Below are 57266 nucleotides of genomic sequence, written 5' to 3'. Positions count from 1 at the left end.
GCACAGATAGCATTTATGGAATGGGTCTGGTTTTAAGCCTTTCCGTTAAAAATAAATCATTATTCCATTACGCTCTTCCCATCCCGATCCGCCGCGGCGGATAAGCCCCGCAGCGCCGATGGTACTGGTGCGCCACGGCGCATGGGAGAGTAGTGCCTGTTCCGCCTCATCGGGATCGCCGCCTTCTTTTAGTCTTAGAGCAATCTAAGGGTCTTTTTTTATGCCCTTTTTTGTAAATAATCCTGCTTAAACCCCTAACTTTTTTAGAACGCTGCCCTAACCTAGGCTTCAAGGTGTTGAAATATACCTTATATAATCACTCAGCAAACCACTAATCCGTATAGGGTGCTCTATTCTGGCCAAATACAGACGTATTCGAATCAAGAATTATAATTGAAGTGGATGTAATCCAAAAAATATTCTTAGTAAATAGAAAGGTGTAGATACAATCTACACCTAGTGTTTATTTTGTTTAAGTATCAGTAGATGCTTGTAATTCTTTTGGGATAGGCTAAATCATTTTCAGTTTTGCATTTCATTTAAAAGGCTTATTGAAACAGTTTTTAATATGCTTCATCCAACATTAAAACTCCCCATTCATTTTGACGGTTCCATTGCGATGACCAATTTTTTATTGTCCGGGCTCATTGAAATTCTGCTAATGTTATGGTAGTCCGGAATAGTTAATGTAGCCATTTCTTCCCAATCAGTCCCTTTGCTAATGTTTTTTAAATAGATGGTATTTTCCCGAGCCATTAAAAGGTTGTTTTTGTCAATCCATACAAAGTCTTCGGCGCCGGCTAATGCTATACCTATGGATTTTGATTGTCTGCTTTTTACATCAAAAGCTTTTAATTCATAAGTTTCTTTGCCATTAGATACGATATTTGAGCTTTTGTCTATATACACCATCTCATTTGTACCTGGTCTTTGGCTTATGCAGCGTCCCGGATTTTTTGCTACCTCAAATATATCTTCTCTGCTGTAAGGATAGACCAATCGGTTAGGTGATCCTACCAGAAACAAGGCAGCTGTTTCCCCATGCCAACCATAATATCCTACGGGTTGGATGTCATCGTACAAAAGCTCCGGTTCCCCGAAATTTATCGGATATAACCATATGCGCTGACTGCTGTCTTTTTCCACCCTTACAGTGGAAATAAATTGACCGCAACTTGTTAGCTTAGGTGAGAACTCATCTAGCTCGGGAGTTCTTGTCATATTGGTGTATTTATCCGTAGCTAGATTATATAAGATTACATCAAAATTACCTGCCTGGTCTTGAGAGGTAAATACCAGTTGACTTTTATTGATAAAAGAAGGTTGGTTATCATATCCATCTCCTTTTGATATTTTTTTTACTGTCTCGGGGTAAATAGTAAAACCAAACAAATTCTTCTTGCATTCAAGAAGAAAAAGATCGGTGTCTTCTTGAGCTATAAGCAAGCTACTGTTTAATAAAAAAGCAGTGAATAAAAGTGTTTTTAAATATTTTGGAAACCTGAAAAGGTGGGGATTGCTCATTTTACTCTTATTTATCATTTATCTCGATCTTTAAATTTTTAATCTTTAGTATCTCAATTATGATTTTCTAATGTACAAAAAGCTATTCGTTTTCATCATTAATTTTATTTTAATTCAAAACTTCTCTGATACTAAAGCTTTCCTTGCGTTTGGGATATTCTTCCAATATTTTCTGTCCGTTATTGAACGTTATTTGTACTTTTAACGAACACATCTTTTGCTTAAATAGGCTCCTATTCGCTCCATTGCTTTATTTTATAACTGGCATTCTATTCGTATATTGATAGACATGAAAGTAATCAACTCAGGGATTCTGGAATTGATTTTATGGACAATTGCTCTTTTAGGTTTGTACACTGCCGGTGCAGACACTTCGCATTCCTTTAGTCTTTGTCCGCTTGATTTATTAGGGTTCACCTGGTGCCCTGGCTGTGGTATTGGTCGATCCATTCATTATTTAATGCATGGAGATTTCACCACATCTTGGGCCTACCATCCATTGGGAGGCTTTGCTTTCTTAGTAATAATATTAAGAATAATTGAATTAATAAAATTAAATTTAAATAAGAAATTATGGCAAATGTATTGAGACACCTTCCGGAACTGGAAGGAATGGAATTGGGCTATATCCAAGGAATATTGAAAGACATGAATGAGGAGCAAGCAAGTTTATTTGCTCAGGTATATCGTGCCAGAAGGAAGGATAGCCAAATGATTTTAATATTAACACTGATAGGTTTTTTTGGTTTTGCCGGATTGCATCGTTTTATTCTAGGGCAAATTGGCCTGGGGATTTTATACCTACTTACCGTTGGCTTGTGTTTTATTGGAACCATAGTAGATTTGGTCAATTACAAAAGCTTGACTTATGAGTATAACATTAAGATTGCCCATGAAACACTTTCCTTATTGGCTGTAAGTGATGATTTCAAAACGAATAATGATGCCTTTAAAAATAAAAACGATGCATAAATATCCCCTATTATTTTTGTTTGTCCTTGTGGGGTTCTCGGGAATACAAATTTCTTGTAACCCGATATCCATGGAAACCATTAGTGATATTGAGTCTACTTATGATGGCATCACTAAAGTTAATGTAAATGGTGGAGCACTTGAAATCAGTTATACCGGAAGGGATGAAGCTGAAGAAGTGGTTTTAAATGCTTTTGTGGAAGCAAGTGATGCACAAATGGAAGGAGTGACGGTAAAGAAAATTGGAGAGGAGTTGTTTGTAGATTTTGAACCTAGGGATGATTTTGGATCCTTTTTCTCCTCCTTTAAAATAAAAGGGTTTATCAGTATCTCAGGCCCTTCAGATATGGCTTTAGATATCCATACTTCATCGGGTACCATGGAAGTGTTTAATGTTGAAAATGAAGATATTGTGCTTAAAGGAAGTTCCGGAAAGATTGAAGCAGAGAACCTTAGCTCTCCGAATTTAAACGTGAGAATCTCTTCAGGAAAACTGGAGCTTGAGAATATCCAAGGTGACTTGAATTTAGAATTGTCTTCAGGAATGGGAACATTGGAAGGGATGAAAGGAAATGTTAAGTTTAGGGGCTCAAGTGGCATGGTTGTTTTGACCGATATTGATGGGCTTGTTTCCGGAAGTATGAGTTCAGGAAAAGCGGATTTAAATAAGATCACAGAATTAGGTGAAATCAGTTTGACATCCGGCATGTTAGTGGCCAATGATTGTGGGCTTGGGCCGGAAACTAATCTGTCTGCTTCATCCGGTTATATGAAAGTAAATACCAATTCTTCCCTAAAGGATTATAATTTTGATTTCAGGGTAGGGAGTGGGAGGCTTAGTATCGGGGATCAATCAAGTAGTGATGATTTACTAATTGACAATGCCGCCGGGCTGACCATAAAAGGTAAAATCCAATCGGGTAAAATGGTAATTGATGATTAAAAATTTACGCATTCAAGCGATATTAGGCAGAGCCTTAGTTTAAGAAACTCCGAGTGCAAGCTCGGAGTTTTTTATTTTAATAGGAATAGTTTAGTTATGGGGGATTGCCCTAAATTAATGTCTTAAAAAAAATATAGGCACAAAAAAAAGCAACCTTTGATGATTGCTTTTCACTACTGATGTCAATGTTATGTTATGCGTTTACTACCTTCACATTCACTGCATTCAGACCTTTTCTTCCTTCTTTAAGATCAAAGGATACATCATCGTCTTCTCTGATTTCGTCAATTAGTCCAGAGACATGCACAAAATACTCTTTTGATGATTCATCATCAATAATAAAACCGAATCCTTTAGATTCATTAAAAAATTTTACTTTTCCTGTGTTCATAATATAATTAATTGATTGTATTTATTGAGGTAAAGGTAATGAATCTTTTGGCAAAAAAAACTCTTGTATAAAAATATTTTCAGGAATTAAAAGATTACATAAAATGCATTGGCCAAGAAATGGCCAAAAACAGTAAGATTCAACCCTTTAATTGGATTATTATCTCATTAATTCTATGCCCTCTTCCTTACATTTTTGAAATTCATTTTCAGGCCAAATTCCCGATTGCACCTCTCCAATGTGCTTTTTTCTTAGCAAGAACATACAGGTTCTGGACTGACCAATTCCACCACCTATACTTTGAGGCAATTCCCCATTTAATAGCTTTTGGTGGAAAAATAAACCGGCTCTTTTTTCTTCACCGGAATTTTTTAACTGATGAGCCAAAGTTTCGGCATCTACTCTTATGCCCATGGAAGAAAGTTCAAATGAGTTTTCCAATACAGGGTTCCAAACCAAAATGTCTCCATTCAACCCTTTATGGCCTTCGGAATTATAGCTACTCCAGTCGTCATAGTCCGGTGCTCGGTCATCATGCTTTTCCCCATTACTTAATTTATCTCCAATACCTATTAAAAATACAGCGCCATGTGCTTTTGTGGCTTCATATTCTCTTTCTTTTGGGCTTAAATTGGGGAAAGCTTGCAGCAAATCCTCCGCCTGAATAAATTTAATTTTTTCCGGCAATATTGGGCTAATCTGAGGGAAAATAGAAACCACACTTTTCTCCATTTCTTGATATATCCCATAGATGCTTTCCACTACCTCTTTGAGATAATCCAGATTTCTTTCGGAAAGATTGATTTTTTGTTCCCAATCCCACTGGTCTACATATAATGAATGCTGCGGTGAGTAGTCTTCATCAGGTCTTAATGCCCTCATGTCAGTAATTATGCCTTCACCATCTTCGGTTTCAAGCTCGGCCAATTGCCATCTTTTCCATTTTGCCAATGATTGCACCACAACGCCGGGAGCATCCCCTTGATTTTTTATTGGAAATTTCACAGGCCGTTCGGTACCACTTAGGTCATCGTTTATACCTGTTCCATCCATTATGATCAATGGGCAAGACACCTTGAAAAGGTTTAACTTTTCGGACATCATCTTTGGGAATTTTGTTTTGATGAGGTCTATGGCTTTTTCTGTCTCTCTCCTGTTTAACAAGGATTTGTATTTCAGCTCGCTCGTTGCTGCCATGTTTTTTTATTTACTGTGTTCACGATTTATCGTTCTTCTCAAAATCGGCCCAATATTAAAGAAAAGAATTGATTCAAGAAAATATCCTGTTTGTTTGCCTGATTTAAGGCAAGAAATTAATATAAACGGGTTTATGAACCTCAAATTTGGTATTTGTTGGCTTCAGCTCACCGGATTCAAGGTCTCTTTCAAAAGTAATGATGGTATTTGAATCTTGGTTTCCAGCCAAAAGGTATTTCCCATCATTGGTGATATTGAAATTTCTTGGAGCTTTTCCCATGGAAGATACGGTTTGTACATGGGTTAAGTCCCCATTCCCTTCGATTTTAAAAACGATAATTTCATTGGCCTCACCACGGTTAGATGCGTAAAGGAATTTCCCGTCAGGACTAAGTCTTACTTCTGCAGCTCCAACTTTGCCTTCAAATCCCTCTTCAGTCAATGGGTGGGTAGCTTGATGCTTTAACTCACCTTGCTCATAGGAATAAACCCCTATTTCTGCTGATATTTCATGAATTAGGTAAAGTTTATCTCCTGTGCTGTTAAAGACCATATGCCTGGGACCTGCACCGGGAGCTACTTTTAACCTGAAAATAGGTTCCGTATTTACGGGCTTTTCCAAGCTACTGTCAAATTCATACACTACCACTTCATCAGTCCCAAGATCCGCAATGAATAGGTTGCCATCATTGGGATGGAAAATAGCTGCATGTACATGGGGTTCTTTTTGTCTGTTGGTGATCACGCTACTTCCTTGGTGGGCAATAACTTGGGTAACAGGCTTTACTTGCCCGTTTTCTGCGATAGGGATTACAGAAAAATCACCGGAACTATAATTGGCCGTTACGGCAAAAGATTCACTTGGATCCAATGTGATGTAACAGGGTGATTTAGCGGCTGCTTTCACCGAATTAAGCTTCGCTAACTTCCCATCCTTAAGGCTGAATGCGGTGATTTTACCTCCTTCTTCACCTCCGTTTTCTTCCACTGAATAGACCAAATCTTGGGCTTCGTTGGCAATAACAAAGGAAGGGTTTTCTACGGCTGCTGCTGTGCTGATGGTTTGAATATTGCCTTCATCAGGATGAAAGGCCATCAGGTGAATGCCTTGTTCCGGAGACTTGGTATAGGTCCCCAATAGAAACAAATGAGCTGAAGAGGTAGCCCCATCATTCGTTTTATTTGCTGTCTTATTGTCATTTGAAGCTGTACCGCAAGCCATAAAGATCATTAGATAACAGGCGTTAATTAGATTTTTTACTTTCATTTTTTTCATCGGTTTTGTTTATACCGCTGGCCAATTCATGAGTTTTGGGATGGTATTTTCCTTTTAAATCGTCTTCTTTAGATTTGGACCAAAGTTTTACTCCGGAGAAATAGGAAGCCCTACCTATCATATGTGCACCTACAGGAGCCGTTAGCAATATGAATACAATTATTGCCAAAACCCTGGAAGTAATTCCAATTTCATTGAAATAAACCGCAGCAGAAATCAGCAATAAACCTATGCCCAGTGTGGCTGCTTTGGTAGTAACAGAAATCCGTAGGTAAAGATCGGGCATTCGAATTACCCCAACTGCTGCAAGTAATATAAATAGGGCCCCAAGGGAGCTTAGAATTATGATTATTAAATCACTCATTTTTTTCTCTTTTATCTAAATAATAAGAAAATGCGACAGTACCTAAGAAGGCAATCAAGGCCATAATCATGGCGATATCGAGAAAGGCCGGTTGGTTGGTATAAATACTGTAAATGGTAATGATGCCAATTCCGGTAGTAAGCAGTAGGTCAAGCGCTACCACCCTGTCTGATAGGGAAGGGCCAATAAGAAACCTGATAAATATCAACAGGGTAGAAATGGCCAGTACCGGAAGGATTATATAATATAGGAAGTCGTATACGCTCATCTCAAAATCTCCAATAGTTTACGTTCAAATCCATTTTTAATATCAGCAATAAAGTGCTCTTTGTTTTTGACATACATGGCATGTACATAGAGTACTTTCCGGTCATCCGACACATCCAGACTTAAGGTTCCCGGTGTTAGGGTAATAAGGTTGGCCAATAAGGTGATCTCCATATCTGTTTTTGCATCAAGAGGGATTTTGATGATGCCCGGTTTCATAAAATAACTGGGAGTTATAACATCATAGGCCACCTGCAAATTGGCTTTTACCAGTTCGGACAAGAAAAAGAATATAAAGGCAATCACTTTTGGTCCTCGGTAGAGATACCTGTTGTCTTCTCCTCGTTGTGCAATAAGCCACATCAACAAGAAACTCAAGGTAAAGCCAAACACGAAATTTATAAAAGAGAAATCACCTGTTACTGCCAGCCAAATAAAGGAAAGCAATAGGTTACTAAGAAACCTGGTTTTTATCATTTTTCTGTCGAATTAATTGCCCAAAACTGCTTGAATATATTGTGTGGGATCCATGAGATTTTCTCCGATTTTTATAGACAATCGCATGACCCACTCAGCGCCAAAGCCAATTCCTAGTGAAATTAAAGAAAGGAAGAGTATGGATCCAATCATGGCCCTTCTTTTCAGAGGTTTTAAGGCATTAAAATATTTGATATGCTTTTTCTCTGGTAGCTCAGGGCCATCTTTCCAGAAGACTTCAGACCACATGCGTGCGATAATGAATAAGGTAAGGAAACTTCCCAGTATTACGAAAACCACCACCAATATATTTGTTTGTTCAATGGCCCCTTGAAGGATAAGCAACTTGCCCCAAAAGCCTGATAATGGAGGAATTCCTACCAAGCTAAAGAGTGGAATTGCCATCAAGAGACTTAATTTCGGATGTTCCTTATAAAAACTGCCAAGCAAACGCATGGAATAGGTTCCTTTGAATTTAAATATCAATCCGCTGACCATGAAAAGATTGGTTTTCACCACAATGTCATGCACCAGGTAAAAGATGGCTCCGGCAATGGCCAAACTGCTATAAACCCCCAAACCTGCAAGCATAAACCCAATGTGGCAAATAATCAGGTAGCTAATTACTTTTCTCATGTTGTTTTGAATCAGCGCACCTATTCCACCTGACAGAATGGTAAAAATCGCCAAAACCATGATGACTGTGGAGAGAAAAGCATCCGGTACAAAGATCAAAGTAAACACCCTTAGCAAGGCATAAACCCCTACCTTGGTAAGTAGTCCTCCAAAAATGGCTGAAATGGCCGGGGGAGGGGTATGGTAGGAGGCCGGTAGCCAAAAATACAATGGGAAAACGGCTGATTTAATTCCAAACCCTACAAGAAAGAGTACGGCGGTTACATTTACCAAACCTCTGTTTTCTATCTCAGCAACTCTCAAGGAAAGGTCAGCCATATTCAAACTGCCGGTCAAGCCGTAAAGGATGGCAATGGCGGTAAGAAAGATGACCGAGGCCAATAAGTTCATGGTAACATATTTGATGGCACCTTCTATCTGTGCTTTCTCTCCTCCAATGGTGAGCAATACAAAGGAAGATATGATGATGATTTCAAACCAGACATACAGGTTGAAGATATCTCCTGTAAGGAATGCTCCACTGAGTCCCATGATTAGCAGGTGGAAAATGGGGAAATACCCAAATTTAACCCGGGCATTTCGGATGCTTCCCACGGAGTAAACACTTACAGCTAAGCCTGCAATTGCGGTAAGTAGTACCAAAAGAGAACTGAAGGTGTCTGCGACGAAGGTGATCCCAAAAGGAGCAGCCCAACCTCCTGCTTGCATGACCTGAATGCCCTCGGTATTTACTTTTACCAAAAGCAAAATGCTAATTACAAGGGCGATTAGAGATCCGGTTACAGAAATTAGCTTTTGAATATTCTTGCTGTTCCAGGAGAACATCAATAACACGGCTATAAAAAGCTGGAAAATTACCGGTAAAACAATGTATGGGTTGTTCATAAGTCTTCGTCGGTTGCGTTCATTTCGTCCAGATCATCTGTTTTAACCACCTTATAAGCCCTTTTGACCAAAATTATGGCGAAGGCCTGTAATCCAAAACTAATTACTATGGCTGTAAGGATTAATGCCTGCGGTACAGGGTCTGCATACAATTCTCCCAGCATCTTTTCTGAAGATGCAATAATTGGGGGCTGTCCTTTGACAATTTTCCCCAGTAGAAATATTAACAGATTGGCTCCATTGCCGAGCAAGATCAAACCAATAATCAGCTTGACCAAACTTCTTCTCAGCATCATATAGATGCCTGCGGCATACAAGAGCCCTATTATTATTACCAATAAAATTTCCATATTATAATCCTTCTGATATGGTGAAAATAATGGTGAGGGTAACACCTATAACGACCAGGTAAACACCAGTGTCGAAAAATAAAGCAGAACCTACCTTACCGATGACAGGCAGCGCATTTTCCATCCATAACCCTGTCATAAAGGTGTCGCCGAAAAACAAAGGCAAGGTACCGGATACCAAGGCCAATAGTAAACCTACAGGCATTAAAAACCCCGGATGAAAGGTCATGATGTTTTTCGTTTTATCGATTCCATTGGCAAAAGAATGAATTACGAAAGCAATGGAAGCCATTAATCCCCCAACAAAACCTCCGCCCGGTAAATAATGACCACGCAATAGGATGAAGATTGAAAAAAGCAAGAGCAAGGGAAGCAGGTATGCCGATGCTGTCTTAAATATGATGGTTTTCATAATTATTCTTTTTCAGTACTTTTAAGATGAAGTTTCAAAAGGCCAAATACACCGATGGCCGCAATGGCCAATACAGTGATTTCCACAATGGTATCAAAGCCTCTGAAATCGACCAGGATAACATTCACCACATTTTTACCTTTGCCTAGAATATAAGCGTTCTTTGCATAGTATTCACTGATTTCCTTGGTTACCGACTCATTCATTACCTCCAAGGTCAATACGCTGATAAGCCCACCAAACACCAAAGCAAGTAAGCCATCCCGGATTTTGTCATTGTTATCAGGCAACACCAAGTACCTCGGAAGATTATACAAGACCAAAACAAATAGGATAACCGTGAGGGTATCTATAGAAAACTGGGTCATGGCCAGGTCAGGTGCAGAATAAAACAAAAAGATCATACAGAAAGAGTAGCCCACTACACCAAGGGAGGCCACAGCCGTAAGTCTGGAATTTGAAAATACAGTGAAGAAAATGGCAGTGGCCATGATCACGACTACCACCGCCTCATAGAATGTGACATCGGAGAGTTTGGATGTATCCAAGTATAACTCTACACCTGAGAAGAAGCGATAAGCCAACAAAATGCATAGAAAGGACAGGATGGTGATGAGGTAGAACCTTAGGTATCCATTTTGGAAAAACTTTGTCCATATCCTACTAAGGCTTACAAAAGCATCGGCAATTTTGTTGATAATTGTATGGGGAGAAATCTTTTCAAACCTTGTTACCTTGGCAAGTAGTCCTTCAGAGGGTTTCAATAAGAAATACAAGGCGATGCCTGAACCAATGGTGATGGCACTTAGAACCAAAATCAGGTTGAAACCATGCCAAAGTTTTAAGTGAAAATCCGGGGTACCTCCTGTGATAGATTGTACGACGGGCTTTATTAGGGCACCTTCAATTAATCCCGGGGCCAGACCGAAAAGAATACCCAATATGCCTAGCAACATTGGGGGAAGGTACATGGCTGGGCTAGGCAGGTGAAGCTTTTGGTATTTTTCCGGTAGTTTCCCTACAAAAGGTTTTATTCCGGCTAAAAAACCGGCAAATAATAAGGCTGCATTGGTAATGATGGCTAAACCGGTTAGGAGCCAGGCAATGTCTCCCATGCCCAAGGTCGCCTCATAAATCAAGTCTTTCCCTACAAATCCAAAGGAAGGTGGGATACCGGCATTGGAGATGGCGGCAAGGATGGCTGCAATTCCCACGGGAAGCATTACCTTATTTAAACCACCCAGCTGGCGGATGTCTCGGGTGCCTGTCTCGTGGTCGATAATGCCGGTTACCAAAAATAGTGTGGCTTTATACAAGGCGTGTACCAGTATAAATACCGCAGCTGCCAGTAAAGCATCTTTGGTGCCAAGGCCAATTAAGAAAACCAGAATACCTAATGCAGAAATGGTGGAGTAGGCTAGAATTCCTTTGAGGTCAAGCCTAAACAATGCATGAATGGCAGCATAGGTCATGGTAATAGCCCCAACAATGATCAAGGTGCTGTTCCACCATTCATGGTTTCCTAAGACGGGGGTAAACCGGGCCAGCAAGTAAATCCCTGCTTTTACCATAGTTGCTGAATGCAAGTAGGTTGAAACAGGTGTTGGAGCTTTCATTGCGCCGGGCAACCAAAAGTGGAACGGAAATTGAGCGGACTTGGTAAAAGCTGCAATAAATAAAAACACCAAAACCCATCCATAGAGCTCATGAGATTGAATGGAGTCGGTAAGAGGTATTAAAGCAGAAATTTGTGAGGTACCGGTGATTTGTCCCAAGCCTACCATGGCAGCCATCAAAAATAATCCACCGAATCCGGTGATGGCCAAAGCTGTGATGGCTGACTTTCTTGAATCGGGATTGTCGTTGTTAAATCCAATTAAAAAGAAAGAACTTATACTGGTTAGCTCCCAGAAAATAAAAAGGGCATAAATATTGTCAGAAAGTACCAAGCCAAGCATGGAGGCCATAAACATGGAAAGATAGGCATAAAACCTATCGAGGTAGGGGTGTCCTTTGAGATAGGAAGAAGTATAAACAAAGACCAGGGTGCCTATCCCGCTTATCAATAACACGAAAAGAAAGGAAAGGCCATCAAGGTGGAAATCTAGGTTGATTCCTATGGATGGTACCCATTGATAACTGGCTTTTATGGTATCTCCTGCCAATAGGATTGGGAGTTTCGAAAGAAAAAACCCAAAAATAGAAAACGGCAGTAAAGCAACCCAAATAGTGGATTTTCCCTTCAGTTTACCCATGATCATGGGAATTACTAAAGCAAAAATAAATCCCGAAATTACGGCAATCAACATCAGCGATTATTTAATGAGTTTGTTTAACGAAAGCCCAAAATACAAAAAATTATAGGATTAGACATGAGATAACGAATCGTTTCCATTAACGGTTAGTTGATGGAATTAATAATGTACTGATAGTAAGCAAAATATAATATAGGAGTAATATCGATAAGAAATTATAACAAAAAATTGATGCATTGAAGCAAAAAAATGTGCATTTTTGAGATATTGCAAAGATTAAATCTAACCTTTTCAACCATGGCAAACATCTACGAGACTGAAGTCGCAAAGCGTTTTACGATTTATAACAGTCTATTTTTAGACCTGCCTTTTGACCAGATTTACAGAACAGGTACTTTGTTACCTATTTTGTCTGAAGCATGTCAAGACGGGTTTAAAAAAAATAAAACGCCAAAGGAAATTATCCGCCAATTCTTTGAAGAATTGATGGCTGATAAATCTGAAGAAGAAAGGCACGACCTTCTCTTTAAAATGGTACAATATATCGAACGTCAAGTGGTATTATTTGATTCGATAGAAGATGCTTCCTTTGAAAAATTCAACGATATCAAAGGCAAAGGTACCATGACCGCCTTGATTGCGAGAGCAGAAAACGACCATAAAAAAGACGAACTTATACAAAAGCTTAAAAACTTTTCCGTTCGATTAACTTTAACTGCACACCCTACACAGTTTTACCCCGGCAATGTTCTGGCCATTATCACTGACCTAGAACAAGCCATACGGAAAAATGACCTGGGAGATGTAGACCTTCTGCTTCGTCAATTAGGCAAAACAGCCTTTATTAATAAAGAGAAACCTTCTCCCTACGAGGAAGCAGTCAGCCTTACTTGGTTTCTGGAATATGTGTTCTATCCAAGTATTTCGGATATAATGATCCGTGTCCTCAACCAGCTAAATATTCCCCTTCACGATTGGGAAAACCCCAATTTGCTGAAAGTAGGCTTTTGGCCGGGAGGTGATAGGGACGGAAATCCTTTCGTAACACATGAAATCACCAAAAAAGTAGCTGATAAACTTCAGAACAGTATTCTGAAATGCTACTATAGAGACATTCGTAAAGTCCGAAGACGTCTCACTTTCCACAATGTGGAGAGTCACCTGATCAAAGCAGAAAAAGGGATCTACAATACCCTTTTTGGTGGTGATGGAGATATTTTTAATTCTAAGGATGATCTGCTTGACGTTTTATATGAAGCCAGAAAGGGCATTATTGAAGAACATGGAGGCCTGTCTCTAGAATTATTGGACGAGTTTATCCTTAAAGTAAGGGTTTTTGGATTCCATTTTGCCAGCATGGATGTAAGGCAAGACAGTAGAAAACACGATGCCCTTTGGGATGAAATATTAGAGAAAAGTGAAGGTAAAGCTGCTTTGGAAACTTACCACAAAGGTGATGAAGAAGCAAAAATTGAGAAAATCCTTTCGATAGACAAATTGCCTGAGATCAGTTCTCTTGAAGAACCTTTTCACAGAGAAATGTTGGAAAGTGTCAAGTCTATCAATTATATTCAAAAGAATAACGGCCCAATGGGCTGTCACAGGTACATCATTTCCAACAACCAATCAGTACTGCATGTGCTGGAGGTTTATCAAATGAATAAATTGTTGTTGGCAGATGGTGGTGACCTATCGCTTGATATTGTACCATTGTTCGAAACCATCGATGATTTGGCAGCAGCTCATGGGGTGATGACCAAGCTTTATAACAATAAAGTGTACAGGGATCACCTGCGCAAGCGTGGCAACAAGCAATCCATCATGTTGGGCTTTTCTGATGGTACCAAAGACGGCGGTTATATCCGTGCCAACTGGTCCATTTTGCGTGCCAAAGAAGAACTTACAAAAGTTGCCAGAGAAGAGGGGATTGATGTGATATTCTTTGACGGCAGAGGGGGACCTCCTGCTCGAGGTGGTGGAAATACCCATAACTTCTATGCTTCTCTTGGTCCTAATGTGGAAAACCGTGAGATTCAGATCACCATTCAGGGACAAACCATTAGTGCCAACTATGGTAAACCGGTAAGCTGTTCTTACAATCTGGAGCAGCTACTTAGTGCCGGCATGGAAAGTCACTTGTATCCTTCCAGTGAAAATAGCCTGACTGAGAAACAAAAATCGCTTATCGATGAGATGGCGGATATCAGTTATAATGCGTATAAGGAACTTAAAAATCACAAGCAATTTGTTCCCTATCTGGAAAAAGTAACGCCTTTGAAATTCTTCGGTATGACCAATATTGGTTCCAGACCGGTGAAAAGGAGCAAGGGAGGAAGCATGAAGTTTGAAGACCTTAGGGCCATACCATTTGTAGGTGCCTGGGCGCAAATGAAGCAAAATATTCCCGGTTTCTTTGGTGTAGGTAAAGCCATAGAGGAGCTTGAGAAGCAAGGTAGACTGGGAGAGGTGCAGCAACTGTACAAAGACTCGTTGTTTTTCCGATCTTTATTGGGCAACTCCATGCAGTCCCTGGCAAAATCTTTTTATCCGGCTACCGCTTATCTTAAGGACGATCCTCAGTTTGGAGGATTCTGGGACCTGATGCACAGCGAGTACCAAAGATCTTACGAAAAGGTGCTTGCAGTGGCAGGAATGACTGATTTGCTGGAGGACAGTCCGCTAAGTAACCAGTCCATAGCCATCAGGGAAAGAATTGTTTTACCGTTGATCACCATTCAGCAGTATGCCATTCAGACCATTTTGGATAAAGGAAAAGAAGATACCGCTTTACAAAAACTGATCCTTAGGACCATGTTTGGTATCATCAATGCCGCAAGAAATGCTGCATAACGACATTAGAAATTTTCTAATAAATATAGAAGGCCACTGTTTCAGTGGCCTTTTTTTTATACCTCTACTTGATGCATCCTATTTAAATTCAGGATGCTTTAATAGTATCCAATGAAGGTAAATAAAATATAGGGGTTTGTTTTTAACCATCTTAGACATTGGTGTTCTAAGATGGTTTTAAGGTATTCGTTTTATTAAACATTTAATAAAACTTGGTTAGGTGAGTTATTCGCAAAATAAAAGAGTGTATTGTAAGTTTAAAGAGTGGTTTTAGTTTTTTTAAATAGTATTTATTTCTTAGTTTTAGTGATAGTTGGAAGGTGAATAAAGTGTATGGTGGGCTTTATTCGTACGTTAGCCCAAATGAAATGACAGACTCAGTTTACTACAATATTGATACATTCACAAATATGATGTATGGCTACAACCATCATTCCGACTCAATTGCAAGTCAAGTATTGCAAAATCAACAATTAATCTCTGAGAAGTTGAATGACTTGTCAAAAGATGACAAGTCAATATTATTTCTAATCTTAGGTGCCATTTTAGGTCTGGCTTTGACATTATTGTGGGAATATATCATGGCAATTAAGAAAAACTGTCATTTCAGAAATAAACTAAAAAAATATGAAGGGTTATATTTAGCATTTAATAAATACGATACAGTAGATAGCAAGCCATTCAGATGCTTTGAATTAAAGCAAGACAAGAATAAATTAAGGATTGTTAATGGCATTTCATTACTAGGTTATGAGGATTACAAAGGTGAAATAAACATGTTAGACAAAAATTTGAATTTCGGCAGTGGATATTTTCAACATAATAAGGCACCCGATAATTTTATAGGATTTGGTTTTTTGGAAGTACAGCTAACTGGCGATGAAATATTGGTTCATGAAACGATCTACAATGATGGTGGAAAACAAAATTCAGATCCATATCGATGGATAAAACAAGACTCAAAAAAAAGGGAAGAGATTATTAAAGGGAAAAGACTATTGCAAAAGGAGGAATTTAAGGAAAAATATAAAAAGCAATTGAAAGAAGACTAGTAACACTTTCGCTAACAAAGGCTAAGAAAACATGCGGGCTGATAAAATTAAATTAATACACTAATAAAACTTGGTTCTCGGCTCACAGATATGTGTTCCAAACTCGCACGTTTCTTAGCCATGGCCGTTAGTGCGCCACGAGGTGGCATTTATCCAGTAGGTGTAAATCCTACCAGGGCAATTGACTGTTCAACCTGAAGAAAAGCGGACAGTAAATTTCGTGAGGAATTCGCTGAAGCTCCCTTGCTTCAATTACTCAAGCCGCAATGCGCAAGTGTGAACCCGTTGTAGCTTCGATAGGTGTACCCATAGATTTGGGGACAGTTTTGATCCCGATTTTTCGAGAGAACCCTGCCCTATTAAAATTGGTCAACTTCTATGAATAAGATTAAATTCAGCGTTCCTGTTGCATTCCTTCAAATTGCAAACAAAAAGTTTAATTAATGGGCAGCCTATTTGATTGGATCATCGGTTTCGGGCTAGCGGTAATCGGAATATTGATATTAATTGTAAAGTTCAGTCGAACTGATAAGCATGACAATGAATTTGGAAAGGCTGCTCATTATCAATACATCATTATTGGAATCTTTCTAATAATCGGAGGAATCATATACTTAATCAAAATATAAAGCCGCTAATCGTGTAAACGGCCCCACCAGATTCCTCTGACGAGCCAGATTAACAGTCATTTGATTTGTAGTAAACTACCGGACGTGAGTATAGATGGATAAATGCTAAACCCTGATGGTTCAGGGCAGGCTGTGGGGGATCTCTTGTTTCAAAGGTTGGCAACCATAAACAGGCTGATATAAGCATAGCGAAGTTCTGCAAGGGTACAAGAGAAGTCGGAGGAGCCCATAGTACCTATGATTGTAGTGTGAACAAAGCATAAATAGGGAAGGGGCTCTACTTTAGAGAAGCGAATATAGAATGGATACTATCCCTACTGGCTTAGTCCTAATCGGCTGAATTAATAAGTAGTTGATTCTAAATGTCGCTATATGTTTGTTCAAATAGGATGAGAAAGCAGATGTGATTCATTTAGCCCATGGGTTATACATATGCTGGGTAGAATCCTATGAAAAGCAAATAAAGAAGGCTTTCGGTAAGCTGTATAAGCGAACACTTCATTGTTTACCCCGTTTTTATCCGGGGCCTTCCCTGTATTTAACAGGGTACAGTTTAATAAAGGGGGTTCAAGAGTTTAATTATTATCTTTATAGGCATTAATAAAGTAGGCGATTGGAGGCTACGCTACTGTGGCATAACAAAGGAAACTTGGAATTATTAACAATTAAGACATTTAACAATTCGATTGAGGCTCATTTGATGAAGTCTAAACTCGAAAGCGAGCATATAATGTGCTTTTTGTTTGACGAATACATTGTTGGAATTAACCCTCTGTACAATGTAACTGTTGGCGGTATTAAATTGAAGATTAAAAAATCTGATGTCGCAAAAGCGGCTGAAATCATTGAAGCGACCGAAAAATCTGTTCTTACAAATGACCAAGGAGAAGTAATCAAATGTCCCAAATGTGAATCAGAAGATATTTATAGCGGGTTTAAGTCAATGAAAGGAACTAAAGGAATTTTATCTGCCATCGTTTCTTTTATTTTTATGGTATTTCCAATTTACTATAAGACTGTTTACAAATGCAAAAATTGTGGTAATGAGTTTAAATAATATGGCTCACAACAACTAAACACGCTGACCGCTGGCCGATCAATCCCATCGACCCCTTCGACAAGCTCAGGGGCCAGTTCATGGTAATGGGAACTTGGTCTATAATGGGAATGGTTTTTACTTTTTTGTTTCTTGTGTTGGGTTATTTTTTCAGGCAATTAATTCCGTTTTTCTGATGGTTAAACCTTGACTATTAGGTTTTTATTTCCAATTGGGGGTTTTTACCTTAGCGGAGGTAATTGTTTTTTAAACAATTAAGCTAAACGATATTTAGGTAAAGTCATTTGCTTACCTCGAAACTCCATTAGGGATTTGGTTGCGCAAATGTCAATAGTCATAAAATGGCTGAGGATGGAATTTCTCCCTTAACCGCTTTTACTGCTTTACAAGTAATATGCTTTAGGTAAAGGGTGAGTTTTCTTTTTTTGAATGACCAGTTTGAAGGGGTTGAATCAATCAATTACTAGCATGATATAAAGTATTCGGGTAATTGTAAAACAACCTAGGGAGGAATCGGTTATACCTTTTGATGAAAGAAACTGACAGGGATAGAATCATTGAGATGGCATGGGAAGATAAAACACCTTTTGAGGCCATACACGCTCAATTTGGACTTTCGGAATCCGAAGTAATCGTCTGCATGCGCAGGGAGTTAAAACCGAGCTCATTCAGGCTTTGGAGAAAGCGGGTAAACAGTGGGACCAGTAAAAAACACCTCCACAAAAGGAATGGAGCCATAAATCGTTTTAAATCCTCAAGACAAAAAACCATTGCTAACAATAAAATTTCAAAAAGATAGTCTTTCCAACCCAAATAGAAGCCATAAAAAAGCGAATTACAGCAATAGACCCTGTACGCTATGCCCAGTCCCGCAATTATGAAGATGGTGCTGTAACTCACTTGAGTCCATATATTTCCAGAGGTGTAATCAGTACAAGACAGGTTTATGAACATATTCAGGGCCTGGCAGTGGAAGATGAGAAACTTATTCAGGAACTTGCCTGGAGAGATTACTGGCAACAGGTATGGTTGGCCAAAGGGGATGCCATTCATGCCGAACTTAAGCATATTCAGAAGCCGGTTTCAAATTTTCAGGTACCAAAGGCAATTGTGGAGGCTTCCACCGGCATAAATGTGGTGGATAAGGCCATTAGAGCCTTGTACGAAACTGGCTATATGCACAACCATATGCGCATGTATGTGGCTTCCATATGCTGTAATATGGCGCATTCTCATTGGTTGGCCCCTGCTAGATGGATGTATGCGCATCTTTTGGATGGAGATATTGCAAGTAACCAGCTGAGTTGGCAATGGGTGGCAGGAGCCTTTTCCAATAAGAAGTATTATGCCAACCAAGAGAATATCAATCAGTTCTTTTATAGTTCTCAGCAAGGTACATTTTTGGATGTACCTTATGAAAGTTTTGGGATTATGGAAATGCCCGAAGTGTTGAAGGAAACTACTTCTTTTGAAGTAGCCTTTTGTTGGCCGAAGAGGGAAAACGTAGCGGTGTTAGAAAACAAACCTACCCTTATCTACAATTACTATAACCTGGACCCTGAATGGCACAGAAGAGACAATTTTCAGCGGATATTGCTTTTGGAGCCTTCCCATTTTGATAAATATCCGGTAAGCCATAAATGCATCGATTTTGTGATTGGTTTGGCTGAAAATATTCCGAGTATACAATTGTATGTAGGGGAGTTTGAGGAGCTTCTTGCCCAAATAGCCCCTGAAAACATAATTTATAAGGAGCATCCGCTCAATTTACATTATCAAGGTCACCAAGAACCCCGGGAATGGCTCAGTACAGTCACAGGTTATTATCCTTCCTTTTTCTCCTTTTGGAAAAAGTGTAAGAAAGAACTCCTAAAATGAAGAAAAAAGACCTTCCCGAAAAAGTTTGTTTGACTTGTAAACGCCCATTTACTTGGCGCAAAAAATGGAAAAGGGATTGGGAGCAAGTGAAGTACTGCAGTGAAAAATGCAAAAGAAATAAAGACAATGAAAGGCATTAATATTATTTTTCCCCATCAGCTTTTTGAAGCGAGTGAACTTATTAAAAATGGACAGGAGTCTTACCTGATGGAGGAATTTCTTTTCTTTCGGCAGTACAAGTTTCACAAACAGAAAATAACTTTTCACCGGGCTTCCATGAAAGCTTACGAGGCATACCTGCAGGGATTGAGTCTTAAAGTTCATTATATAGACACCAACAATTCCTTATCAGACATAAGAAATTTCGGCCAAGAGATTACTAAAAAAGGAATTGAGTCCATCAGTTTGATAGACCCTGTCGATGATTGGTTGATGCAGCGCATCCAAACGCTCTCCAAGTACTGTGAATTCAAGATTTTTCCCAGTCCACAATTTTTAAACAGTGAAGAGGAATTGGAACATTTCTTCAGAAAAGACAAAAAATCATTTTTACAGGCCACCTTTTATAAGCAGCAGCGTAAAAGGCTTGGGATTCTTGTTGATGAAGAGCAAAATCCGGTGGGAGGGAAATGGTCGTTTGATGCAGAAAACAGGAAGAAGTTTCCTAAAGGAGAAACACCTCCGGCCTTAAATTTCCCCAAATATTCAAAGACCTGGGAAGAGGCTTGCACCTATACAAGGAAGCATTTCAGTAAAAACCCGGGAGATGTTTCTAAAGACAGGATTTATCCTATCAATCATAAAGAAGCCAAAGACTGGCTTGAGCAATTTTTAACGTATCGTTTCCACGATTTTGGCAAATACGAGGATGCCATACTAAAAGAGCCTTCATTTATTAACCACAGCCTACTTTCACCTTTAATAAACAGCGGCTTGATTTTGCCTTCTAAAGTGGTGGAAAGCGCTCTTTCTTTTTCAGCCGAAGAGGGGATACCCATTAATTCTATAGAGGGATTTATTCGCCAAATTATTGGCTGGCGTGAGTTTATTCGAGGGATGTATCTCTGCAAGGGCAGGTATTCCCGTACACGTAACTTCTGGAATTTCAAGAGAAAAATCCCTTCCTCTTTCTATGAAGGAACCACGGGAATAGTACCTGTGGATCAAACCATCAAAAAGGTGCTTCAAACCGGGTATTGCCACCATATAGAAAGGCTTATGGTTTTAGGTAATTTCATGTTGCTATGTGAATTTGACCCGAACGAGGTGTACCGTTGGTTTATGGAATTGTTTATTGATGCTTATGATTGGGTAATGGTGCCCAATGTGTATGGCATGTGTCTTTTTGCTGATGGAGGGACATTTGCCACCAAACCTTATATTGGAGGGTCAAATTACATTAAGAAAATGAGCAATTATCCCGGAGGAGAATGGGAAGAAATTTGGGACGGCATGTTTTGGCGTTTTGTGATGAAGCAGGAGGATTTCTTTCGAAAGAACCACCGTACCAATATGCTGATTTATTCCCTTGATAAAATGGATAAAGACAAACAACAGGCACATCTTGACAATGCAGAAGCATTTATCCAGAATAAGTTGGGTGGAAATGTTGAATAATTGGTTTTTAGTGAAACACAATTAAAGTTGCTAGGATTTAAGGCTGGCAATTGAACGTCGGGTTTTTTGAGCTAAAGCCCTATAGTGCTTCATTGGATATTTTCATCTTGATTGCTGCGTTTTTAAAATGTTAATTCTCGGAATGACGTCTGCCGGTCACTGAGCTTGTCTAAGTGTACCGAATTAACCATATACCATTTCGTCATTGCGAACCCTTTTTTGGGGAGCTGTTGCGAAGGGAGAGGGTGTGGCAATCTCTTTATGTTAGAGATTCCTTCGACTTTCTACGCGCAAGGCCTCTGCAAAGTCTCGGAATGACGAGAAGACACGTCATTGCGAACCCTTTATTGGGGAGCTGGAGTGTAGGGAAAGGGTGTGGCAATCTCATCACCTTGGAGATTCCTTCGCCTTCCTTCCCGCATGGCCATTGCAAAGTCTCGGAATGACGAGAAGACACGTCATTGCGAACCCTTTATTGGGGAGCTGTTGCGTATGGAAAGGGTGTGGCAATCTCTTTAGGTTGGAGATTCCTTCGGCTTTCTACGCGCAAGGCACCTGCAAAATCTCTGAATGATGATTTTTTCAAAATTTTAAGTTTACCTCCTGTTATAAATGATACGGTTTTATCGGTTAGGAAATTTAGTAAGGAATGAAAAGTTCACCACATTTGTTAAATTTAGTACGTGGTGCAGATAGTTTTATGAGAAAGGGAGAGTGCTTACCGATCGCCATTTTTCTTAGCTGTTTGAGGGGAGCACCCATGAAAAAATTAGAGGGAAAAAAATAATTTCTTAGCTTTATAAAAAATGAGACATGGAAACGATTCGAATCGATATATTGAATCCCAAAGCTAAAAACTTACTGAAGGATTTAGCAGACTTAAATTTGATCAAAATCAAGGAAGATAAGAAATCTGATTTTTCCGATCTGCTAAAAAAATTAAGATCTAATTCGAAAGAGGAGTTAAGTCTTGAGGAAATAACCAAGGAAGTAGAAAACGTGAGAAAATCACGATATGAAAAGTAAAAGAGTAATACTGGATACCAATTTGTGGATTAGTTTTTTAATTTCTCAATTTCACTGAAATTGATCAACTACTTGAAGATTAAAGAATTGTATTAATATTTTCCTACGAATCATTGGAAGAATTTATAGAAGTAGTTAGAAGGCCAAAATTCAAAAAATTCTTCTCTAAAAATGATGTCGAAAAGTTGTTAAATATATTTGATCAATATGCAGACTTTGTGAAAGTAGCATCCAAGGTTATTATGTGTCGTGATCCAAAAGATAATTTTCTTTTAAACTTGGCAATTGATGGGAAAGCTGATTATTTGGTTACGGGTGACAAAGATTTACTCATTCTTGAAAAGTTAAAAAATACTCGAATAATCACCTTTAGGAGTCTTCTAGAGGAAATAAACCCGAAATAAAATATAGTTTAACTCCGGTTAAATAAAATAAAGTTTTTTAGAAATGAAATTAATCTATAAAATCAATCGATATGGGTTAAGCCAATCATTTCGAATCACTGCTTTCACTTTTTAAACTTGAATTGATAATCATTTAAAAAAGTAATATGAAAATTTGACTAAAGTCAGGTTATATAAGGCAGTTTCCTAAGTAGGCTAAAGCCTAGTCCTATAGAATTTACTCTATTGAAAATTCTTTTAAGCTACAGAATGAAGGATATGGTAGTTTGTTTTTCAATAGCCTCCTGTAATAATCGGAGGTAATGAGCCAATGGCATTAGCGAAAAGCCTGTTTCACTATTGAACTTGCTCTAGGCTAATGCCCTAAAAAGCCAACTGAATTACACCCCGGGTGGCGCTTTCTGCGGCGGCTTGCCTTGGGCTACAAAGATTTCACTTCTCAGGAGTGCTGCATTGGATATTGTCATCTGGATTGCTGCGTTTTTAAAATATTTATTCTCTGAATGACGTCTTCCGGTCACTGAGTTTGTCGAAGTGTACCGAATTAACGGTTTGCCATTTCGTCATTGCGAACCCTTTTTGGGGAGCTGTAGTGTAGGGAAAGGGTGTGGCAATCTCATCAACTTGGAGATTCCTTCGCCTTCCTTCCCGCATGGCCATCGCAAAATCTCGGAATGACGAGAAGACACGTCACTGCGAACCTTTTTGGGGAGCTGTTGCGTAGGGAAAGGGTGTGGCCATCTCTTTAGGTTAGAGATTCCTTCGACTTCACTACTCAAATACCTCCCTAAGCCTAGGAATGACGATTTTTTCATCATCTTAATATAGGATAATGATTATTAACCTTGGTAGGTTAACCAGTTAATTGAATATTTCGTAACTTTAATATATGGAGACGCAACTTTTAAACAGGATTACGGTTAACCCTGAAATTTGCCATGTGATAGAACGTTTATAAATTCTCATTCCTTGACTGAATTCAAGCAAAAAAATATCATATGATGTAGTATAGACTTTTAAATTTATAAAAACATAGTTAGTTTAGAGGCAAAAATTAGATAACTAATATATGGGACGCACTTCTGTCCAATTTTGTAATAGATAAAAAATAAAACTCGGATTTTGCCATAAGGTTCAAAGGGACCGGCCCATTTTTTTTGGAAGGTGATATTATTTTATAAAAGAAGATTTATAGCCTTTTAGGGTTAAGACTGTTGGAATAAATCGATTAGGTCAAATTTTTAGAAACAAATATGACCATGACCATTTTCACCTATAGTCAAAAATAAAAAGTAGAGTCATTAAAAATCAACTTTACTGGCTAACAATTCATGAGATTTTTAAGATAGTCTATAGAACACAGCGTTTAGGAGTAAGAATGACCCGATAATTTTGGAAAAACTGCCTCGGCTTTTCTTGTAGGTTGGTGCAAATTAAGACAAGGAACAATGCAAACTAAAAAAACAGCAATCAAAGTATCTCAGGAGTATAAAACTCAAACAGCTAAAGCAATTGCCTCAATAGTCCTATTTTTACTAACCTATATTCTGATGTTGGCTTTAGCTCTAATTTTGACTATTCTCTGTGTATATGGAGGAATATTATTAATAGCTTTTCGGCCCATGTTTGTTACAATAGTGCTTGGAATAGGCTTGGCCAGTTTAGGTATTCTAGTATTATTTTTCCTTGTGAAATTCGTTTTTCAGACCCATAAAGCTGACAGATCAAACTTAACTGAAATTACCAAGCGTGAGGAACCAGAGCTTTTTGTTCTTATAGAGGAAATTGTTCAAAAAATAGGCACTAGCTTTCCAAAGAAAGTTTATTTATCGGTGGATGTAAATGCAGCGGTATTTTACGACTCAAGTTTTTGGAGCATGTTTTTACCAATTAAAAAGAACCTTCAAATAGGGTTGGGGTTGGTAAATACGGTTTCTAAATCAGAATTAAAGGCCATTTTAAGCCACGAATTTGGTCATTTTTCTCAAAAATCGATGAAGGTTGGGAGCTACGTTTACAATGTAAATCAAATTATATTCAACCTGCTTAATGACAACGAAAAGTATGATAGAATTATTCAGAAATGGGCAGATGTCAGTGGTTATTTTTGGATTTTTGTTTTCATTTCTGTTAAAATTATTGAAGGTATCAAGTGGGTGTTGAGACAAATGTATGGGGTAGTAAATAAGAGTTATTTAGGTTTGTCAAGAGAAATGGAGTTCCATGCAGATGAAGTAGCGGCGACTGTAACAGGTTATGAACCTTTGAAATATTCTTTGCTCAGAATGTCATTGGCAGATCACTCTTACAATAGTATATTGTCATTTTATGACAATAAAATAAGTGAAAATATAAAGTCTGAAAACATTTTTATAGACCAAACTTTTGCAATGCATTTTCTAGCAAAAGAGAATGACATTAAAATCCAAAATAATTTACCCCAAGTATCTGAACACGAATTAAGCAAATTTAATAAGTCAAAGTTGGTAATTAAAGACCAGTGGGCTTCACACCCAAGTGTTGAAGACCGTATTGATATGTTGGAAAAAACAGGGCTGTTGGCTAAAAATATGGACAATGAATTAGCCAACTCATTGTTTTGTGACATTGAAGGAACACAAAGAGAGCTTACCGATAAGTTGTTTCAGGGGATTGTTTACCAAGGAGCTGTGATAAAAATACCTTTTGAGTCATTCAAGGCGGAATTCAGAAAAGAGTTTTTGGAAAACACTTTCCCTAAAGTGTACAATGGTTACTATGACAATAAGAACCCACTCATTTTTGATCCTCAAGAAGTTGGAGAGGAGGTAGAAACAATCAAATTAGCTGATCTCTTTTCTAAAGAGAATGTAGACATGGTTTATTCTGCTATTTCACTACAAAATGATATAGAAACGGTAAGTCAGGTTTCAGATAAAACTTTTAAGCTCAAATCATTCGATTATGATGGAGTAAAGTATAAACAAAAGGATAGTAAGCCCCTCCTTAAACAACTTGAAATAGAATTAGGTCTATTAAAGGAGCAAATAAAAATTAATGATTTAAGGATTTTTCAGTTTTTCAATAGTTATGAAATTGAAAAAATACCTAACACTACCTTGGAGAGTTTATACAAGCAATTTTTTGATTATGAGAAAGAATTTGATTCCAAATTTCAATTTTATATCAAGCTATCTAATGATTTAGATTTCATAAACTTCACAACTCCCAATGATCAAATTAGGTGGAATTTTAGTGATATTGAAAACACTGAAAAAAAATTAAAAAATGAAATACGGGAATTATTAGAAGACAGTAAATTTCAACCGAAAATAAACAAGGTAATAAAAGAAAATTTTGAGTTGTATCTCTCAAAAGATTGGAAATATTTTAGTGGGGATACCTATAAAGAAAATAACTTAGAAATTTTATTTACAGCGATGAATGATTACGCATATTTATTGAACCGTGGCTATTTCCTTATAAAAAAGAAGCTATTGAACTACCAAATAACTTTAATCAATCCACATATTAACTCAGAAATGATTTCGAGCAATGACCGCTAATGTACCATTATGTTTAGGTATACCTAATATTCCCTCTCTTCTGAAGTGATATTTAGCCAGTAAAATACCATGCAGGTATTATTGGTATAAGTAGTTCTGAAGCCAACTTGTAATTGCAACCCTCATAAGCTAAAAAAGATGAAAGAAATGGATAAAAGGTAATATAGTATCTGAATTTTATCATCAGAAATAAGGGATAATTCAGTAACTTGTAATTACCTGAAAATTTTAATTCCCCATGTATGAAATACAAGCAATCACAGTTTGGATGGGTAATAATTTTATTGTTTATACTTTTGGTGGTTTTTCTCTGCTTGGCATACGCCCTGCAATGGGGGAATAATCCACTTACATTTACGCCTTTTTTGGTGTTGAGCTCAGTTGTTGTGGTTTTGGGATTTATGCTTTACAAACTTACGGTGGAGGTTAGAGGTTCAACACTCAGATTGGCTTATGGAATCGGGTTGATAAATTTTAAATTTGAAATCGATCAATTGGAGGAATTGGAGATTATCAGGGTGCCATGGTATTATGGTATAGGGATCAGGATTACCCCAAAAGGCATGCTTTACAGTATTCATGGCTGGAAAGCATTGCAGTTAAAATACAAAAGCAAAGGAAAAAGTAAAAGCCTAATGGTAGGAACTTCTGAGCCGGAACAACTGAAAAGAGCCTTGGAGAGCAATTGTAATCAGTAATAGGAAACTTAGATTCATACATCTAAAATCAAAATAAAATATGGCAGGAGAAGATCAAATTTCAGTTTGGCCGCTGCCTAAGTTTTACTTCTCTGTAAAACTTGAATCATTGGATCGCCCCTTACTTTTTCAGGAAGTGTCAGGTTTGAATAACGAAGTGAAACCTTTGGAATTCAATAATAGAGGTAGCCAGTCTATTTCTTCCTTTGATTTACCGGGCATTTCTAAACCAGAGAATATAACGCTAAAAAAAGGCATTTTTCCGGATAAAAATAAATTTTACGATTGGTTTAATTCTATTAATAGGAATACCATAAGTCGAGAAAAAGTTGTCATTGAATTGCTAGATGAATCCGGAAACCTTACAATGACATGGACCCTATCCAATGCCTCGCCTAGTAAAGTTTCCGTGACAGACCTAGAATCAAATGGAAGTGAAATGGCCATTGAAAGCATTGAACTGGTTTATGAGGCATTAACCATAAATCAAGTATAATCCTTTTCTTCTTATAAACTAAATGAGTATTCGCTTCAGTCTTTAAAATCGACTCCCATATTGTAAAGTGTAAAGGCAAAAATATCCGCATGTTCGTCTATAATCTTCCCGGTAGGTTTTCCTGCCCCGTGGCCTGCATTGGTTTCGATGCGAATCAATACCGGGCTTTCGCCTTGGTGTGCTTCCTGTAGGCTGGCAGCAAATTTAAATGAATGGGCCGGTACTACCCGGTCGTCATGATCAGCTGTAGTAACCAAGGTTGCAGGGTAAGCAGTTCCTTGCTTCAAAGCGTGAACAGGGGAGTAATTTTTAAGGTACCGAAACATTTCCTCACTTTCATCGGCTGTTCCATAATCATAAGCCCAGCCTGCTCCCGCAGTAAATTGGTGGTACCGCAGCATGTCCATCACGCCTACTGCCGGTAAGGCCACTTTGGCAAGTTCGGGTCTTTGGATCATGGTAGCACCCACCAGTAATCCACCATTGCTCCCTCCTTTGATGGCCAAATAATCACTTGAAGTATATCCTTCCTGGATCAGAAACTCTCCTGCAGCGATAAAATCGTCGAACACGTTTTGCTTTTGAAGTTTTGTTCCGGCCTTGTGCCAATTCTCACCATACTCTCCACCCCCTCGAATGTTAGGAACAGCGTAAATCCCTCCATTTTCTAACCATACGGTGTTGGCAATGCTAAAAGCAGGAGTAAGACTGATATTAAAGCCTCCATAACCGTACAAAATGGTCGGGTTTTTACCATTCAAGGTTAAGTCTTTTTTATGGGTAATGATCATAGGAACATTTGTTCCATCCTTTGAGGTGTAAAAAACCTGCCGGCTTTCATAGGCTTCCGGATCAAAATCCAGTTGCGGTTGGCGGTAAAGTTTATGCTTTCCTTCCTTAATAGAATAACTGTAAATGCTTCCGGGCTGCACATAGGATGTGAAGCTATAATAGATGGTGTCTTGGTCTTTTTTGGATGAAAAGCCACTGACAGTTCCTGCTCCAGGAAGGTCGATTGACATTTCTTCTTTGCCTTGGTAGTCATATTGCCGGACTTCGCTGATGGCATCTTTAAGGTAGGTAGCAAAGAGCTTACCCCCACCTTTGGAAACCTGCATGACTTCTTCCTTTTCAGGAATCAAAACCTGCCAGTTTTCCGATTTTGGGTTGTTCAGGTCTATTTTCACCAGTCGGTTATTGGGGGCATCTTTATTGGTTTGGACCAAAAGCCAACCTTTTTGATGATCAAGTACATCGTGGTTATGGTCCATGTTTGTAACGATTGGTCTGATGGTACTTTCTGTTTTGATTAAGTCTTTGATATATAGCTCATTTCCGGTAGTGCTGTTGGCTGCACTGATGACAAGAACTTGACCATCTTCTGTTACGCGACCGGAAACGTACCTTTTTGGCGTCTCATCATTTCCGAATACCAAAATATCTTCAGCCTGTGAAGTACCTAGTTGGTGGAAATATAGCCTGTGGTCATTGGTTAGGGCAGAGAGTTTGGAGCCATCTGGTTGGGCGTAGGTACTGTAGTAAAAGCCCTTTTTTCCTTGCCAGGAAATGCCTGTAAATTTGGCATCTTTAATCTGGTCGTCCAGCAAAGTTTTGTTTTTTGTATCCATCACATAGATGTCTCGCCAATCTGATCCTGCCACTGAAACTGCATAGGCGAAAAGGCTTCCATCTTTGGTAAAGGCAATACTAGACAGAGAGGTACTGCCATCTTCAGACAGCTTATTGGGGTCTAAAAAAACCTCTTCCTGCCCTACTTTTTTGGATCTGTAGAGGACCGATTGATTTTGAAGGCCATCATTTTTAAAATAATAGGTCCATTCTCCGTAGAAAAAAGGGGCACTTACTTTTTCATAGTTCCACACTTTTTCGAGTCGATCTCGAATGGCATCTCGGAAAGGAATTTCAGCCAAATAACCAAAAGTGACTTTATTTTGGGCCTGCACCCATTCTTTGGTGTCTTCAGCATAATCATCCTCCAGCCAACGGTAAGGATCAGCTACTTCTTCTCCCCAATAGCGGTCAGTATGGTCGGTTTTTTCTGTATTTGGATAGTCCACAGGTATGGTATTAAACTGGTTTTCTTTTGAGCAGGCCAAAGCCAGAATTGTTAAGCAGGCGATGCTATACTTTTTTAGATAAAGTGAAAAAGTGGAAAGGTTTTGCATCTTTTTACTTTTTATAAAATTGATAAAAACTCTAATTCAATTTCTAGATCCAAATACACATTAGTATTTAATTTTGTCAATTAATTTCTGAATTTAGGGTTAAATATAAATTAGGGTTAAATATAAAGAGTTCTTTCCGAAAAGCCTGAAATAGGATACAAGGGGATTGAAATGTTTTTCCGCCTTTATTTTTGTCCTTCCCAAGTAAAACTCTATAAAACTCCAGACCTTCCCTTATAATTGTAGGGGGAGAATGCTGAAAAATAATCTAATTAATGCTTCCTGATTTGATAGCTATTCCTTTGCTAAAGGATCAATTTTGTAAAACAAAAGGAATTCTTTTATAACCGTAAAAACCTTACTAGATTGAAGGGTTATTGGAGCTAAAAAAAATGGAGCACCGGAATTAAATGCTGCCCATTTGACAAGTTTACCTAGAAATTAAAAAAGAAGAATTAAATGAACATGTCACTTTCTAAAATTGGTGGACGATTATTTATTGTCATAGCACTTTGTTTTTGTACCGTATCAATTGCTTTTTCAAGGAATCCATTGTTGGAACCTGTCAAAGAAAATAAGGAGCGTTACCTGAATGAGGTGTTTGAGGAGGTTTCCATTCAAAAAGATGTGGTTTTTGGGGAGGCTGTTAATGCAAAAGGAATCAAAGAATCGCTGGCTCTTGATATTTATACACCTGAAAATGATAATGTTAAAAACCGCCCGGTGATTGTGTGGATGCATGGAGGTGGTTTCAGGTATGGAAACGATAAAACGCAGACTTATATCGTTGAAATGGCAAAAAGGTTTGCTAAGAAAGGTTATGTGTGTATATCCATTGATTACCGTGTGAGAGACCAACCAATAGAAGATATTGGCGGCACCCTTTCGGATGCAGTGGAAGATGCTACCAAAGCACTAAAATGGGTAAGAAAACACAGGAAGGATTTAAATATTGACAAATCAAAAATCATCGTTGGGGGCGGATCTGCCGGGGGCATTCTTGGCTCTAATTTTTTCTTCAGTAACAAAACTAAGAAAAAAGACAAAGCAGGGATTATTGGGTTTGTTAATTTATGGGGAAGTACCGGTGAGAAATGGGGCATGCTGAATAGATATAAAAAGGCTCCTCCAACCATTATTGTCCATGGGACAGCTGATAAATCGGTACCTTACAGCAATTCAGTTGAATTGGTGAATAAGTTAACAGCAAATAATGTCAAAAACGAATTGATTACTTATAAAGGGGCAGGCCACACACCGGTTGCTCACATGGATGACTTTGAGATTAAAATTGCTGCATTCCTTTACGATTTGATTTGAGGGGCTGTTTACCTTAAGGTACAAATTTCAAATATATAGAAGCTTGTTTGCTACCTATTTTGGGATTGATTGGAAAGTGTCAATTTGTAATGAAAAAAACTGGATCTAGAAATCCATGGTTTCGCTATCCACCATATCTATATAGCGTTTCATTTTTTTCAAAATCACCTTGAAGTGGTGGGTTTCCTCTCTAGTAACAAAAGTGATGGCCAAACCTTCTTCTTTGGCTCTGCCGGTTCGCCCAACTCGGTGCACAAAGTCTTTAGGTGAGCGGGGCAATTCATAATTAATTACATAAGGTAGCTTTAAAAAATCAATTCCTCTGGCGATCAGGTCAGTGGCAACCAGGACTGGTGTTTCTCCTGATTTAAATTGATCCAAGGCCTTGAGCCGGGCAAATTGGCTCTTTTTTCCGTGAATGGATAGGGCTGGGATTCCATTTTTTTGCAACTTACCGGCCACCTTGTCCGCCTTGATGCCGGAGGAGGTGAAGATCAAAACCTGTTTCATGTCATTTTCTTTGATCAGGTGTCTGAGCAGTGGTCCTTTTTTTTCATCACTTACAAAGTAACCGGATAAATTGATCGACTCCACGTCTTCCTCCTTATTCTCAATCTTAATGATCTCCGGATCCATCAGCAGTACGCGGTTGATTCCTGATAATTGCTCGCTTAGCGTAGCTGAAAACAACAAGTTTTGCCTTTTTTTTGGCAGCAGACCAAAAATTTCTTCCATTTCTTTATGAAAACCCAGATTCAGCATCTTATCTGCCTCATCCAATACCAATGTGGAAACTTTGGAAAGGTCTATGGCACTGGAACTGTGTAAGTCAAGGAGACGCCCGGGCGTTGCTACCAATATGTCTATTCCAAAAAGACCTTTCATCTGAGGATTGATCGAAACACCTCCATAAACTGCCATGGATTTGATGGGGAGAGGGGATTTAAGGGACAATTCTTTAAATACCTCCACCACTTGAATGGCCAATTCCCTAGAAGGAACCAAGACCAAAACTTTAGGCTGCCTGTTCTTCCTGCCCGCACTCCCACGGAACAATTGATCCAATATTGGGGCAACGTAGCTTACTGTTTTCCCTGAACCTGTTTTGGCAATCCCGAGTAGGTCCTTACCCTTGATAATAACGGGAATGGCTTGCGCTTGTATGGGCGTAGGAGTGGTATAGCCTAAGGAAGAAATATTGCCAAGTATAGAAGGGTGGAGCTTGAGTTTTTGAAAAGACATGGTTCAAATTTATAGTAAAAGGTTTAGGGCTTCAACTGACGACTAATCGTATTAAAAATAATGTTAAGCCGACCGAAAATGAGTACAGGCTACTTTTATTTTTTGCAATATTGCGAAGTATGGGTTTGCATTGTAATCCAACTGGCATGCAAATTTAAAATTAAGCAATTGAACCTGAAAAATACAATCTTTAGGCTGCCTGAATAAATAATAATCAATTCCTCACTTCTATAAGAAAGTTTTTATTGCAAGGTGTCTTATGGATTTTTTTCATTTCGTAGGTTTAAGTGGAAGTTTTTATTTGTTAATTAATACTTGATTAAACCCTGTGTTTATTGGATGGTGAGTTTAATTTATCAGTAATTCAATGAGTTAGGTGATTTTCCCTATTGAAATTCCCCGAATAAATTATTACCTTAACAAGGATTATAGTTTTTTAATTGAAGTACCTAGCCCTTTAACCAATACCCATTATGGATCCCTATTATAACAACCAAGTTGCATCAGGCCAAAAGCCTGAGTTTACCGGCAAAAAATTAGTCTTGCTTCATCCTGAAGCGAGTTTTAAAAATATAGATGAAGAAGCGAGTGGTGCTGCACTGAGGTTGGCACCTTCCGGTGAATATAAAAACAAGGAAGGCGATTATGCAAAAGCTTTTGAAGAAGGAGACGGCATCGTTTTCGAAAAGTTTAATGTTGCTGTGATCAATGCAGATCATGATGAACAGGTGAACGGCCTGATGGCAGCAAGGCAATCCTTCCAATACATGGAGCCTGAGCGTTATGTTTATACCTTGGACAGTCCCAGTCAAAGTAATTTCGGCATGCTACTGTGGAATTTTATTTGTCAGATCTTCGGGATCAAAAAACCTGAAGAAGCTCCTAAGGATCCCCCGGTGGTTGAGCCCCCGACTTTTGAAAATGATAGCAAGGCTTATTGGGCGATACATGCTTTGAATGGTATGCAAAGTCAGAAGACAGGCAAAGGTGTACATTTGGCCATTTTAGATACCGGGATGAATCTGGCGCATCCGGATTTTCAAAACCGAACGATTGTGTCCAAATCGTTTATAGCAGGAGAAGCAGTGGATGATTTAAACGGGCATGGAACCCATTGTGCAGGGATTGCTGCAGGAGGCGTAAATAGTACAACAGGTATTCGCTATGGTGCCGCAAGTGATGCTTCTCTTTATACAGGCAAAGTTTTGTCCAATAAAGGAGTGGGAAGTGATAGTGGAATATTGGCCGGTATGGAGTGGGCCGTAAACAATGGTTGTAAGGTGATCTCTATGTCTTTGGGGGCATCGGTAGGGGAAAATACCAGATATTCCAATATTTACAACGACTTGGCCAAAAGGTCCATGGAGATGGGGACGCTAATTATTGCCGCAGCAGGGAATGACAGTCAAAGGAGCCAGGGTACAATAATGCCGGTGAACCACCCCGGGAATTGCCCCAATATAATGGCAGTAGGCGCCTTGGATAAAAATTCAGCAGTAGCAAATTTCTCATGTGGAGGACTTAACCCTGATGGGGGAAGTGTAGATATTGCCGGTCCGGGGGTAGAGATCTACAGTACTTGGAAAAAACCTCAAGAATATGCAGTCATAAGTGGCACAAGTATGGCTACGCCTTATGTCGCAGGTGTGGCGGCAATGCTTTGGGAGGCATACCCTTCTGCAAGTGCGATGGAGATATGGGAAAAACTCACCGATAGTGCTAGAAATGTAGGTTTGCCGGGAAGGGATGCTGGAGCAGGTTTGGTGCAGGCACCTCAATAAATGACAAAATCATGAAAAAGAATTTTATTGCATCTGTTGAAGACAATGCTTCTGGGGATATAGAGCAGATTGCCGGCCAATTGAGGCTGCAGGGCTGTACCATCAAGCAGGTTTTAAAGTTTTCAGGAATTATCACCGGATGCAGTTCCGGAAAAGAAGCACGTCTGGAGGATTTAAAAATCTCCGGAATTAAGCATATCGAAGAAGACAGGGAGCTGGGAGCTTTGGGAGATGAGTAATGCGGTAATCAGTAATTGGTATATAGGCGATTTTCTACTCGGCATATGCAGAGGCCTATTTGTTAGGTATTGAAATCGCTACAAAATCAACCAGTTTGCTGCTGTTTCCAATTTAATCTAGCGATGCATATCAGGAATCTTCAAACAGTTTGGTTTTCTTGCGATTAAAAGCCTTATCACGAAGCAGTTTTGTTTTCTAGATCTCAGAAGAAGGGAATAGGGATCTTATTAGGGTTTGAATGAGATTGAGGGGTTTTATTGGCGGTTTTTAACTTCTACAATATCTCCGGGCAAGGTAAAGCCTTTCTCTTCCAATCCGGTAAGAACTTTAACAATGGCCCGAGAATGAATTTTTGCATCGATCTGATCGCGGTTGTAGGTATTCACCCAATAGGTTATTTTGACATTTAAGGTAGAGGAAGCCAGCTCCTTGACATATACCGTAGGTTTTTTGTCTCCGTCTAAGACTCCAGGAACGGACTGAATAAGTTCGGAAATGAGCTTTAGCGCAGCTTCATAATCTGATCCATAATCCAAACCGACGATAAAACTATAGCTCAGGTAACCATCAATGGTGAAATTAATCATTGGGTTTTTTATAATGGTGGCATTGGGAATAAAAACATCCTTGCCATCTATGGTCTTGACTTGAGTATCCCGTAGGTTTAAGGCCCTCACTTTACCGCTAAGACCGTTGATTTCCACCATGTCACCGATTTTAAAAGGCCGTTTAAAGGCCAAGAGTATACCGGCGAGGAAATTCTCCCCAATATCCTTGAGCGCAAAGCCTATTATGAAAGCAGTAATTCCGGCCCCGGCAAGCAGGCTATTGACCACACCCGTAAGCCCTAGAAAACGAAGCAATAAGGCCAAGCCAAAAACCATAACCAGACTTTTGATGGAAGCACTGATAAAGTTGGTAAGCAAGTGATCGTCTGTTTTCTTGCTTAGTCGATTACTTACTATCCTTTTTATCCACCGGGACAGGTAGATAAAAAAGATAAGGATTAGGAGGCCAACAAAGAGTGAAACAGCCATTTGTTCCACACTTTCCAGATCACCCATGAGTATTCCTCTTAATTTCTCTAAAGCTTCCTTCAAAATCTAATTATTTTGTTTGAAAGTAAATTACTTAAAAATGATGCCAATTGATAACTCATCAGTTTTTTTAGTGCAAAAATTTATGCAACAGAAAGAAATGCCTCAATCGTGTTGAATTGAGGTATTTATACAGACTTCTATGGGTCTTTTTTCAAGCTATATGATGTTAAGAGTATAATACCATATTGCCTTAATTTACCCGTATAATGGTACGTTTATACCGTGTAAGTGCAGGGGAACCATTGTCGGTAACTTCTAGAATGACATGTATAGTCCCTAGCCTTTCAGCTTTTGGAATTGTTAGTTGAGCTTTTACATTGTTTGCATTTATTATTTCAATAGGTTTTGGGGCCCTACTACCGGATTGGGTAAAACTTCCGGGTTCTCTGTAATGATACCAATTGTAGGTCAAGTCATCTCCGTCCGGATCTTTGCTTCCTTCCGCACTAAGATCAATAGTATCTCCAACTTTTGCATTGATGTAATCCAAAGATGTTAGGTTAACAACCGGAGGGTGGTTGGCTTCAGTATAGGGCTTGATTGTCCAGTCCATTCTGGCCTCAAAATCATTTTGAAAAGCTTCTCTCCAGCGATAAATGGTCGCCTTATTGCTAGTATGGTAACTCCCGTCCATTCCTAACACCTCATCCTGCGCATTTGTCCATAGGGCACGAGTTTCGGGTTCAGCAAACCATTTTTCTGTTCGCGGTTGATAGTATTCATACCTTCCTCCCCAATTGCCAAAATCAGGACGTTCAGGATTTTCCATTCCGGTATGAATCAAATGCATAAAACTTGGTGAATCCCCTTCCATTAGGTATTCCATATGTGGGTATTCCGCACCCAACGGTCCCTTGCTCCGAATGTGTTCATCAAGCCAGGGATTATCCACAATTTCAAAGTTTCCTCCTGAAAAACGCCCATGAAACTTGTCTCCGCTAATGCCTGTCCAAGTAGCATGATGATATCCTCCAAGGGGATGAATTCCCGGACTGGCAATGTAAAAGAGGTTTGGAAATGTTTTTCTAATCCAAGGGCCACTGTCATCCTGGTCAGAAATGGTATATACCCTTAGTTTGGCCACAAATTTATCCACTTCCGAAGGAGAACGGGTTTGGTTAATTTTCCATAGTGCTTGGGCAAGACAATTGGGGCCTCCCCAAACCAATACCCAAACGGGTCTGGAATCATCTGCATCCACGGATTGGATTATTAACTCTGAACCTTCAGAATCCATGCCTTCCCCAACTGCTTCCATGCCAAATTTTGGAATGCCTTCTTTAAGTATAGACAAAAGAAAATCAGTGGTAGGGTAGCCTTTCTCGTGCTTTTCTAAATTGTTCCTTACCTTATCGTAGGCAGTTAATATTTCACGAATTCTCCAGGCTGCGATTTTATTTCGTTGGTGCCGGGAAGTAGTAGCCACCAGGCCTTCTACATCCCATTGGTTGGAGTAGGTAAGGAACCTTATGAGTGACATGGCATCATCGGGTTCATTTTCTATATCTGTGAGCACGATGATTCGCTCTTTCTCCATTGCGTCTTGTGCATTTAGATCAATGCTTCCTAAAAGGATTAGGCCAATGAGGAGAAATCTGAATGTGTTAATTCTCATGGAATGAGCTGTTTTTGTTGGAAATAATTTATACATGATTAATAAGTTTAGAACAATTTGAAAGCACCTAAAATGGGCTCGTATTTACTCCTTTGCTTTTAAGATCAGAATGGCATCTTCCCATGCCGATGGAGGTGTTATTTGACGTAGCTCACCAGGTTTGAAGGCTTCTGCTTTGGCTTCCCGGCCTTCACTTGGATCAAACCATTTGGCTTCTGCAGATTTTGAAAGTGTATTTTTAACAGTGGCCTGGGATATATTGGAAAAATACACCAATAGCATTTCACCATTATCCAGTTTTACAGCTGTTTTCAGGCTTTCTCCTTCACTTTCTGAGCCCTGCATAATACTTTGATCGGGTATCCATTCTGCCCATTGATGGTCGATAAGAAAATTTTTAGCAAGTTGGGCAAACTGCACAGCCCCGGGGAAATCCAAAGCTTGTTGCCAGGTAAAACCACAGCTGTAATTTCCTTTATTTCCCCGCATGGGCCAAATTGGACCTGCACCATAGGTGTGTCCGGCCCCTCCTGCAAAAAAGGTATGGTAGACCTGGCGCCGTAAACGAACAGGAGTAATCCATCCGCAGTCATGCCCGTAGGCGCCAAACTCATAGGATCCCTCTAAGAATAAACTCGGCTTTTTAGGATGGTCCAAATTGTATTCCCTCAACATGCTTGGATACACTTTTTCAACTTCCTTCCATACTTCCACTCCATTTGCGGTCAGCCAGGCATCCTCATGAAACCAATTTGAGGAATTTATGGCGGCATCTCCATCCGGGTGATAGGTGATAAAAACTTTTTTCCAGGCAGGATTTGGTTCATTCCATTTTGCAGATTCACCGGTAACTCCATACACTATTCCTTCAGCCATGGCCCTGAAAATGGGCCGTGAATCAAAGCTTTTTTCACCTTCCTTGTACAAGCCTTTTGCATCCCCACCCAATACCCAAAGAATATGGGGTTCATTTTGGTACCTCTTGCCGAGAAATGAACCGTAGTCTTTGGCTTCCTTCGCCGTAAATTCGGTATGCGCCCCACCAAATTGACTTGAAATATATGCCCTGCCCCAATTCGGAAGTAGGGCCAGGTACATGTTCCGTTTCTTTACAGCCTGAATAATGTAATCCGCATGGTCCCAATAATCATTGGGAGTTTCAGTGCTTCCACCTGATACAATCAAGGGTTCGGATGTATTTGGCGCATCCTCACCACCTGTAAATGGCCTGTGACCATAGGCATTGGCAGCATTGTGTGGACCACTATCGATTCCTCCTCCATGGGGGTACCAAAAGGCTACGGTCTGTATGACATTGAAGCCGGTTTTCTGTCTATGGTCAAGGTACATGTCTACTTCCTCTCTGGTAAGTTGCTGAAACAAGCCCCAGCCTGTATCGGCAATCCATAAAAAGGGAGTGCCATCTTCATGGGCGATATAGTGTCCATTTGATGCTACCTCAAGTTGACCGTGGGAATCCCAAGGGGCCTGCGCAAAAACATTGACTGAAATCAACAGCAGAAATAGGGTGTAGGCTAAATGTTTGATCGGGATCATTACTTTTGGGTTTAAGTGGAATAAATGACAAAGTATTGAAAAGACCGACCCTTTAGCAATAGCTAATTTTAGGCACGGTCTAAAGAGTATCATTTTACAGTGATGATTATCCTTCGGTACCTAGTTAATTTTGGTGTTCCGATATCACTTACTTCACAGATAATATGGATGGTTTGCCCTTTTGAAGCATTTTCAGGTACAATAAAAGTAGCCTTTTCACTTTCAGAATTTCTAATAGCAATACCTTCAGGATAAGTGCTTGCCTCTTGGTGTTTCCACCATTTAAAGTTCAATTGATCTTTATCGGGATCCGTTGATAGGGAAGCATCAAGCTTGACTTTTGCACCTAGTTTTTTACTAAGGTTCGCTTTATGGCGGAGTATTACTTTAGGTTCATGGTTGGCCTCTTCAAAAGATTTTACAGCCCAATCAGCCCTAGCTGCAAAATCATTTTGCAAGGCGTCTGACCAACGCCACATGGGTTTGAAATATTCACGCCGTTGTGCAGGTGTAGTTTTGCTTCCATCGCGTAAACTTTGTCTGCCCCAAGCATTGCTACCATACCACCTCCCTTCCGGGTATTGATAATCTGGTACAGGTACAGGATCAAGCCAAGTGTTTTCACGTACTTTGACATACCTTCCGCCCCAGCCACCATTTCCAGGTGATTCCAAGCTTCTTAATCCTGTGGGGATGATGTGCAGAAAGGCAGGGGAGTCACCCTCAGAACGGAAATCGCCATTTTCCATGGCTGGATAAAGGGCTGCCAATGCACCGTGGTTTTCAAGAATATTGGCTTTCATCCATGGCCCTTCAAAATAGGGCAGCATTTCTTTGGGCTGGACCTGAGCCCATCGGTAAGCAATGGCTTCAAACTGATCAGAGATGATGGTTGGGATGTTGTATTTTCCCCATTTTGGTCGAATGTATTCCTGAAAAGTAACATCCTGTTCCCATATCAGGTAAAGGCGAATTTTATTGGCTACATATTCCATTTTTTCAGGGTGATTTTCCTCGATGGTTTTCAAGGCCCTGGCAATAGTATTTGTCCCTCCCCAGGCTTGAATCCAAATAGGGCGGTCATCTGTTTCATCCAATAGCACCTTAACAATATGGCTTGAGCCTGCTGTTACTTCGATCATCTCACCTTCAGTTTTCACATTTCCCATAAGTGTGCGTTCCCTTAGAAAAGCTGCTGTGGGGAATGCAGGGTCGTGTTTCACAAGATTTGGGTAATCCTTTTCATAGGCATCCAGATAAGGCTCAATCCAATCATCTCCGGGCCAATTATGATCCTGAGCGTGATATTGCGAACTAGAGGTAATGATTCCTTCCACATCCCATTCGTTGGCATAATAAAGAAAGCGAACAATAGAGCACTGATCGTCTATTTCTCCATCGCTGGTGACGATAACCCTTGTTTTTTCCCCTGCCTTATTTTGAGCGATTAGGTTGCTGAAGCCTAATGCAAGCAGTGCCGTTATTGCCAGTTGTATTTTGAGTTTGTTTTTCATGGTATGTTTTCTTTGTGGAGGTGAAATTTATCCAATCACGTTTTTCCATCCTTTATAGGCCTGTTTTGCTTTGTTCCTGCCATCTCCCGCCAAGGTGCTGTTGGCAGTCTGGTTAAATCCCTGGAGTTGCTCCAGACTTTCGTATATTTTTGATTGAAGTCCAGCCAAATAGGCAGCTCCTAAAGCGGAAACATCTGCAATGGCTATATTGGTGACTTTCCTTTCAAGCAGGTCTGCTAAGAATTGCAATACAAATTTATTTGCGGTAATCCCTCCGTCAATCTTGAGTTCAGAAAGTGGGGTGCCTGAATCTGCTTCCATGGCTGATATCACATCTTTTATTTGATAGGGAACAGACTCTACCGCTGCCCTTACCACATGATTTTTGGTGGAGTCAAATGAAAGCCCTTCAATGGACGCCTTCCGCTTCATATCCCAATGGGGTGCTCCTAATCCGGAGAAAGCAGGCACGATGTATACGCCACCATTGTCTGGCAAGGAATAGCATATTTCCTCTAAGTCTGCAGCATTTTCAAACAAACCAAGTTGGTTTTTAACCCATTCAATTGTGGCACCGGCTGAGACGATGATTCCTTCCAGTGCATAATCCACCCGATCTTCAGTGCTCCAGCAAATGGTGGTCACCATGCCATGCTGAGAAGTTTTTGGTTTACTTCCTATATTCATTAAAATAGAACTCCCGGTGCCGAGGGTTGCTTTTGCACTTCCTTGATCAAAACATCCTTCACCAAAAGCTGCGGCATGGGAATCCCCAATCATGGCCGAAATACTAACAGAATGACCTATTAATCCTTCAAAATTGGTGTCACCAAAATGAAAGGAAGAAGGTTTTACCTTTGGTAAATTAAGCTTTGACAAACCGAAATCCTCCAATAACTCTTCGTCCCAGCAAAGCTTGTTTAAGTCAAAGAACAAGGTTCTGGAAGCATTGGTATAATCGGTCAAATAGGACTGTCCCTTGGTTAATTTATAAAGCAACCAGGTATCAATGGTGCCAAAAAAAGCCTCTCCACTGTCTATTTCCTGTTTGATATTAGGCTCGTTTTCATACAGCCATATCACCTTTGTGCCAGAGAAATAGGGGTCAATGATTAATCCTGTTTTTTGATTGATTTTGGGTGCGAGCCCTTCGCTTTTCAATCGTTCACAGACAGGGACAGATCGTTTACATTGCCAAACTAAAGCATTGTAAAGTGCCTCACCTGCTTTGTTCCACAGGACAAAAGTTTCGCGTTGATTGGAAATGCCGCAGGCTTTGATTTTGCTTAAATCACCGTTTTTAGCCCTAAATCCTTCCAGGCATTTGCCTAATGAGCTCAATATGTTTTGATAGATTGCTTCAGGCTCCTGCTCTACCCGGTTACCATCAAGATAGTGGGTCTTTAGTGGTGCGGTCTCCTTGTGCAAAGCTTTACCTTCTTCATTAAAAATGATGGTTTTGGTACTGCTTGTTCCTTGATCTATGGCTAATATATAAGACATTTTTATTTTCGTAATGCGTTGTTGTTATGGCTGAAGCAACGCTGGTTTATTCACTTTTCTGGTTGGACTTGTCAATGATTACCGCAAGGAGAATGACTAACCCTTTAATTACTTGTTGCCAAAATGGGGAAACACTCATAAGGATCAGCCCATTGTTCAGGACTCCGATAATGATGGCACCCAACACAGTTCCCAGGATTGTTCCCCGCCCACCGGATAAAGATGTGCCTCCAATCACCACTGCAGCGATGGCATCCAACTCATAACTGAAGCCGGCGTTTGGCTGGGCAGAATCCAGACGTGCTGTCACCAAAATCCCACCTACTGCAGCAAGTATGCCGGCAAGCGCATAAACCCATATTTTAACTTTTGCTATGGGTATTCCGGAGAGGAGTGAGGCATTTTCATTGCCACCTATGGCATAGATGTACCTGCCAAACCGGGTTTTTCCAGTTAGAACTATCGCTGTGACGACCACAATTCCTGAAATCCAAACCGGCATGGGGATGCCCAAAAACCAACCTGTGCCTAAAAAACCAAAGGTCTCGCCCAAACCCGAAATCGGATGCCCCTTGGTCCAAAGCATGGTGAAACCACGTGCCATGGTAAGCATGGCTAGGGTAGCCACAAATGGTGGCACTTTAAATTTGGTAATGGTATAGCCATTGATAAATCCTAATCCACCCCCCACGAGTAAGCCGACAAGTACAGCACCAAGTACGGTGAAGCCGATGAACAAATTGATCGATGGAATGCTGATCCCATTGCTCAATAAACCAGCAGTAATAGCTCCAGAAAAGGCCAGAATGGAACCTACAGAAAGATCAATTCCAGCAGTTAAAATCACAAGGGTCATGCCCACTGAAATGCAAACATTTACCGAAATCTGACGCATGACATTCCAGAAATTGTCTGTAGTCATAAAGTTGTCTGTCATCAAAGCCAGGCACAGGCATAAAATAAACAAGGCCATGAGAGACTGAAACTGAGCAATATTTAAATTTTTCTTTATAGAGATCATTGGTTCAGGTTTTCCGGTATGCAGGCATTCATAATATTGTTTTCTGTAGCCTCTTCAATCGAGAATTGAGCAGAAATTTCCCCTTCAGCCATCACAAGTATTCTATCAGAAATGGCCAGAATTTCCGGGATTTCTGAAGAGACGACGAGAATGGAGATGCCCGATTGGCTCAACCGGGATATCAATTCATAGATTTCATTTTTAGCATTGATATCAATGCCTCGGGTAGGCTCATCCAGCATAAGGACTTTGGGAGACCGGGCAATCCATTTGCCGAGAATTACCTTTTGTTGGTTTCCACCACTTAGGTTCTTAATAAGTTGTCCTTCATTGTTAACTTTTATCTTTAGTGAGGCTACATATTTGTCATAAAGTTTTGTTTGCAAGGCACGATTGAGGAACCCATAGCTGCTTACCTGCTCCAGAACGGAAAGGCTTAGGTTTCTGCCTACAGACATATTGGGTACAATCCCGTCTTTTTTTCTGTCTTCCGGCACCAGTGCCATACCTGCTTCAATGGCCATCACCGGGTTTTTGAAAAGCATTTCTTTTCCTTCCAGTTCGATACTTCCGGTCATTCTGCGGTAGTGGAGGCCAAACATGCTTTCGCAAAGTTCTGTCCTTCCGGCACCCATCATACCATATATTCCCAATACTTCCCCTTTGTGCAAGTCAAAATGAATATTGTTAAGCAAAGGTCGGCTGGGATTGCCTGGGTTTGTTAATTGCAGGTTTTTGACTTGTAAGACTTTTTCTTCAGAGGACTTTTTTCTGGATTTTTTAATGATATTTACTGAGCGTCCAGCCATCAGATTGATCAGCATGGGGCGGGAAATGGCTGAAATCTCGCCTTGTCCGACGACTTTTCCATCTCGCAAAACAACAAAATTGTCAGCCAAGGCAAACAACTCCTCCAGCTTATGCGATATGTAGACTATGGCTTTTCCTTCAGCTTTTAACTTGTTAATTATTTCAAAGAGTACAGCTGTTTCACTTTCCCCTATTGCGGAGGTTGGTTCATCCATAAATACTACCGATGATTCGGTCAAAAGTGCCTTGGCAATTTCTACGATCTGTTGTTGACCCACCCTCAGGGAGCTTACCATAGCGGTTGGTTCTACTTCCAGTTTTAGCCTTTCCAGAAGTGCTTTGGTTTTTCGGATCATTTTATCACGGTCCAAAAATCCAAAAGCATTGACCAATTCTCTGCCCAGAAAAATATTTTGGGCTACAGTGAGGTAGGGGATAAGGTTTAATTCCTGATGGATAATGGATATGCCCATATCCTGGGCATCTTTCGGTCTGGAGAATTTGATTTCCTGACCTTTAAATAATAGCTCACCTTCGTAATCGGTGTGAATTCCCGACATGACCTTCAATAAAGTGGATTTTCCAGCACCATTTTCACCAATTAAGGCGGTGACTTTCCCTCCCTCGAGGCGCAAATCCACTTGGCTGAGAGCGGTCACCCCGGAGAACTTCTTGGTTATTTGTCGGACTTCAAGTAGCGCTGTCATGCTATTCTGTTATTTGAAGAGTAATGGGAATCACCTCAATCCGGCTAAGTTTTAGGTGCGCTTTATTGAGCTCAATCGCCCCCTCAAACCTTACCTTATCTCCTATTTTTACTTTAGACCTGAATTCCCGGATAAGCTCCTTTCGAATTTTTTCATTGATTGATTCAGAGATGCTGTTGAAATCAGAGGAGTTGTCATAATCGTTTAACTTGACTAAACCTGAAGCATCTCGGATGGCATTTCCATACACAAATTCCGTTTCCACTTCAATCACATGGCTTCCCACTTGCAGCAGGACATTGTTGTTATTGACGGCTGTAACCAGACCTACTCCTTGGACCCTGAAATAGCCGATATTCCCAATGCCCAGTGCGTACCCATAAGTTTCAAAGGCAGCAACCGTATTTTGCTCCAGGCTATCTATTAAAAGCGTAATGTCTGGTGCATCTTTATAGACCATCCTTAATTCATTGCCCCAAATGCCTTCTACATAGGCTTTTGCATCAAAACTTATTTCATTTCCATCTGCCAGTTTTTTATCCAGTGGCTGAAAATAGACGGAGTTATATCCCAATAGACCTATGACAAGTATTCCAATGCTGTATTTAATTGCTTTCCTGTTCATTTGCTTCCGTAGGCTTGGTAATCCATTACATTTTCCTGGTTGACCATTTCCACGGTTACAGGTACCTTTTGGGCAAAATCCCGCTTTCCATCAAAATAGGATAATGCGTATTCCGCTGCTGTCCTGGCGATCAATTTGGGAAATTGCATGCCTGTGGCCAGTATTTTCTTGTCTCTGATGGAATTGATAACATCGCTAGCACCATCAAATCCAAAAACCATTACCTGGTCTGCTTTACCTGAGGAAATAAGTGCCTGATAAGCCCCCATGGCCATGGCATCATTGCCACAAAATACCCCCTTGATGTCGGGATGCACCTGTAATATGGATTCCATAACTTCCATGGCTTTGTTTCTGTCGAAATCTGCATTTTGCTGGGCAACCATTTGAAGTTCGGGATAATTGTCGACCACAGAATGGAATCCTTTGGATCTGCTCCATGTATTATTGTCGCCAACTAAGCCTAGTATCTCAACATACTTGCCCTTTTTATTGAGCTTTTCAACGAAGTACTTCCCAATGGCTACGCAGCCGGCATAGCTGTCTGAAAGAATCTGACTTGTGGCTGCATCCGTTGCATTGATCTCTCGGTCCATGCAAAATACCGGCACCCCCTTTTCTTTGGCGATCCTTACATTGGCAATTGAGCCATCTGCATCTGTAGGGTTGAAAAGTATGGCGTCATATCCTGAAGAAACAGCGTTTTCAAAATGATCTGTTTCTAGTGCGGTATTGTTTTGGGAATCAAAAATAGTTGCCTCAAATCCCAATTCGGTAGCACGATCTGCGGCTGTTTCTGCCAATACTACAAACCAGGGATTGTTAAGAGTGGACACAATTACGGCCACCTTTTTAGGTTGATCCAAGGCGTGTTCATCAGGTCCTCCGCAGCCATTTAAAATCAATGCTACTGCAAAAAAGCAAAGCATTTTTAAGGGGTTGAAATTGGTCATTTTGGGTTTGGGTGTTAATTTTTTAAGACGAATGCTGCTTTCGCTACTATGCCATCACAGGAAATCCCGTAATGCTTAAAGATCTCATTTTGAGAACCTGTCACAGTATACTCATCAGGAATACCCATAATATGGAATGGGTTTCTTGCCCCTTGTTGAAAGAGGTAGGAAGCACAGGCTTCTCCTAAGCCTCCGTTTACCATATGTTCTTCTACTGTGATTATTGGTTTCCCAACTTTGGCTAAATCATCCAGAAGCTCTGTATCTAAAGGTTTAATGGTGTGCATGCTGATAACCTTGGTAATAATCCCATGCTGCTGTTCCAAAACCTCGGCTGCCTGCCATGCGTGTTGTACGGTTTCACCATTGGCAATAATGGTAAGGTCAGCACCTTCGCGGATTACTCTTCCTTTGCCAAATTCGAATGTTTGGTTTTTTTCACTCAAGAAGGGTACGCTTTTTTTACCAAAGCGAAGGTAAATCGGTTGTTTAAGATTGGCGGCTAAACGCACCGCCTGTTCAGTTTCGAAGTTGTCCGCTGGCACCACAATGGTGATATTGTTGATGGCCCGAAGCACGGCAAAGTCATGAAGGCTATGATGTGTGGTGCCTAATGCACCGTAGCTTACACCAGCACTTATTCCTACCAATTTCACGGGGTTATCAGAATAGGCCACATCGTTTTTGATTTGTTCCAGTGCTCTTGCTGTAAGGAAACAAGCAGGTGAAACAGCAAAAGGTTTCTTTCCTGCAGAAGCCAGGCCAGCGGCTACGCCTACAAGATTTTGTTCAGCAATACCAACCTCTACAATCTGGTTTGGGTATTTCCTTCCAAAAGGAACCAGTTTTCCCGAACCACGGGAGTCACTCGTCACGGTAATGATCGAGGGGTCCGCAGCAGCTAAGTTTTCAAGGGTTTCAGCAAAAACTTCTTGGTTTGCTCTACCCATTTTTAAATTTTTATTCAGTTCCATGATCTATGAGATTAATGCCTCAGCCGCGTCTAGTTCTGATATAGCCAATTCGTATTGTTCGGGGCTTGGGACGCCATGGTGCCATTTCAAAACGCTTTCCATATAACTCACCCCTTTTCCTTTGACTGTATGGGCAATGATGAAATTTGGTTTACCAATATTGTAGGGGCCATTGTTTAATGCTTCTGTCAGTTCTTTTAAATTATGACCATCAACCTCTTTCACAGACCAACCAAAAGCTTCCAATTTTTCCTGAAGGGAATCAGTATTCATTACTTCCTGATTTGAACCGGTGATTTGCTGTTTGTTATTGTCCAAAATCGCGTATAGGTTGTCCAATTTATAATGCGATGCGGAAAGAAATGCTTCCCAGTTGGAGCCTTCAGGCAATTCACCATCTCCTAAAAGCGTAAATACCCGGTGTTGCTTTTTGTCCAGTTTGGCTGCAATAGCCTCTCCGACGCAGATAGGTAAACCATGGCCCAAAGCTCCGGTATTTTGCTCCACTCCATTGACTTTTTTTGTAGGGTGGCCGATATAGTGAGATTGGTACTGACAAAGCGTTTCCAGATCTGATTCAGGGAAAAAACCTCTGTCTGCAAGCGTGACAAACAAGGCTTCTACGCAATGTCCTTTACTTTGAATATAGCGGTCTCTATCGGGGTTTCTGAAATCTTTTGTGTCTACATTAAGTACTTTATTGTACAATACATTCAATATGTCCACACAAGACAAGCTACCTCCGGTATGTCCGGCTTTTGCTTTGTAAATGTATTTGAGAATGTTTTTTCTCAGCAATACTGACTTTTTTTCCAAATCTTTATCTGACATCATTGTTTTCTCTTCGTGGTAACAATTCACCTGATTTTATTCTCCTTCATGATGGTATACGTCCCATCCCATATAGTTTTCAAATGCTTCTTTCAAAACTTCAGAAGTATGCGAGGCATTCATTACGACATGATGTTCGAAACCATTTTTACATATATATTGCATTAATCCCTGAAGGTTTGGGATTTTTGCAACGGCCCTATTTCCGAAAGTTTTTAATTCATCATTTGTCAACATTCCATCTCCCATGTAGGCTTTCATGATTCCTTTGGTATCATCTGTGGTGATTCTACCGAAAGTCAAGGGTGAGGCTGGAGTACGTCCATCCAAAGCACCATAGGTGTTTTCCACTCCTACAGTGGTACCGAGAATGGGTGCATTGCTTATTTCAATGTCTGGTAAGAAGGATTTGGCCCAGTTTCCACAATGGAAAAGCACACATTTTTCCTCATCATCTGCATAGTTATTGTTCCAATCTACCAAAGCACTGGGAGAACCAGAGGCCAATTGCATTGCATACATGCTTAGGGTTCCCGTCACATCTACTTCACAGGCGCTAGGGATCATGCCTTCGCTAAACATACTTGAGCTGGTGCAAACATTGCAACCATAGTTTTGCTGAAGCGAGGTCCAACACTGAATGGCATTGGCATCCAATTGATTTTCAGTCATAAAATCATTCAATACCACATCAAGCTTTGCCATTTGAATTAAAGACTCACTTGGGGTTTTTCCGGTAGAGGCATAATTGTGAATTTTCTCCAAATGATCTTTTACCCGCTGATGGGTAATGTCCAATTTATTGGCTTTTCCAAGTATTTCCGACAAATCGCAGGTGACCACAGAAATGCCATTTTTCTGCAATATTTTTTCGCTGTATCGTACTGTGTTAAATGCCGTAGGTCTGGCGCCAATGGCTCCAATTCGAACATTTGTCATTCCCTTAACTACACGGCAAACACCCAGGAATTTTTGTAAATCTGCCTTAAAGGATGGGGCAGTAGGGTGGATCACATGTTTGGTAGTGATCGAATATTTGATACCGTATTGGTAAAGGTTATTGCAAACTGAGATTTTCCCACACCATGAATCTCTTCTATTGGCTACATTTAGTTTGTTCAATTCATCAGGGTAACCCTGAATGAGAACAGGAACTTTAAGATCAGCTAGATGTAAAGTATCTGCGATTCCCCTTTCATCTCCGAAATTTGGGAGTACTACCAAAATACCTGCGATATCTTCTTTATGTTTTTTAAAAAGATCAGCACATTTCCTGGCATCCAAATAGGTTTCAACTCCACCAAGTTTAGTTTCTTTTTCTCCAAGAATAATGGCTTTGACCCCTTGCTTTTTAAGAACGTTTAAAACCTCAGTTCTTGCTTCTGACACGAGTTTGTCAGGGAAAAAATCTCTATTTCCTATGATAATGCCTAAAGTAATGTTTTGATTTTTCATTGTTTTGTTAAAATGGGCTTATTACTTGCTATTTTTCATTATTATCTTCAGCGATAATTAATTGGATTTCATTTTCTTTGAAAACCTCTTTGTGTTTATTTTCGACTCCTTCGTCAGTGATAATGTAATCAATAAGTGATAAGGCACCGAGGCTGGCAAAAGCACTTTTTCCAATTTTCGAAGAATCGGCTACCAGGTAAGTAATGTCTGCGGCATCTATCATGGCTTTTTTCACTACAAGATCGCTAAGGCTTGGGTAGGTAAGTCCGGATTTTAAGGAAATACCTGCAGTTGCCAGAAAGAGTTTCTGGACATTCAGCCCCTTAAAGAAATCAGCCGCTTTTTGACCGGTAAGTGATAATGTAGGTGCCTTGAATTCACCTCCAGTCATGATAATGTCTATGTTTGGATTAGCACCTAGCATAAGTGCTATATTTAGGGCATTTGTAATGACTGTCAGGCCCTTAATATTTATTATTTTTTTAGCAATCTCAGTGGTAGTAGAACCTGAATCTAATATGATGGTATCCCCGGGCTGAATAAATTCCAGACACTTTTCGGCAATAATTTCTTTTTTCTTCAAATTATCCTGGTGGATTAATGAGAAATTACGCACCTGGTCTTCCACATTTTTTAAATGTACACCACCGTGCTCTCGGATAACAAAACCATTTTTTTCCAATTTTTCCAGATCCTGTCTGATAGTGACCTCTGTGACCTTAAAAATCCTGGCCAGATCGATTACTTTGGCAGATCCATCTTCTTTAAGTAAGGCAAGTATCTTTTCTTTTCTTTGTTTTGGCAGCATATTTTTTGTTTAATATCGAAAACATTTTCGATAAATTGTTTTTTCTAGGGTTTAATGCTTCTATTTTGCTGGTGTCTCANATGCTTCTATTTTGCTGGTGTCTCAAGTTATGCACCATTGAAAGTAGAAGTCATACTTGTAAATAAAATTAAAATTAAGAAATAAATAAATATTTTTCTTAAAAATTTTCGTTTTTATTTATTTTTGGTTTCATTTACTTTTGTTTTAATTCATATTTATTTGTTTTAGTGCGGATTGTGGTTTTGATATACCCTATACCAAAAGACAATTGTTTAAATTTTAGCGTAAAAAAAGAGAAAATGAATTTAATGTATAGCACAAGTTTTTTGTGGATAATCGCTTGGCTGGCGATAATTGATTTCAAGGCAGATAAAATGGAAACTGTTAAGCCCAGGGTTTTGATTAGTTCCGATATAGGAGGAACCGACCCGGATGATTTTCAGTCCATGATACATTTATTGATGTATGCGGATCAATTTGAAATTGAGGGCTTGATTTCCTCTCCTTTCGGGGGAGGGCGCAAGAGTGATTTCTTGGACATTATTGCGCATTATGAAAAGGATTATGCCCAGTTAGCAAAACATACAAGTGGTCTTCCGAAACCCGCTGCTTTGAGATCGGTTGTCAAGCAAGGCGCCATTCCGGCAGCTCCTTTTAAGGGGTATTCTACTTCTACTGAAGGTTCAGATTGGATCATTAAATGCGCCAAAAAAGAAAGTGATCAACCGATTTGGGTTTTGGTTTGGGGAGGAATAGAAGATCTCGCTCAGGCATTGCATGATGCACCTGAAATTAAGGAAAACATCAGGGTTTATTGGATAGGTGGGCCAAATAAGAAATGGAGCATCAATGCCTATTCATATATCGCTGCCAATCATTCAGATTTATGGATGATTGAATCCAATGCAACCTATAGGGGTTGGTTTATGGATGATGGTTCTTCCGAAACTTACAAAGCGGATGCGTATTATAACAATTTTATCCAAGGGCGAGGGGTAATGGGTAAGGATTTCATCAATTATTACAATGGAGAAATAAAAATGGGAGATACCCCATCCCTTGCTTATGTCATGAAGGGAGACCCGGAAGACCCTACAGGAGAAAGTTGGGGTGGCAGCTTTGAGAAGATAGACCGTAGTTCCAGAAGCGTATTTGAAGGTGGTAGTACCAAGACAGATACAGTGGCGGCTTATGCTACAATCGAATGGAGATTTAAAGGGCCTAAAATAATGGTTCCTGAGGATTCTGCAGTTTTTCAAATCAAAATACAAGGTCAGGTTTGGCCGGGTTATTACCTCGGAGAAGGGGTTTACGGAGTAAAATATAGCTCTAAAAAGGCTGAACACGGTAAATACAAAACCAGTAGTGAAATTCCTGAACTGAATGGCTTGGAAGGAGAATATATCAGTACCATTCCCTGGCCGGGAAAACCCTCTTCAGACGATTACCAATTGGGATCCAATTGGTACAGTGATCGATCAAGTAAGGGGTTATTTATTAAAGATCAACAGGGAGCGAAAACCATTGCTAACTTCAGAGAAGCCTTTTTGGGCGACTGGGGAGAAAGATGGAAATGGTTGGAAAAATAGACGTAATAGAAGGGCTATTGCCTCTTTCAGGATTAATATTACCACAAATAAGGAAATTCAATTACAATGAAAAATAAAATTGCACTTTCAAAAACAATGGGATTGATAGGGTTAATTGCAGTTCTAGCGATTGGCTCCGCAATGGGTCAGAATGATTCCAAAGATTTTCGAGACATGCGCTGGAAGGATGTTGCTGTGAAAATGCCGGAAGCCTGGTATGCTTCCAATGAAGCAAAACTTGTAGCAGAAAATGTACTGCTGACCCAAAAAGCTATTGGTGGTTGGGAAAAAAATAAGCCCTATCATCACCCAATGGATGCTGGTAAAAAAGCAGCTTACCTAAAAACAAAAGATGAAATTGGAGCAACATTTGATAATGATGCTACCATTACCGAGTTGAGATTTCTCGCCAATGTCTATTCAAAAACCAAGGACGAACGCTACAAGCAGGCTTTTGAAAAAGGAATAAATTATATACTCAAGGCCCAATACGACAATGGGGGTTGGCCTCAGTTTTATCCGGTACGCAAAGGAAGTGTGGCCTATTCCGGCCACATCACCTTCAATGACGATGCCATGGTCAATATAATGCGCTTCCTAAAAGAATTGCTATCCGATGATCCCGCTTTTCAATCCATGCAATTGTCGGACAGTAAAAAAGCCAAAATTCAAGAAGCCTATGACAAAGGAATAGCGTGTTTTCTAAATACTCAGATTGTCGTCAAAGGGGAGCCTACCGCATGGTGTGCTCAACATGATTCGGTGACCCTTGCACCCGCAAAAGCCAGAAGTTATGAATTGCCTTCATTTAGTGGATCGGAATCTGTAGGAATAGTGCTTATGCTTATGGAAATAGAAAACCCATCCAATGAAGTCAAGGCTTCTATAAATGGAGCGGTGAAGTGGTTTGAAGACCACAGTGTAGGGCGGTTAAGGGTTGATACCCATACAATGCCTGATGGGAGTAAAGATAGAATTGTGGTAGAAGATAAAAATGCGCCTTTACATTGGGGCCGATTTTATGATCTGGAAACCGAGAAAATATATTTCTGCGATAGAGACGGTATTAAAAAGGATTCCATAACGGAGATAGGTCATGAGCGAAGAAACGGCTATAGCTGGTACACCCGGGCTCCGGAACAAATGCTGGAAAAATACCCGGAATGGAAAAAAAGAAATGGGATTAACTAAAACGGGAATTGGTAATCTGTTTTTTGATGAAATGGATTGTAATCTATTCTATAATACCTATCAATAGTTTGACGACAATTAACACAATTAACAGGAGTACAAAAGTTCGGTTTTCCGCATCATTTTGGCCTTTTTTAAAATAAAACATTCCATGAAACATTTAATTCTTAGTGCAGTATTGCTATTGATAGGATTTAATAGCCCTGCCCAACAGCTTGCCTTTCCAACAGCCGAAGGCTACGGGAAATTTTCTAAAGGGGGACGAGGTGGTGTTGTGTTTGAAGTTACCAATTTGAATGACAGTGGAGAAGGAAGTTTAAGAGCTGCAGTGGAGGCAGCGGAGCCAAGAACAGTGGTTTTTAAAGTCTCAGGTACTATTTCCTTGGAATCTCCTTTGCGGATCAAGCATCCTTATATCACCATTGCCGGTCAGACGGCCCCTGGTGATGGGATTTGCCTTAAAAAGAATCCATTGATAATAGAGTCAGATCATGTCATTATTAGGTATTTGAGGGTTAGGTTGGGGAATGAATCAGGCGAAGATACCGATGCGGTCTCAAGCAGGTATACCAAACACATTATTCTGGATCATATTTCTGCCAGTTGGAGTGTGGATGAAACCATGTCTATTTATCATTGTGACAGCATTACTGTTCAGTGGAGCATTATTTCTGAGAGCATGTATAACTCCAATCATGTAAAAGGAGCACACGGTTTTGGAGGGATATGGGGCTCAAACTATGGAACATACCATCATAATCTCATTGCTAGTCATGGCAGTCGCAATCCGAGAATGGCATCAGGTTCTGGCTACACGGATTATAGAAACAATGTAGTATACAATTGGGGGTACAACAGTTGCTATGGTGGGGAAAACCAACAAGTTGGTAATCCAAAATTTTCTTTTTCAAAGTTCAACATTGTGGCCAATTATTATAAACCAGGACCGGCCACAATTCCGGGAGAGGTTTCCTATAGGATTGCCAACCCATCCATGCGCAAGAAAACCAGTGATTTTGGCAAATGGTACATTGCTGACAATGTAATTGAAGGAAATAATAAAGTGACTGCTGACAATTGGGACGGAGGAGTGCAGCCACAGGGGGGAACCCAAAATCTTCAATTTATAAAGATGGAAGCATCATGGCCTTCCATGCCAATTCACCAGCACACAGCGGAAAAAGCCTATGAGGTGGTTCTCGAAAATGCAGGAGCTACCTTACCCAAAAGAGATCCTGTGGATAAAAGGATAATAAAAGAAGCAAAAGAAGGGCAGGCTTCCTTTGAGGGTGAAAGCTATAAGAAAAACAAAACCCTGGCAGATAAGTCCAAAAAGTCCGGAATAATAGATTCACAAAAAGATGTAGGGGGCTGGCCAAATTTAAAAAGTGCACCAGCACCTGAGGACCAAGATCACGATGGCATGCCAGATGATTGGGAAAAGAAAAACGGTCTTGACCCTTCGAATGCGGCGGATAGAAACAATTTAGCGAACGGTTACACCATGCTAGAGAAATATTTAAATAGCATCAATTAATATTTGACCCAGAATACTATATATGCTTGATTTTAAAAGGAACAGTAATTGGATTGGCCTTTTTACGGCAATCATTTTTGCACCACTATTGCCGGTAAATGCTCAGGAAAAAGCTTTGGTAAACACCTCCATAAGCCCGTATGCCAAACAAATTTCGGTGGATATGGATGCGGTGAAATGGACGGATGGTTTTTGGGGGTATTGGGCGGATGTCAGTAAGGACACCATGGCCATGAATATGTTGCACATTTACGAGAATGATACCCTTAGCCATGGTTTTCTCAATTTTGAAATAGCAGCAGGATACAAAGAAGGCAGACATAGGGGAGCCCCTTTTCATGATGGTGATTTTTATAAAACGCTTGAAGCCTTGGTGTCCGTTTATGCCAGCACAAAAGACCAAAGGTATTATGATGCGCTAGAGCGGATCATAAAAGTGATTGCGGACGCACAGAGAGCAGATGGTTATATTCATACTTCTACAATAATAAAGCAGCGCAATAACCCTGAAGATGCGGTAGAGTTTGAAGATCGAATGAACTTTGAAACGTATAATATGGGGCATTTGATGACGGCGGCCAGCTTACATTATCGCATTACCGGGCAGACCAACTTTTTGGACATAGCGATCAAAGCAACAGATTTTCTTGTTGCCTACCATGAAAATGCAACTGCCGAACAAGCTCAAAATGCAATTTGCCCTTCCCATTATATGGGAGTGGTTGAAATGTATAGAACCACAAGAAACAAGGAATACCTCGACTTAGCAGGCAAAATGATTGATATTCGTGGAATGATAACTGATGGTACAGACCACAATCAGGACCGCATTCCATTCCGACAGCAGCGAGAAGCTGTGGGACATGCAGTACGTGCCAACTACCTGTATGCCGGCGTTGCTGATCTTTATGCAGAGACAGGAGAAGATTCCTTAATGATGGCTTTGGAAAGTATATGGAAGGATGTAGTCACTAAAAAACTTTACATCACTGGAGCTACAGGTGCTTTGTATGATGGTGTGTCCCCAAATGGAACCACCTACAAGCAATCAATTATTCAGCAAGTCCACCAGGCTTATGGGCAGGCTTTTCAATTACCTAATATCTCAGCCTACAATGAAACCTGTGCAAATATTGGCAATGTTTTGTGGAACCACCGCATGCTTTTGGTGACTGGGGACAGCCGCTATGCAGACATATTAGAGCTGAGCTTAATCAATAGTGTATTGTCTGGTACAGATTTAGGAGGGACTAATTTTAATTATACCAATCCTTTGAGAGTGGATGAGGATTTGCCTTTTACATTTCGATGGAATAAGGTGAGGGAACCCTATATTTCTAAATCGAACTGCTGTCCTCCAAATGTCGTCAGAACGGTAGCCGAAACCCATAATTATGCTTATGCACTCTCTGATAATGGTTTGATAGTCAACTTATATGGTAGCAATGAACTGAAAACCAGCTTGGCCGATGGTTCAGAATTGGAGTTAAAGCAGGAGACAGATTACCCTTGGAATGGGGAAATCAAGCTAAGCATCAAAAAAACCGGGCAAGATCCCTTTGCCATAGACCTAAGGATCCCTGCCTGGGCCAGTCAGGCTGAAATCACCGTTAATGGAGAAAAATCGAAGGAAAAACCTATAGCCGGAAGTTATCTGTCCTTATCACGAAAGTGGAAAAAAGGAGATGTGATTGAATTAAATCTCCCCATGACGGCTCGTTTGATGGAGGCCAATCCACTGGTGGAGGAAACCAGGAACCAGGTAGCGGTGATGCGAGGGCCAATTGTTTATTGTATAGAATCTCCGGATTTGCACAAGGGCCGCATTTTTAATGTTGAGCTTCCTGCTGCTATACAATTTATACCTGTCAAAAAAATGGTGAAAGGTGCCTCCCTCACCTTCTTAGTGGGGCAGGCCTTGCTACAAGGAAAGTCCGATTGGGAAGGTAAATTGTACCAAGAATTAGATCAAAAAAACACATTAAAGCCTATCAATATCAGGTTGATTCCATATTTCGCCTGGGGAAATAGAGGAGAATCAGAAATGGCAGTTTGGATGCCCTTGAGGAAATGATCTTCCTAATTTTAGTAAGGGTAATAAGGAAGGGTCGGTAAATAGGGATCGAGTGTATCCTTGTCATGTAAAAGTTATATTATTGACAGAATTGATTATATTGAAATCTAGATTAATTAATATTTGGAATGTTTTATGAGAAACATGCCAAGGAAGCTTCTTTTCTTTATTTACCTGATTGGTTTTCAGGCAACAGCGCAGGTTACGTTTAATGAAAAGAATTCCCTGCTGATTATAGAGGTTGAGTCGGTAGAAGGTGTAGGGGATTGGTTTCGAGAAAGTGTGAATATAGAAGGAGGTACGATCCATTACTTGTATTCCACAACTGAGCACTTCAAAGATCCCGGGAATAAGACACTAAAGTATCCTATTGAAATCAATAACCCTGGGCTCTATAAAATCATTTGGCATTCTAAGATAGGGAAGGGAAACTCTTCCACGGATAATAATGACACTTGGCTTAGAGTCGTTGGTGCCTCAGACTTTTTCGGTAAAAAAGAAAATCATATAGTAAGACCTCACGGTAAATGTAAGGATGATTGTCCTGAAGGTGCCGGTAAAGAAGGATGGTTTAAGGTTTATAGTCACGGCACTACAGATTGGACATGGCGTACCAAAACCAGTGACAACGATCCACATGAAATTTATGTGCGCATCAATAGAAAAGGTACCTACACATTAGAGATATCAGCGAGATCTGCTCATCATTTTTTGGATCGGATTGTACTTTACGATCCTGAAAAGTATCCGGAGGAAAAAGTGACAAATTTAACTCTGCCTGAAAGCGAAAGTAGGTAATTGTTTAATTGATTATTCTTTAGCAAGCGTCCATTTTTTTGATTGCGGCATTGTCTGCAGTAGAGATTCCTTAAAATTTTCTAAGGAGCTAAACTGTGTTTCTTTTAAAATCCTTTCCTCGACTGATAATTCAAATTTTTCTTTCTTAAAAATCCATGGGCTTATAATCAATCGTTCATCTTCTGATTTCTTAATAAAAAATGTTTTCCCGTCAATTGAGGTGTTTATTTCCAGCTTCCGTTCCAAGGCTGGGGTTTCATCCTTGCATAGGATTAGAGATAATCGGTCACAAAAGCGCAAAAATTCATAATATGTCTTCGCTTTTGCATTAGTGAGGCCAAAATGCTTGAGTATTGTTTTCCGTTCCGTCACTTGCTTTTGAAAAAATGCTGATATTCTTTTGCTCTTATTTTTGAGCGGACCATAAATAAATTCCAAATGGTAGGAGATCAATAATTTTATCCATTGGGACTTATTTTCTGAGGTTCTTAAAATACGCTTCATCCTTTCTATGACTTCATCCACACGATAACTTTCTTCAGTAAAATCCATGGGTACACCAAGATCGGAAAGGTACTCTTTTTCGTTTAAGTCAAGTTGTCTGTCATCATGT

At 39.9% G+C, this 57266-nt stretch carries 51 protein-coding genes (1 of these 51 cut by a window edge); 23 read left to right on the top strand and 28 right to left on the bottom strand.

Annotated elements, in window-relative coordinates:
* Nucleotides 1-597: 597 nt before the first annotated feature.
* Complete coding sequence (locus ACYVHJ_RS15490) at nt 598-1524, bottom strand: TolB-like translocation protein (RefSeq protein ID WP_460516320.1); 927 nt, start codon at nt 1522-1524, stop codon at nt 598-600.
* Between the two features lie 289 nt (nt 1525-1813).
* On the opposite strand from ACYVHJ_RS15490, the gene ACYVHJ_RS15485 reads away from it, so the two are divergent.
* Genes ACYVHJ_RS15485 through ACYVHJ_RS15475 form a run of 3 tightly spaced genes read left to right on the top strand, consistent with a single transcriptional unit; the run spans nt 1814 to nt 3439 of the window.
* Complete coding sequence (locus ACYVHJ_RS15485) at nt 1814-2113, top strand: DUF2752 domain-containing protein (RefSeq protein WP_339904006.1); 300 nt, start codon at nt 1814-1816, stop codon at nt 2111-2113.
* Nucleotides 2098-2496 (top strand): TM2 domain-containing protein, encoded by a 399-nt coding sequence (locus ACYVHJ_RS15480; RefSeq protein WP_339904007.1) that lies wholly within the window; start codon nt 2098-2100, stop codon nt 2494-2496. Before ACYVHJ_RS15485 ends, ACYVHJ_RS15480 begins: the two co-directional genes overlap by 16 nt.
* Complete coding sequence (locus ACYVHJ_RS15475; protein WP_460516315.1) at nt 2489-3439, top strand: DUF4097 family beta strand repeat-containing protein; 951 nt, start codon at nt 2489-2491, stop codon at nt 3437-3439. The genes ACYVHJ_RS15480 and ACYVHJ_RS15475 overlap by 8 nt, the downstream gene beginning before the upstream one ends.
* Before the next feature lie 193 nt (nt 3440-3632).
* Here ACYVHJ_RS15475 and ACYVHJ_RS15470 read toward each other — a convergent pair whose 3' ends face one another.
* The 10 genes from ACYVHJ_RS15470 to ACYVHJ_RS15425 all read right to left on the bottom strand — a co-directional run bounded on the left by ACYVHJ_RS15470 (nt 3633) and on the right by ACYVHJ_RS15425 (nt 12003).
* Nucleotides 3633-3830 (bottom strand): cold-shock protein, encoded by a 198-nt coding sequence (locus ACYVHJ_RS15470; protein WP_014020889.1) that lies wholly within the window; start codon nt 3828-3830, stop codon nt 3633-3635.
* A 159-nt stretch (nt 3831-3989) separates the two neighbouring features.
* Entirely contained in the window at nt 3990-5027 is a 1038-nt protein-coding gene (asnA, locus tag ACYVHJ_RS15465; protein WP_460516311.1) for an aspartate--ammonia ligase, read from the bottom strand.
* A gap of 103 nt (nt 5028-5130) precedes the next feature.
* Entirely contained in the window at nt 5131-6294 is a 1164-nt protein-coding gene (locus ACYVHJ_RS15460; RefSeq protein ID WP_460516308.1) for a lactonase family protein, read from the bottom strand.
* Nucleotides 6272-6667 (bottom strand): cation:proton antiporter, encoded by a 396-nt coding sequence (mnhG, locus tag ACYVHJ_RS15455; protein ID WP_460516305.1) that lies wholly within the window; start codon nt 6665-6667, stop codon nt 6272-6274. Before mnhG ends, ACYVHJ_RS15460 begins: the two co-directional genes overlap by 23 nt.
* A complete protein-coding gene (locus tag ACYVHJ_RS15450) occupies nt 6660-6935 on the bottom strand; it encodes a cation:proton antiporter (protein WP_014020893.1) in 276 nt (91 codons plus the stop codon). The genes mnhG and ACYVHJ_RS15450 overlap by 8 nt, the downstream gene beginning before the upstream one ends.
* Nucleotides 6932-7411 (bottom strand): Na+/H+ antiporter subunit E, encoded by a 480-nt coding sequence (locus tag ACYVHJ_RS15445; protein ID WP_339905088.1) that lies wholly within the window; start codon nt 7409-7411, stop codon nt 6932-6934. Before ACYVHJ_RS15445 ends, ACYVHJ_RS15450 begins: the two co-directional genes overlap by 4 nt.
* 12 nt (nt 7412-7423) lie before the next feature.
* Nucleotides 7424-8932 carry a proton-conducting transporter membrane subunit gene (locus ACYVHJ_RS15440; RefSeq protein WP_460516300.1) on the bottom strand — a complete coding sequence of 503 codons (1509 nt, stop codon included), beginning with the start codon at nt 8930-8932 and terminating at the stop codon, nt 7424-7426.
* The gene (locus ACYVHJ_RS15435) at nt 8929-9282 is read right to left on the bottom strand and encodes a Na+/H+ antiporter subunit C (RefSeq protein ID WP_014020896.1); all 354 of its coding nucleotides are present in this window, start codon (nt 9280-9282) and stop codon (nt 8929-8931) included. Before ACYVHJ_RS15435 ends, ACYVHJ_RS15440 begins: the two co-directional genes overlap by 4 nt.
* Before the next feature lies 1 nt (nt 9283).
* Nucleotides 9284-9694, bottom strand: a complete 411-nt coding sequence (locus ACYVHJ_RS15430; protein WP_460516296.1) for a Na+/H+ antiporter subunit B — start codon at nt 9692-9694, stop codon at nt 9284-9286.
* 2 nt (nt 9695-9696) lie between these two features.
* Complete coding sequence (locus tag ACYVHJ_RS15425; protein ID WP_460516293.1) at nt 9697-12003, bottom strand: putative monovalent cation/H+ antiporter subunit A; 2307 nt, start codon at nt 12001-12003, stop codon at nt 9697-9699.
* A gap of 243 nt (nt 12004-12246) precedes the next feature.
* On the opposite strand from ACYVHJ_RS15425, the gene ACYVHJ_RS15420 reads away from it, so the two are divergent.
* From ACYVHJ_RS15420 to ACYVHJ_RS15380, 9 genes are all read left to right on the top strand, one after another.
* On the top strand, nt 12247-14799 hold the full coding sequence (locus ACYVHJ_RS15420; protein WP_460516290.1) for a phosphoenolpyruvate carboxylase family protein: 2553 nt from the start codon (nt 12247-12249) through the stop codon (nt 14797-14799).
* A 368-nt stretch (nt 14800-15167) separates the two neighbouring features.
* Nucleotides 15168-15851: a hypothetical protein gene (locus ACYVHJ_RS15415; protein ID WP_460516287.1), complete on the top strand. Its 684-nt coding sequence runs from the start codon at nt 15168-15170 to the stop codon at nt 15849-15851.
* Between the two features lie 1242 nt (nt 15852-17093).
* On the top strand, nt 17094-17537 hold the full coding sequence (locus tag ACYVHJ_RS15410; protein WP_460516284.1) for a putative signal transducing protein: 444 nt from the start codon (nt 17094-17096) through the stop codon (nt 17535-17537).
* A 529-nt stretch (nt 17538-18066) separates the two neighbouring features.
* A complete protein-coding gene (locus tag ACYVHJ_RS15405; RefSeq protein WP_339905588.1) occupies nt 18067-18336 on the top strand; it encodes a TIGR03643 family protein in 270 nt (89 codons plus the stop codon).
* 101 nt (nt 18337-18437) lie between these two features.
* Nucleotides 18438-19415 (top strand): cryptochrome/DNA photolyase family protein, encoded by a 978-nt coding sequence (locus tag ACYVHJ_RS15400; RefSeq protein WP_460516280.1) that lies wholly within the window; start codon nt 18438-18440, stop codon nt 19413-19415.
* Nucleotides 19412-19555, top strand: coding sequence for a DUF2256 domain-containing protein (locus tag ACYVHJ_RS15395; protein WP_303613904.1), 144 nt, complete (start codon nt 19412-19414; stop codon nt 19553-19555). The genes ACYVHJ_RS15400 and ACYVHJ_RS15395 overlap by 4 nt, the downstream gene beginning before the upstream one ends.
* Nucleotides 19542-21032: a cryptochrome/photolyase family protein gene (locus ACYVHJ_RS15390; protein WP_460516276.1), complete on the top strand. Its 1491-nt coding sequence runs from the start codon at nt 19542-19544 to the stop codon at nt 21030-21032. Before ACYVHJ_RS15395 ends, ACYVHJ_RS15390 begins: the two co-directional genes overlap by 14 nt.
* 813 nt (nt 21033-21845) lie before the next feature.
* Entirely contained in the window at nt 21846-22058 is a 213-nt protein-coding gene (locus ACYVHJ_RS15385; RefSeq protein WP_339903770.1) for a hypothetical protein, read from the top strand.
* 113 nt (nt 22059-22171) lie between these two features.
* On the top strand, nt 22172-22462 hold the full coding sequence (locus tag ACYVHJ_RS15380; protein WP_460516273.1) for a PIN domain-containing protein: 291 nt from the start codon (nt 22172-22174) through the stop codon (nt 22460-22462).
* Between the two features lie 563 nt (nt 22463-23025).
* Here ACYVHJ_RS15380 and ACYVHJ_RS15375 read toward each other — a convergent pair.
* The gene (locus tag ACYVHJ_RS15375) at nt 23026-23280 is read right to left on the bottom strand and encodes a hypothetical protein (RefSeq protein WP_460516270.1); all 255 of its coding nucleotides are present in this window, start codon (nt 23278-23280) and stop codon (nt 23026-23028) included.
* Between the two features lie 630 nt (nt 23281-23910).
* Between ACYVHJ_RS15375 and ACYVHJ_RS15370 the strand changes: the two genes are divergently transcribed.
* From ACYVHJ_RS15370 to ACYVHJ_RS15360, 3 genes are all read left to right on the top strand, one after another.
* Nucleotides 23911-26007 (top strand): M48 family metallopeptidase, encoded by a 2097-nt coding sequence (locus tag ACYVHJ_RS15370; protein ID WP_460516267.1) that lies wholly within the window; start codon nt 23911-23913, stop codon nt 26005-26007.
* 242 nt (nt 26008-26249) lie between these two features.
* The gene (locus tag ACYVHJ_RS15365) at nt 26250-26705 is read left to right on the top strand and encodes a hypothetical protein (protein WP_460516264.1); all 456 of its coding nucleotides are present in this window, start codon (nt 26250-26252) and stop codon (nt 26703-26705) included.
* A gap of 40 nt (nt 26706-26745) precedes the next feature.
* A complete protein-coding gene (locus ACYVHJ_RS15360) occupies nt 26746-27201 on the top strand; it encodes a phage tail protein (protein WP_460516261.1) in 456 nt (151 codons plus the stop codon).
* Between the two features lie 35 nt (nt 27202-27236).
* Here the strand turns inward: ACYVHJ_RS15360 and ACYVHJ_RS15355 are convergent, their stop codons facing one another.
* Entirely contained in the window at nt 27237-29387 is a 2151-nt protein-coding gene (locus tag ACYVHJ_RS15355; protein WP_460516258.1) for a prolyl oligopeptidase family serine peptidase, read from the bottom strand.
* Nucleotides 29388-29846: 459 nt separating this feature from the next.
* Between ACYVHJ_RS15355 and ACYVHJ_RS15350 the strand changes: the two genes are divergently transcribed.
* Nucleotides 29847-30707, top strand: a complete 861-nt coding sequence (locus ACYVHJ_RS15350; RefSeq protein WP_460516255.1) for an alpha/beta hydrolase — start codon at nt 29847-29849, stop codon at nt 30705-30707.
* 105 nt (nt 30708-30812) lie between these two features.
* Here the strand turns inward: ACYVHJ_RS15350 and ACYVHJ_RS15345 are convergent, their stop codons facing one another.
* Nucleotides 30813-31949: a DEAD/DEAH box helicase gene (locus ACYVHJ_RS15345; RefSeq protein WP_460516252.1), complete on the bottom strand. Its 1137-nt coding sequence runs from the start codon at nt 31947-31949 to the stop codon at nt 30813-30815.
* Nucleotides 31950-32422: 473 nt separating this feature from the next.
* On the opposite strand from ACYVHJ_RS15345, the gene ACYVHJ_RS15340 reads away from it, so the two are divergent.
* Together ACYVHJ_RS15340 and ACYVHJ_RS15335 are read left to right on the top strand one after the other, a co-directional pair.
* Nucleotides 32423-33730 (top strand): S8/S53 family peptidase, encoded by a 1308-nt coding sequence (locus ACYVHJ_RS15340; RefSeq protein ID WP_460516249.1) that lies wholly within the window; start codon nt 32423-32425, stop codon nt 33728-33730.
* A gap of 11 nt (nt 33731-33741) precedes the next feature.
* The gene (locus tag ACYVHJ_RS15335) at nt 33742-33969 is read left to right on the top strand and encodes a hypothetical protein (RefSeq protein ID WP_460516246.1); all 228 of its coding nucleotides are present in this window, start codon (nt 33742-33744) and stop codon (nt 33967-33969) included.
* A gap of 255 nt (nt 33970-34224) precedes the next feature.
* Here ACYVHJ_RS15335 and ACYVHJ_RS15330 read toward each other — a convergent pair whose 3' ends face one another.
* The 13 genes from ACYVHJ_RS15330 to ACYVHJ_RS15270 form a co-directional block, all read right to left on the bottom strand.
* Nucleotides 34225-35070 carry a mechanosensitive ion channel family protein gene (locus ACYVHJ_RS15330; RefSeq protein ID WP_460516243.1) on the bottom strand — a complete coding sequence of 282 codons (846 nt, stop codon included), beginning with the start codon at nt 35068-35070 and terminating at the stop codon, nt 34225-34227.
* A 190-nt stretch (nt 35071-35260) separates the two neighbouring features.
* Nucleotides 35261-36721 carry a DUF1593 domain-containing protein gene (locus ACYVHJ_RS15325; protein WP_460516241.1) on the bottom strand — a complete coding sequence of 487 codons (1461 nt, stop codon included), beginning with the start codon at nt 36719-36721 and terminating at the stop codon, nt 35261-35263.
* A gap of 48 nt (nt 36722-36769) precedes the next feature.
* The gene (locus ACYVHJ_RS15320; protein WP_460516238.1) at nt 36770-38242 is read right to left on the bottom strand and encodes an apiosidase-like domain-containing protein; all 1473 of its coding nucleotides are present in this window, start codon (nt 38240-38242) and stop codon (nt 36770-36772) included.
* Between the two features lie 89 nt (nt 38243-38331).
* On the bottom strand, nt 38332-39756 hold the full coding sequence (locus tag ACYVHJ_RS15315) for a DUF1593 domain-containing protein (protein ID WP_460516235.1): 1425 nt from the start codon (nt 39754-39756) through the stop codon (nt 38332-38334).
* A 27-nt stretch (nt 39757-39783) separates the two neighbouring features.
* Nucleotides 39784-41259: an FGGY family carbohydrate kinase gene (locus tag ACYVHJ_RS15310; RefSeq protein WP_460516232.1), complete on the bottom strand. Its 1476-nt coding sequence runs from the start codon at nt 41257-41259 to the stop codon at nt 39784-39786.
* Between the two features lie 46 nt (nt 41260-41305).
* Nucleotides 41306-42280: an ABC transporter permease gene (locus tag ACYVHJ_RS15305; protein WP_460516229.1), complete on the bottom strand. Its 975-nt coding sequence runs from the start codon at nt 42278-42280 to the stop codon at nt 41306-41308.
* The gene (locus ACYVHJ_RS15300) at nt 42277-43797 is read right to left on the bottom strand and encodes a sugar ABC transporter ATP-binding protein (RefSeq protein WP_460516226.1); all 1521 of its coding nucleotides are present in this window, start codon (nt 43795-43797) and stop codon (nt 42277-42279) included. The genes ACYVHJ_RS15305 and ACYVHJ_RS15300 overlap by 4 nt, the downstream gene beginning before the upstream one ends.
* A gap of 1 nt (nt 43798) precedes the next feature.
* Nucleotides 43799-44422 (bottom strand): DUF2291 domain-containing protein, encoded by a 624-nt coding sequence (locus ACYVHJ_RS15295; protein ID WP_460516223.1) that lies wholly within the window; start codon nt 44420-44422, stop codon nt 43799-43801.
* Complete coding sequence (locus ACYVHJ_RS15290) at nt 44419-45375, bottom strand: D-ribose ABC transporter substrate-binding protein (RefSeq protein ID WP_460516220.1); 957 nt, start codon at nt 45373-45375, stop codon at nt 44419-44421. The genes ACYVHJ_RS15295 and ACYVHJ_RS15290 overlap by 4 nt, the downstream gene beginning before the upstream one ends.
* Before the next feature lie 14 nt (nt 45376-45389).
* Entirely contained in the window at nt 45390-46349 is a 960-nt protein-coding gene (locus tag ACYVHJ_RS15285) for a transketolase family protein (protein ID WP_460516216.1), read from the bottom strand.
* Nucleotides 46350-46352: 3 nt separating this feature from the next.
* Nucleotides 46353-47180 carry a transketolase gene (locus ACYVHJ_RS15280; protein ID WP_460516329.1) on the bottom strand — a complete coding sequence of 276 codons (828 nt, stop codon included), beginning with the start codon at nt 47178-47180 and terminating at the stop codon, nt 46353-46355.
* 36 nt (nt 47181-47216) lie between these two features.
* A complete protein-coding gene (locus ACYVHJ_RS15275; protein WP_460516213.1) occupies nt 47217-48635 on the bottom strand; it encodes an L-fucose/L-arabinose isomerase family protein in 1419 nt (472 codons plus the stop codon).
* Between the two features lie 28 nt (nt 48636-48663).
* The gene (locus ACYVHJ_RS15270; protein ID WP_339904313.1) at nt 48664-49443 is read right to left on the bottom strand and encodes a DeoR/GlpR family DNA-binding transcription regulator; all 780 of its coding nucleotides are present in this window, start codon (nt 49441-49443) and stop codon (nt 48664-48666) included.
* 320 nt (nt 49444-49763) lie between these two features.
* Here ACYVHJ_RS15270 and ACYVHJ_RS15265 point away from each other — a divergent pair, with 320 nt between their 5' ends.
* From ACYVHJ_RS15265 to ACYVHJ_RS15245, 5 genes are all read left to right on the top strand, one after another.
* Nucleotides 49764-51053 carry a nucleoside hydrolase-like domain-containing protein gene (locus ACYVHJ_RS15265; protein ID WP_460516209.1) on the top strand — a complete coding sequence of 430 codons (1290 nt, stop codon included), beginning with the start codon at nt 49764-49766 and terminating at the stop codon, nt 51051-51053.
* A 66-nt stretch (nt 51054-51119) separates the two neighbouring features.
* The gene (pelA, locus tag ACYVHJ_RS15260; RefSeq protein ID WP_460516206.1) at nt 51120-52244 is read left to right on the top strand and encodes a pectate lyase; all 1125 of its coding nucleotides are present in this window, start codon (nt 51120-51122) and stop codon (nt 52242-52244) included.
* A gap of 151 nt (nt 52245-52395) precedes the next feature.
* On the top strand, nt 52396-53781 hold the full coding sequence (locus ACYVHJ_RS15255) for a pectate lyase family protein (protein ID WP_460516203.1): 1386 nt from the start codon (nt 52396-52398) through the stop codon (nt 53779-53781).
* A gap of 22 nt (nt 53782-53803) precedes the next feature.
* Nucleotides 53804-55855 carry a glycoside hydrolase family 127 protein gene (locus ACYVHJ_RS15250; RefSeq protein ID WP_460516200.1) on the top strand — a complete coding sequence of 684 codons (2052 nt, stop codon included), beginning with the start codon at nt 53804-53806 and terminating at the stop codon, nt 55853-55855.
* A 144-nt stretch (nt 55856-55999) separates the two neighbouring features.
* Complete coding sequence (locus ACYVHJ_RS15245; RefSeq protein ID WP_460516197.1) at nt 56000-56653, top strand: hypothetical protein; 654 nt, start codon at nt 56000-56002, stop codon at nt 56651-56653.
* A gap of 12 nt (nt 56654-56665) precedes the next feature.
* On the opposite strand, the gene ACYVHJ_RS15240 is transcribed toward ACYVHJ_RS15245, so the two are convergent.
* Nucleotides 56666-57266, bottom strand: the 3' portion of a protein-coding gene (locus ACYVHJ_RS15240; RefSeq protein WP_339901198.1) for a DUF3891 family protein. The gene runs 140 nt beyond the window's last position; only the last 601 of its 741 coding nucleotides appear in the window; its start codon lies beyond the right edge, outside the window; its stop codon occupies nt 56666-56668.

Source organism: Cyclobacterium sediminis (assembly GCF_054781075.1).
The sequence above is the reverse complement of the archived record's forward strand: the minus strand, read 5'-3'. Positions and strand labels throughout refer to the sequence as shown.

Coding starts and splice junctions, on each gene's coding strand:
- ACYVHJ_RS15475 (WP_460516315.1), top strand. CDS start 2,489: ATGCATAAATATCCCCTATTATTTTTGTTTGTCCTTGTGGGGTTCTCG.
- ACYVHJ_RS15480 (WP_339904007.1), top strand. CDS start 2,098: ATGGCAAATGTATTGAGACACCTTCCGGAACTGGAAGGAATGGAATTG.
- ACYVHJ_RS15420 (WP_460516290.1), top strand. CDS start 12,247: ATGGCAAACATCTACGAGACTGAAGTCGCAAAGCGTTTTACGATTTAT.
- ACYVHJ_RS15265 (WP_460516209.1), top strand. CDS start 49,764: ATGAATTTAATGTATAGCACAAGTTTTTTGTGGATAATCGCTTGGCTG.
- ACYVHJ_RS15425 (WP_460516293.1), bottom strand. CDS start 12,003: ATGTTGATTGCCGTAATTTCGGGATTTATTTTTGCTTTAGTAATTCCC.
- ACYVHJ_RS15460 (WP_460516308.1), bottom strand. CDS start 6,294: ATGAAAGTAAAAAATCTAATTAACGCCTGTTATCTAATGATCTTTATG.
- ACYVHJ_RS15435 (WP_014020896.1), bottom strand. CDS start 9,282: ATGGAAATTTTATTGGTAATAATAATAGGGCTCTTGTATGCCGCAGGC.
- ACYVHJ_RS15365 (WP_460516264.1), top strand. CDS start 26,250: ATGAAATACAAGCAATCACAGTTTGGATGGGTAATAATTTTATTGTTT.
- ACYVHJ_RS15405 (WP_339905588.1), top strand. CDS start 18,067: ATGAAAGAAACTGACAGGGATAGAATCATTGAGATGGCATGGGAAGAT.
- ACYVHJ_RS15450 (WP_014020893.1), bottom strand. CDS start 6,935: ATGAGCGTATACGACTTCCTATATTATATAATCCTTCCGGTACTGGCC.
- ACYVHJ_RS15310 (WP_460516232.1), bottom strand. CDS start 41,259: ATGTCTTATATATTAGCCATAGATCAAGGAACAAGCAGTACCAAAACC.
- ACYVHJ_RS15320 (WP_460516238.1), bottom strand. CDS start 38,242: ATGATCCCGATCAAACATTTAGCCTACACCCTATTTCTGCTGTTGATT.
- ACYVHJ_RS15390 (WP_460516276.1), top strand. CDS start 19,542: ATGAAAGGCATTAATATTATTTTTCCCCATCAGCTTTTTGAAGCGAGT.
- ACYVHJ_RS15395 (WP_303613904.1), top strand. CDS start 19,412: ATGAAGAAAAAAGACCTTCCCGAAAAAGTTTGTTTGACTTGTAAACGC.
- ACYVHJ_RS15280 (WP_460516329.1), bottom strand. CDS start 47,180: ATGTCAGATAAAGATTTGGAAAAAAAGTCAGTATTGCTGAGAAAAAAC.
- ACYVHJ_RS15245 (WP_460516197.1), top strand. CDS start 56,000: ATGCCAAGGAAGCTTCTTTTCTTTATTTACCTGATTGGTTTTCAGGCA.
- ACYVHJ_RS15290 (WP_460516220.1), bottom strand. CDS start 45,375: ATGACCAATTTCAACCCCTTAAAAATGCTTTGCTTTTTTGCAGTAGCA.
- ACYVHJ_RS15445 (WP_339905088.1), bottom strand. CDS start 7,411: ATGATAAAAACCAGGTTTCTTAGTAACCTATTGCTTTCCTTTATTTGG.
- ACYVHJ_RS15355 (WP_460516258.1), bottom strand. CDS start 29,387: ATGCAAAACCTTTCCACTTTTTCACTTTATCTAAAAAAGTATAGCATC.
- ACYVHJ_RS15375 (WP_460516270.1), bottom strand. CDS start 23,280: ATGATGAAAAAATCGTCATTCCTAGGCTTAGGGAGGTATTTGAGTAGT.
- ACYVHJ_RS15275 (WP_460516213.1), bottom strand. CDS start 48,635: ATGAAAAATCAAAACATTACTTTAGGCATTATCATAGGAAATAGAGAT.
- ACYVHJ_RS15415 (WP_460516287.1), top strand. CDS start 15,168: ATGACAGACTCAGTTTACTACAATATTGATACATTCACAAATATGATG.
- ACYVHJ_RS15430 (WP_460516296.1), bottom strand. CDS start 9,694: ATGAAAACCATCATATTTAAGACAGCATCGGCATACCTGCTTCCCTTG.
- ACYVHJ_RS15255 (WP_460516203.1), top strand. CDS start 52,396: ATGAAACATTTAATTCTTAGTGCAGTATTGCTATTGATAGGATTTAAT.
- ACYVHJ_RS15250 (WP_460516200.1), top strand. CDS start 53,804: ATGCTTGATTTTAAAAGGAACAGTAATTGGATTGGCCTTTTTACGGCA.
- pelA (WP_460516206.1), top strand. CDS start 51,120: ATGAAAAATAAAATTGCACTTTCAAAAACAATGGGATTGATAGGGTTA.
- ACYVHJ_RS15305 (WP_460516229.1), bottom strand. CDS start 42,280: ATGATCTCTATAAAGAAAAATTTAAATATTGCTCAGTTTCAGTCTCTC.
- ACYVHJ_RS15335 (WP_460516246.1), top strand. CDS start 33,742: ATGAAAAAGAATTTTATTGCATCTGTTGAAGACAATGCTTCTGGGGAT.
- ACYVHJ_RS15350 (WP_460516255.1), top strand. CDS start 29,847: ATGAACATGTCACTTTCTAAAATTGGTGGACGATTATTTATTGTCATA.
- ACYVHJ_RS15325 (WP_460516241.1), bottom strand. CDS start 36,721: ATGTATAAATTATTTCCAACAAAAACAGCTCATTCCATGAGAATTAAC.
- ACYVHJ_RS15485 (WP_339904006.1), top strand. CDS start 1,814: ATGAAAGTAATCAACTCAGGGATTCTGGAATTGATTTTATGGACAATT.
- ACYVHJ_RS15385 (WP_339903770.1), top strand. CDS start 21,846: ATGGAAACGATTCGAATCGATATATTGAATCCCAAAGCTAAAAACTTA.
- ACYVHJ_RS15285 (WP_460516216.1), bottom strand. CDS start 46,349: ATGGAACTGAATAAAAATTTAAAAATGGGTAGAGCAAACCAAGAAGTT.
- ACYVHJ_RS15370 (WP_460516267.1), top strand. CDS start 23,911: ATGCAAACTAAAAAAACAGCAATCAAAGTATCTCAGGAGTATAAAACT.
- ACYVHJ_RS15440 (WP_460516300.1), bottom strand. CDS start 8,932: ATGAACAACCCATACATTGTTTTACCGGTAATTTTCCAGCTTTTTATA.
- ACYVHJ_RS15490 (WP_460516320.1), bottom strand. CDS start 1,524: ATGAGCAATCCCCACCTTTTCAGGTTTCCAAAATATTTAAAAACACTT.
- ACYVHJ_RS15300 (WP_460516226.1), bottom strand. CDS start 43,797: ATGACAGCGCTACTTGAAGTCCGACAAATAACCAAGAAGTTCTCCGGG.
- mnhG (WP_460516305.1), bottom strand. CDS start 6,667: ATGAGTGATTTAATAATCATAATTCTAAGCTCCCTTGGGGCCCTATTT.
- ACYVHJ_RS15340 (WP_460516249.1), top strand. CDS start 32,423: ATGGATCCCTATTATAACAACCAAGTTGCATCAGGCCAAAAGCCTGAG.
- ACYVHJ_RS15360 (WP_460516261.1), top strand. CDS start 26,746: ATGGCAGGAGAAGATCAAATTTCAGTTTGGCCGCTGCCTAAGTTTTAC.
- ACYVHJ_RS15315 (WP_460516235.1), bottom strand. CDS start 39,756: ATGAAAAACAAACTCAAAATACAACTGGCAATAACGGCACTGCTTGCA.
- ACYVHJ_RS15270 (WP_339904313.1), bottom strand. CDS start 49,443: ATGCTGCCAAAACAAAGAAAAGAAAAGATACTTGCCTTACTTAAAGAA.
- ACYVHJ_RS15470 (WP_014020889.1), bottom strand. CDS start 3,830: ATGAACACAGGAAAAGTAAAATTTTTTAATGAATCTAAAGGATTCGGT.
- ACYVHJ_RS15345 (WP_460516252.1), bottom strand. CDS start 31,949: ATGTCTTTTCAAAAACTCAAGCTCCACCCTTCTATACTTGGCAATATT.
- ACYVHJ_RS15295 (WP_460516223.1), bottom strand. CDS start 44,422: ATGAACAGGAAAGCAATTAAATACAGCATTGGAATACTTGTCATAGGT.
- asnA (WP_460516311.1), bottom strand. CDS start 5,027: ATGGCAGCAACGAGCGAGCTGAAATACAAATCCTTGTTAAACAGGAGA.